The organism is Rhodoferax sp. EU05-FHT12H12, from assembly GCF_058791215.1.
This window is the reverse complement of the sequence record NZ_JBYTDI010000001.1, coordinates 834,005-888,318: the sequence shown is the minus strand read 5'-3', so window position 1 is coordinate 888,318 and position 54,314 is coordinate 834,005. Positions and strand designations below refer to the sequence as shown.

56 protein-coding genes (2 of these 56 running past the window's edge) are annotated in these 54,314 nt (G+C 63.1%); 23 read left to right on the top strand and 33 right to left on the bottom strand.

What is annotated here, in order from left to right:
• The 4 genes from AC3WS7_RS04150 to AC3WS7_RS04135 form a co-directional block, all read right to left on the bottom strand.
• A protein-coding gene (locus tag AC3WS7_RS04150) for a branched-chain amino acid ABC transporter permease (protein ID WP_492655463.1) crosses the window boundary here: on the bottom strand, positions 1-910 show its 5' portion. 74 nt of this gene lie to the left of the window's left edge; 910 of the gene's 984 nt are visible here — the first part of the coding sequence; its start codon is at positions 908-910; its stop codon lies off the left edge, out of view.
• 1 nt (position 911) lies between these two features.
• Complete coding sequence (locus AC3WS7_RS04145) at positions 912-1,787, bottom strand: branched-chain amino acid ABC transporter permease (RefSeq protein WP_296469943.1); 876 nt, start codon at positions 1,785-1,787, stop codon at positions 912-914.
• Between the two features lie 70 nt (positions 1,788-1,857).
• On the bottom strand, positions 1,858-3,063 hold the full coding sequence (locus tag AC3WS7_RS04140) for an ABC transporter substrate-binding protein (RefSeq protein ID WP_296469941.1): 1,206 nt from the start codon (positions 3,061-3,063) through the stop codon (positions 1,858-1,860).
• 59 nt (positions 3,064-3,122) lie between these two features.
• Positions 3,123-4,058, bottom strand: a complete 936-nt coding sequence (locus tag AC3WS7_RS04135) for a shikimate dehydrogenase family protein (RefSeq protein WP_492655462.1) — start codon at positions 4,056-4,058, stop codon at positions 3,123-3,125.
• Between the two features lie 178 nt (positions 4,059-4,236).
• On the opposite strand from AC3WS7_RS04135, the gene AC3WS7_RS04130 reads away from it, so the two are divergent.
• Together AC3WS7_RS04130 and AC3WS7_RS04125 are read left to right on the top strand one after the other, a co-directional pair.
• Positions 4,237-5,043 carry an IclR family transcriptional regulator domain-containing protein gene (locus tag AC3WS7_RS04130; protein WP_492655461.1) on the top strand — a complete coding sequence of 269 codons (807 nt, stop codon included), beginning with the start codon at positions 4,237-4,239 and terminating at the stop codon, positions 5,041-5,043.
• 17 nt (positions 5,044-5,060) lie between these two features.
• Entirely contained in the window at positions 5,061-5,366 is a 306-nt protein-coding gene (locus AC3WS7_RS04125) for a DUF1330 domain-containing protein (protein WP_492655460.1), read from the top strand.
• A gap of 71 nt (positions 5,367-5,437) precedes the next feature.
• On the opposite strand, the gene AC3WS7_RS04120 is transcribed toward AC3WS7_RS04125, so the two are convergent.
• Positions 5,438-6,337 carry a LysR family transcriptional regulator ArgP gene (locus AC3WS7_RS04120; protein WP_492655459.1) on the bottom strand — a complete coding sequence of 300 codons (900 nt, stop codon included), beginning with the start codon at positions 6,335-6,337 and terminating at the stop codon, positions 5,438-5,440.
• Positions 6,338-6,417: 80 nt separating this feature from the next.
• Between AC3WS7_RS04120 and AC3WS7_RS04115 the strand changes: the two genes are divergently transcribed.
• Entirely contained in the window at positions 6,418-7,050 is a 633-nt protein-coding gene (locus tag AC3WS7_RS04115; protein ID WP_296469927.1) for a LysE/ArgO family amino acid transporter, read from the top strand.
• 4 nt (positions 7,051-7,054) lie between these two features.
• Here the strand turns inward: AC3WS7_RS04115 and AC3WS7_RS04110 are convergent, their stop codons facing one another.
• A complete protein-coding gene (locus AC3WS7_RS04110) occupies positions 7,055-7,612 on the bottom strand; it encodes a LuxR C-terminal-related transcriptional regulator (protein WP_492655458.1) in 558 nt (185 codons plus the stop codon).
• Positions 7,613-7,692: 80 nt separating this feature from the next.
• Between AC3WS7_RS04110 and AC3WS7_RS04105 the strand changes: the two genes are divergently transcribed.
• The 3 genes from AC3WS7_RS04105 to AC3WS7_RS04095 are packed head-to-tail and all read left to right on the top strand — an operon-like array spanning position 7,693 to position 9,586.
• A complete protein-coding gene (locus AC3WS7_RS04105; protein ID WP_492655457.1) occupies positions 7,693-8,400 on the top strand; it encodes a CoA transferase subunit A in 708 nt (235 codons plus the stop codon).
• Between the two features lie 2 nt (positions 8,401-8,402).
• Entirely contained in the window at positions 8,403-9,041 is a 639-nt protein-coding gene (locus AC3WS7_RS04100) for a CoA transferase subunit B (protein ID WP_296469919.1), read from the top strand.
• 53 nt (positions 9,042-9,094) lie between these two features.
• A complete protein-coding gene (locus AC3WS7_RS04095) occupies positions 9,095-9,586 on the top strand; it encodes a hypothetical protein (RefSeq protein WP_492655456.1) in 492 nt (163 codons plus the stop codon).
• Positions 9,587-9,657: 71 nt separating this feature from the next.
• Here the strand turns inward: AC3WS7_RS04095 and AC3WS7_RS04090 are convergent, their stop codons facing one another.
• The 11 genes from AC3WS7_RS04090 to gabT form a co-directional block, all read right to left on the bottom strand.
• Positions 9,658-11,229, bottom strand: coding sequence for a DHA2 family efflux MFS transporter permease subunit (locus AC3WS7_RS04090; RefSeq protein WP_492655455.1), 1,572 nt, complete (start codon positions 11,227-11,229; stop codon positions 9,658-9,660).
• A gap of 5 nt (positions 11,230-11,234) precedes the next feature.
• The gene (locus AC3WS7_RS04085; protein WP_492655454.1) at positions 11,235-12,488 is read right to left on the bottom strand and encodes an HlyD family secretion protein; all 1,254 of its coding nucleotides are present in this window, start codon (positions 12,486-12,488) and stop codon (positions 11,235-11,237) included.
• A gap of 41 nt (positions 12,489-12,529) precedes the next feature.
• Positions 12,530-14,023 (bottom strand): efflux transporter outer membrane subunit, encoded by a 1,494-nt coding sequence (locus tag AC3WS7_RS04080; RefSeq protein ID WP_492655453.1) that lies wholly within the window; start codon positions 14,021-14,023, stop codon positions 12,530-12,532.
• Complete coding sequence (locus AC3WS7_RS04075) at positions 14,016-14,540, bottom strand: MarR family winged helix-turn-helix transcriptional regulator (RefSeq protein WP_492655452.1); 525 nt, start codon at positions 14,538-14,540, stop codon at positions 14,016-14,018. Before AC3WS7_RS04075 ends, AC3WS7_RS04080 begins: the two co-directional genes overlap by 8 nt.
• 127 nt (positions 14,541-14,667) lie before the next feature.
• Complete coding sequence (locus AC3WS7_RS04070) at positions 14,668-16,140, bottom strand: NAD-dependent succinate-semialdehyde dehydrogenase (protein ID WP_492655451.1); 1,473 nt, start codon at positions 16,138-16,140, stop codon at positions 14,668-14,670.
• 100 nt (positions 16,141-16,240) lie between these two features.
• A complete protein-coding gene (gene speB / locus AC3WS7_RS04065) occupies positions 16,241-17,185 on the bottom strand; it encodes an agmatinase (RefSeq protein WP_492655450.1) in 945 nt (314 codons plus the stop codon).
• 17 nt (positions 17,186-17,202) lie between these two features.
• Positions 17,203-18,021, bottom strand: a complete 819-nt coding sequence (locus tag AC3WS7_RS04060) for an ABC transporter permease (RefSeq protein ID WP_087494335.1) — start codon at positions 18,019-18,021, stop codon at positions 17,203-17,205.
• A gap of 11 nt (positions 18,022-18,032) precedes the next feature.
• Positions 18,033-19,274 (bottom strand): ABC transporter permease, encoded by a 1,242-nt coding sequence (locus AC3WS7_RS04055; protein WP_492655449.1) that lies wholly within the window; start codon positions 19,272-19,274, stop codon positions 18,033-18,035.
• Positions 19,275-19,301: 27 nt separating this feature from the next.
• A complete protein-coding gene (locus AC3WS7_RS04050; protein WP_296469896.1) occupies positions 19,302-20,333 on the bottom strand; it encodes an ABC transporter substrate-binding protein in 1,032 nt (343 codons plus the stop codon).
• Between the two features lie 46 nt (positions 20,334-20,379).
• Positions 20,380-21,474, bottom strand: a complete 1,095-nt coding sequence (locus AC3WS7_RS04045) for an ABC transporter ATP-binding protein (protein ID WP_296469894.1) — start codon at positions 21,472-21,474, stop codon at positions 20,380-20,382.
• Positions 21,475-21,507: 33 nt separating this feature from the next.
• A complete protein-coding gene (gabT, locus tag AC3WS7_RS04040; RefSeq protein WP_492655448.1) occupies positions 21,508-22,800 on the bottom strand; it encodes a 4-aminobutyrate--2-oxoglutarate transaminase in 1,293 nt (430 codons plus the stop codon).
• A 171-nt stretch (positions 22,801-22,971) separates the two neighbouring features.
• Here gabT and AC3WS7_RS04035 point away from each other — a divergent pair, with 171 nt between their 5' ends.
• Positions 22,972-24,396 carry an aminotransferase-like domain-containing protein gene (locus tag AC3WS7_RS04035; RefSeq protein WP_492655447.1) on the top strand — a complete coding sequence of 475 codons (1,425 nt, stop codon included), beginning with the start codon at positions 22,972-22,974 and terminating at the stop codon, positions 24,394-24,396.
• Positions 24,397-24,400: 4 nt separating this feature from the next.
• Here AC3WS7_RS04035 and AC3WS7_RS04030 read toward each other — a convergent pair whose 3' ends face one another.
• The 6 genes from AC3WS7_RS04030 to AC3WS7_RS04005 are packed head-to-tail and all read right to left on the bottom strand — an operon-like array spanning position 24,401 to position 30,051.
• Positions 24,401-25,570, bottom strand: a complete 1,170-nt coding sequence (locus AC3WS7_RS04030) for a fumarylacetoacetate hydrolase family protein (RefSeq protein ID WP_492655446.1) — start codon at positions 25,568-25,570, stop codon at positions 24,401-24,403.
• 7 nt (positions 25,571-25,577) lie between these two features.
• Positions 25,578-26,876, bottom strand: a complete 1,299-nt coding sequence (locus tag AC3WS7_RS04025; protein ID WP_296469882.1) for a TRAP transporter large permease — start codon at positions 26,874-26,876, stop codon at positions 25,578-25,580.
• A complete protein-coding gene (locus tag AC3WS7_RS04020) occupies positions 26,873-27,352 on the bottom strand; it encodes a TRAP transporter small permease (protein ID WP_492655445.1) in 480 nt (159 codons plus the stop codon). Before AC3WS7_RS04020 ends, AC3WS7_RS04025 begins: the two co-directional genes overlap by 4 nt.
• Before the next feature lie 12 nt (positions 27,353-27,364).
• Positions 27,365-28,366 (bottom strand): sialic acid TRAP transporter substrate-binding protein SiaP, encoded by a 1,002-nt coding sequence (locus AC3WS7_RS04015; protein WP_492655444.1) that lies wholly within the window; start codon positions 28,364-28,366, stop codon positions 27,365-27,367.
• Between the two features lie 33 nt (positions 28,367-28,399).
• Positions 28,400-29,314: a dihydrodipicolinate synthase family protein gene (locus AC3WS7_RS04010; RefSeq protein ID WP_492655443.1), complete on the bottom strand. Its 915-nt coding sequence runs from the start codon at positions 29,312-29,314 to the stop codon at positions 28,400-28,402.
• Positions 29,311-30,051: a GntR family transcriptional regulator gene (locus AC3WS7_RS04005; protein WP_296469871.1), complete on the bottom strand. Its 741-nt coding sequence runs from the start codon at positions 30,049-30,051 to the stop codon at positions 29,311-29,313. Before AC3WS7_RS04005 ends, AC3WS7_RS04010 begins: the two co-directional genes overlap by 4 nt.
• 141 nt (positions 30,052-30,192) lie before the next feature.
• Between AC3WS7_RS04005 and alaS the strand changes: the two genes are divergently transcribed.
• Together alaS and AC3WS7_RS03995 are read left to right on the top strand one after the other, a co-directional pair.
• A complete protein-coding gene (gene alaS, locus AC3WS7_RS04000; protein WP_492655442.1) occupies positions 30,193-32,844 on the top strand; it encodes an alanine--tRNA ligase in 2,652 nt (883 codons plus the stop codon).
• Between the two features lie 76 nt (positions 32,845-32,920).
• Positions 32,921-33,466: a TlpA family protein disulfide reductase gene (locus tag AC3WS7_RS03995; RefSeq protein WP_492655441.1), complete on the top strand. Its 546-nt coding sequence runs from the start codon at positions 32,921-32,923 to the stop codon at positions 33,464-33,466.
• Here the strand turns inward: AC3WS7_RS03995 and AC3WS7_RS03990 are convergent.
• A complete protein-coding gene (locus AC3WS7_RS03990; RefSeq protein WP_492655440.1) occupies positions 33,445-33,810 on the bottom strand; it encodes a thioredoxin family protein in 366 nt (121 codons plus the stop codon). The genes AC3WS7_RS03995 and AC3WS7_RS03990 overlap by 22 nt on opposite strands.
• Before the next feature lie 136 nt (positions 33,811-33,946).
• Between AC3WS7_RS03990 and AC3WS7_RS03985 the strand changes: the two genes are divergently transcribed.
• Together AC3WS7_RS03985 and AC3WS7_RS03980 are read left to right on the top strand one after the other, a co-directional pair.
• A complete protein-coding gene (locus AC3WS7_RS03985) occupies positions 33,947-34,723 on the top strand; it encodes a ferredoxin--NADP reductase (RefSeq protein WP_296469860.1) in 777 nt (258 codons plus the stop codon).
• Positions 34,723-35,073 carry a single-stranded DNA-binding protein gene (locus tag AC3WS7_RS03980; protein WP_296469857.1) on the top strand — a complete coding sequence of 117 codons (351 nt, stop codon included), beginning with the start codon at positions 34,723-34,725 and terminating at the stop codon, positions 35,071-35,073. The genes AC3WS7_RS03985 and AC3WS7_RS03980 overlap by 1 nt, the downstream gene beginning before the upstream one ends.
• Here the strand turns inward: AC3WS7_RS03980 and AC3WS7_RS03975 are convergent.
• From AC3WS7_RS03975 to dinG, 3 genes are all read right to left on the bottom strand, one after another.
• Complete coding sequence (locus AC3WS7_RS03975) at positions 35,063-35,272, bottom strand: hypothetical protein (RefSeq protein ID WP_492655439.1); 210 nt, start codon at positions 35,270-35,272, stop codon at positions 35,063-35,065. The genes AC3WS7_RS03980 and AC3WS7_RS03975 overlap by 11 nt on opposite strands.
• Positions 35,273-35,418: 146 nt before the next feature.
• A complete protein-coding gene (locus AC3WS7_RS03970; RefSeq protein ID WP_492655438.1) occupies positions 35,419-35,766 on the bottom strand; it encodes a hypothetical protein in 348 nt (115 codons plus the stop codon).
• A gap of 568 nt (positions 35,767-36,334) precedes the next feature.
• On the bottom strand, positions 36,335-38,494 hold the full coding sequence (dinG, locus tag AC3WS7_RS03965) for an ATP-dependent DNA helicase DinG (protein WP_492655437.1): 2,160 nt from the start codon (positions 38,492-38,494) through the stop codon (positions 36,335-36,337).
• Between the two features lie 127 nt (positions 38,495-38,621).
• Between dinG and AC3WS7_RS03960 the strand changes: the two genes are divergently transcribed.
• Genes AC3WS7_RS03960 through AC3WS7_RS03945 form a run of 4 tightly spaced genes read left to right on the top strand, consistent with a single transcriptional unit; the run spans position 38,622 to position 43,685 of the window.
• The gene (locus tag AC3WS7_RS03960) at positions 38,622-39,773 is read left to right on the top strand and encodes a transglutaminase-like domain-containing protein (protein WP_492655436.1); all 1,152 of its coding nucleotides are present in this window, start codon (positions 38,622-38,624) and stop codon (positions 39,771-39,773) included.
• 14 nt (positions 39,774-39,787) lie between these two features.
• A complete protein-coding gene (gene pabB / locus AC3WS7_RS03955; protein WP_492655435.1) occupies positions 39,788-41,524 on the top strand; it encodes an aminodeoxychorismate synthase component I in 1,737 nt (578 codons plus the stop codon).
• On the top strand, positions 41,508-42,581 hold the full coding sequence (locus AC3WS7_RS03950) for a TIGR03790 family protein (protein ID WP_492655434.1): 1,074 nt from the start codon (positions 41,508-41,510) through the stop codon (positions 42,579-42,581). The genes pabB and AC3WS7_RS03950 overlap by 17 nt, the downstream gene beginning before the upstream one ends.
• A gap of 15 nt (positions 42,582-42,596) precedes the next feature.
• Complete coding sequence (locus AC3WS7_RS03945) at positions 42,597-43,685, top strand: rhomboid family intramembrane serine protease (RefSeq protein ID WP_492655433.1); 1,089 nt, start codon at positions 42,597-42,599, stop codon at positions 43,683-43,685.
• A 76-nt stretch (positions 43,686-43,761) separates the two neighbouring features.
• Here AC3WS7_RS03945 and AC3WS7_RS03940 read toward each other — a convergent pair whose 3' ends face one another.
• Both AC3WS7_RS03940 and trmB read right to left on the bottom strand, forming a co-directional pair.
• Positions 43,762-44,676 (bottom strand): pseudouridine synthase, encoded by a 915-nt coding sequence (locus AC3WS7_RS03940; protein WP_492655432.1) that lies wholly within the window; start codon positions 44,674-44,676, stop codon positions 43,762-43,764.
• 10 nt (positions 44,677-44,686) lie between these two features.
• Complete coding sequence (gene trmB / locus AC3WS7_RS03935) at positions 44,687-45,478, bottom strand: tRNA (guanosine(46)-N7)-methyltransferase TrmB (RefSeq protein ID WP_492655431.1); 792 nt, start codon at positions 45,476-45,478, stop codon at positions 44,687-44,689.
• A 273-nt stretch (positions 45,479-45,751) separates the two neighbouring features.
• Between trmB and AC3WS7_RS03930 the strand changes: the two genes are divergently transcribed.
• The 3 genes from AC3WS7_RS03930 to AC3WS7_RS03920 all read left to right on the top strand — a co-directional run bounded on the left by AC3WS7_RS03930 (position 45,752) and on the right by AC3WS7_RS03920 (position 47,928).
• A complete protein-coding gene (locus AC3WS7_RS03930; RefSeq protein ID WP_492655430.1) occupies positions 45,752-46,720 on the top strand; it encodes a bifunctional helix-turn-helix transcriptional regulator/GNAT family N-acetyltransferase in 969 nt (322 codons plus the stop codon).
• 123 nt (positions 46,721-46,843) lie between these two features.
• Positions 46,844-47,275: a GNAT family N-acetyltransferase gene (locus AC3WS7_RS03925; RefSeq protein ID WP_492655429.1), complete on the top strand. Its 432-nt coding sequence runs from the start codon at positions 46,844-46,846 to the stop codon at positions 47,273-47,275.
• Between the two features lie 11 nt (positions 47,276-47,286).
• Positions 47,287-47,928, top strand: coding sequence for a glutathione S-transferase family protein (locus tag AC3WS7_RS03920; protein WP_492655428.1), 642 nt, complete (start codon positions 47,287-47,289; stop codon positions 47,926-47,928).
• Here the strand turns inward: AC3WS7_RS03920 and gluQRS are convergent.
• The 3 genes from gluQRS to AC3WS7_RS03905 form a co-directional block, all read right to left on the bottom strand.
• Positions 47,912-48,874, bottom strand: a complete 963-nt coding sequence (gene gluQRS, locus AC3WS7_RS03915; RefSeq protein WP_492655427.1) for a tRNA glutamyl-Q(34) synthetase GluQRS — start codon at positions 48,872-48,874, stop codon at positions 47,912-47,914. The genes AC3WS7_RS03920 and gluQRS overlap by 17 nt on opposite strands.
• Before the next feature lie 93 nt (positions 48,875-48,967).
• Entirely contained in the window at positions 48,968-50,008 is a 1,041-nt protein-coding gene (locus tag AC3WS7_RS03910) for an NAD(P)/FAD-dependent oxidoreductase (RefSeq protein WP_296469816.1), read from the bottom strand.
• Positions 50,009-50,068: 60 nt separating this feature from the next.
• Entirely contained in the window at positions 50,069-51,010 is a 942-nt protein-coding gene (locus AC3WS7_RS03905; protein ID WP_296469812.1) for a LysR substrate-binding domain-containing protein, read from the bottom strand.
• Positions 51,011-51,130: 120 nt separating this feature from the next.
• Between AC3WS7_RS03905 and AC3WS7_RS03900 the strand changes: the two genes are divergently transcribed.
• The 5 genes from AC3WS7_RS03900 to AC3WS7_RS03880 all read left to right on the top strand — a co-directional run bounded on the left by AC3WS7_RS03900 (position 51,131) and on the right by AC3WS7_RS03880 (position 54,286).
• Positions 51,131-51,832 (top strand): pirin family protein, encoded by a 702-nt coding sequence (locus AC3WS7_RS03900; RefSeq protein ID WP_296469811.1) that lies wholly within the window; start codon positions 51,131-51,133, stop codon positions 51,830-51,832.
• Between the two features lie 33 nt (positions 51,833-51,865).
• Positions 51,866-52,276: a DoxX family protein gene (locus AC3WS7_RS03895; protein WP_296469808.1), complete on the top strand. Its 411-nt coding sequence runs from the start codon at positions 51,866-51,868 to the stop codon at positions 52,274-52,276.
• A gap of 71 nt (positions 52,277-52,347) precedes the next feature.
• Positions 52,348-52,899 (top strand): flavodoxin family protein, encoded by a 552-nt coding sequence (locus tag AC3WS7_RS03890; protein ID WP_492655426.1) that lies wholly within the window; start codon positions 52,348-52,350, stop codon positions 52,897-52,899.
• A gap of 170 nt (positions 52,900-53,069) precedes the next feature.
• The gene (locus tag AC3WS7_RS03885; protein WP_492655425.1) at positions 53,070-53,471 is read left to right on the top strand and encodes a hypothetical protein; all 402 of its coding nucleotides are present in this window, start codon (positions 53,070-53,072) and stop codon (positions 53,469-53,471) included.
• Positions 53,468-54,286, top strand: a complete 819-nt coding sequence (locus AC3WS7_RS03880; protein WP_492655424.1) for a DUF2145 domain-containing protein — start codon at positions 53,468-53,470, stop codon at positions 54,284-54,286. The genes AC3WS7_RS03885 and AC3WS7_RS03880 overlap by 4 nt, the downstream gene beginning before the upstream one ends.
• Positions 54,287-54,291: 5 nt before the next feature.
• On the opposite strand, the gene AC3WS7_RS03875 is transcribed toward AC3WS7_RS03880, so the two are convergent.
• Positions 54,292-54,314, bottom strand: partial view of a sulfurtransferase gene (locus AC3WS7_RS03875; protein WP_296469799.1) — the end only. Its footprint extends 736 nt past the window's final position; only the last 23 of its 759 coding nucleotides appear in the window; its start codon lies off the right edge, out of view — the gene reads right to left on this strand; it ends in the stop codon at positions 54,292-54,294.

Genomic DNA, 54,314 nt, shown 5'->3' with positions numbered 1-54,314 from the left:
TGCGGTCGGGAATGCTCAGCAGTCCATCGGGCAGCCAGATCATCAACAGCACCACGGCAGCGCCAAAGACAAACAGGTACCAGGCCTGCGCAAAGCGCAACCACTCCGGCAGGATCACGCCCACCGCGGAGCCCAGCAGCGGACCCAAAAAGTAACCCGGGCCACCGACGACGACCATCAGGTACATCATGATGGACGCACCCACGGTGAAGGGTGCGGGCTCGATGAACTGCACCAGCGAGGCAAACAGCGCACCGGCAATGCCCGCATACACCGCACCAATCGCAAAGCTCAGCAAGGTGTAGCTGCGGGTGTTGATGCCCAGGCTCTCGGCCCGGATCGGGTTGTCGCGCAGCGCGGTAAACGCCTTGCCCCAGGGGCTGCGCAGCAGGCCCCACTGCAGCGCGCCCAGCAGCAGCGCCGTGGCCAGCACAAAGTAGTAGTAGGCGAGGTTGCCTTCGAGCGAGAAGCCCAACAGGCTAGGGCGGGCAATGTTGTTGATGCCGAAGGTGCCCCCGGTCAGCCACTCTTCATTGCGCATCACCAGCCACACCGCGGTGTTGAAGCCCAGGGTGGCAAAGGCCAGGTAAATGGTCTGCACCCGCAGCGCCGGAAAGCCCAGCGCAATGCCGACAAAAAAGCAGATGAACGCGGCGGCTGGCAGGCCCAGCCAGAAGCTGATGCCGGCTTTCATCAGGATGGCCACGGTGTAGGCCCCGATACCGAAGAAGGCCGCATGGCCCAGGGACTTTTGCCCGGCGTAACCCACGGTGAGGTTCAGGCCCATGGTGGCGATGACAAACACCAGCCAGTAGGACAGCAGGTAGATGCCGTAATTCTTGAGAAAAGGCGGTGCAGCCAGCAGCAGTACTGCGCAAGCAGCTATCAAAATGAGAGTAATTTTTTTCATGTCAGACCTTGCGCTCCACCTTCTTGCCCAGCAGCCCTTGCGGCTTGAACAAGATCACGACCATGAAAATCACCAGCGCCACCGCGTCCTTGTAGGCTGGGGAGATGTAGGCCGCGGCCAAGTTTTCACACACGCCCACAATCAGCCCGCCCAGCAGCGCACCACGTGAGTTGTTGAAGCCGCCGATGATGGCCGCGAAGAAGGCCTTGTTGCCCAGCGACTCGCCCATGTCGAACTTGGCCAGATACGTGGGCGTGACCAGGAGGGCTGCTGCCACCGCCAGCACGGCGTTGATGGCAAAGGCGTAGAAGATCATGCGTGGCACGTTGATGCCCAGCACCGAGGCGCTCTCGGTGTTTTGCGCCACGGCCTGCATGGCGCGGCCGGTCACGGTTTTGGTCATGAAGGCCTGGGTGGCAAACACCAGCACCAGCGCAATGCTGAAGGTGCCCACATCGGCCAGGGTGATGGTCACGCCGGCGATGTTGAACAGCTTGTCGGCAAACAGGCTGGGGAAGGGGTGGGCCTCGGCGCTGTAACCGGCGCGCAGGCCGTTGCGCATGGCAATCGACAGGCCGATGGTGGCCACGACGATGGGCATCATGCCGTACTTGAAGAGGGGGTCGACCAGGCCGCGCTTGAACACCCAACCCAGCAGAAACACCGCCAGCACCACGGACATGGAAAAGCTCACTGCCATGGGTGCGCCCAGGCTCAAAAAGCCCAGCATCATGAAAGCCGGCAGCATCACAAACTCGCCCTGGGCGAAGTTGATGGTGCCGCTGGCTTGCCAAAGCAAGGTAAAGCCCAGCGCAGCCAAGCCGTAGATGGCCCCGGTGGCCATGCCACTGAAGAGCAGTTGGAGGAAGTCGGTCATGGGAGGTCCCGCGGTGTGACGTGGATAACGCAGGCCCGGCAGCGGTGCATGGCGGCCGGGCCGGGCAGGCTTACTTCTTGGCAGGCGCCGCTGGCTTGGCAGCAGGGGCTGCAGCGGGCTTGTTCACCGCAATCGGGTTGAGCGGGGGCAGGGTGGCCACCACCACTTGCTGGCCGTTCTTCACCTCCACCAGAAAGCTCTCGCGGTCCAGGTCACCGTTTTGGTCAAAGGCCACGTTCATCAGGATGCCGGGCTCCTTGTCGGTGGTCACCACCAGGCTGTGCAGCGCGTTGGCCACGGCCTTGCGGTCCAGCTTGCCCACCTTTTCGATGGCGGCCTTGAGCACGTAGACGCCGGAGTAACCCTTCATGCCGTTGTGGTCGGACACATATTTGTAGTCACGCTCGAACTTGGCGCGGAAGGCGCGGATCGCGGGTAGGGGGGCGTCTACCGTCAGGCCCACGTGGGCCACGGCGCCGTTGGCGGCTTCGCCGGCCAGCTCAATCACCTTTTGGCCGGTGAGGGTCGTTTCTCCAATGACGGGTTTGTTCCAGCCCTGCTTGCGCAGCTCGCGCAGCATGCGGGCAGACTCTTCTTCGTTGGAGTAGACGAACACGCCGTCGGCGCCGCTTTGCTTGGCCTTGAGCACGGCGGCAGAAAAGTCCACCTGGCCCGAGTCGGTGGAGATCTCGGCCACCACCTTGGTGGACGACTTGTCTAGCGCCTTCTTGATCATGTCCAGGCCGCCCTTGCCGAAGTCGTTGTTCACGTAGACCACGGCCAGAGTCTTGAGCTTGGCGGTGTCGCTGATGTAGCGGCCCACCTTGGGCATGGCAGTGGCCTGGGTGAAGCTGGTGCGGAAGATGTAGGGGTTGCCCTGCAGGGTGATGCTGGCCGCCTCACCGCCCGTGAAGTTGGGGATTTCGGCTTTGCGGCTTTCCGCCATGGACACCATGATGGAGCCCGAGAACACGGGGCCGAAGATGGCAAACACCTCGTCGTCCACGGCCTTCTGGGTCAGGCCCTTGGCCACGCCAGGGTTGGACTGGGTGTCGGAGGTGATGGTCTGGATCTTCTTGCCCAAGATGCCGCCTGCGGCGTTGATTTCCTTCACGGCCAGTTCCACGCCGTTCTTGAAGTTGGTGCCGGCGGTGGCGCCGCCACCGGAGAGCTCCACAATGTTGGCGATCTTGATGGTTTCTTGGGCAAAAGTGGCTGTAGAGCACACCAATGCTGCGCAAGCAGCTATCAATTTGAGAGTGTTTCGTTTTTGCATGTCGTTGTCTCCTCGTTTGAATCAATAAAAGGCCAGGGTGAAAGGGCGGGGTGAACAGGTCAGAGCAGCGCGGGGATCAGCCGGTGTGGCTCGCGCCCGCGGATCTCGCTGTGCAGCGTGTGGGGGTAGATCTGCTCGCGCAGAAAGGTGGCATCGTCGCGCACCAGCTGGGCAGCCTGGTGCAGGCCAAAAAACTCCAGATACGGCACGGTTTGCTGGATCAGCATCTCAAACCCGGGTTGTGCCTGCAGGCCACGGGCCCGCGCTGCGCGCACCCAGCGGCTGGGTTGGTGCTTCATCACAATGTCCATCACAGCCGCATGGGGCTCCATGCGCTGCACATCGCAGGGCAGGGCATCGTCGGGGTGCAAGCCCAGCGGGCTGGCATTGATCACCAGGTCAAACCCGGCAGGGTCGTTGGTGGTTACGGCCGCAACCGGCGCAGGGGTAGCGGCGGCAATGCGCCTGGCCAACGCCAGGGCTTTGCCGGGTGCAGGGTCATAGAGGCAGACCTGGGCGGCTGCATGAGGCGCAGCGCTGGCCAGTTCCGTGGCGATGGCGGCGGCGGCCCCTCCGGCGCCCAGCACCAGCACGCGCCGACCGCTGTAGGCCATGCCAAAGTAATCCAGCGCGGCGCGCAGGCCCTGGCCGTCAAACAGCTCACCTTCCAAATGTCCGTCCGCATGGCGGCGCACAGCATTCACTGCGCCGGCCATGTGGGCGCTGGGGCTGCTGCGGTGCATCGCGTCGGCCAGCGCACTCTTGTGGGGAATGGTGGCACACAGGCCCCGCACGTTGGGAGCCAGGAACGCAGACTTCACAAACGCCAGCAGGTGCAGGGGGGCAATTTCCACGGGCACCATCACGGCGTTCAGCCCTGCGCGGGCAAACACGGCATTGAACAGGGCTGGCGCCTGCACCTGGGCCACCGGGTAGCCGACGATCAGGTAAACGTCGGTGGTGCCCGAAAGCGTGGGGAAGGCGGCGGAGTGCATGGTTTGTTCGTTTGTCGATCAATATCGCGATTTCGCAGCGAACTTTAGCCAAGCATCTCGCGTATCAAAAGGATAATCTCGTAAATATGTTCGATCATCGAACGTATTTGTACGATGATCGATCGTAGTGCGGGTTATTACTAGGCCTTTCACCATTCCTTGCCGACAGAATTTGCCCATGCCACGCACTGCCACCCCACCTGCCGCCCAGACCGAAACTGAAACACCGGGACTGGACAAAAAAGACTGGATCGCGGGTCTGGAAAAAGGGCTGTCCATCATTGAGACCTTTGACGATGCCCACCCCCGCATGACCGCCAGCCAGGCCGGTGAGCGCTGCGGTATGACACGCACCGCTGCGCGGCGTTACCTGCTGACCCTGCAATACCTCGGTTATGTGGCCACCGACGGCAAGTTGTTCTGGCTGACGCCCCGCGTGCTGCGGCTGGGCCAGTCCTACCTGGAGTCGGCACGGCTGCCGCGCATCGTGCAGCCGTTTTTGCAACGCGTGACGGCGGGCACGCAGGAGATTGCCTACGTGTGTGTGATGGACGGCGATGACATTGTGTATATCGCCCGCAACGGCACCAACCGCAGCATGAATACGGGCTACGTGCTGGGTGCACGGGTGCCCGCGCAGGTGACGGCGGCGGGCATGCTGCTGCTGTCCATGCGCGAGCCGGAGTGGCTGGAGCGTTGGCTCACCACCCGGGACCTGCGCGCCTATACCTCGCACACCATTGCCAGCAAAGACCGCTTGCGCGTAGAGTTGGCGCGCATCCGCCAGCAGGGCTGGGCCATCTCGGAGCAACAGTTGGAGCTGAACCACCGCGGTGTGGCGGTGCCGCTGATGGACCGGCACAGTGTGCTGGTGGGGGCGCTGAATGTGACTATGCCCATGGGCAATGAGTCCACCGACGACGCCGTGGCCCGCGTACTGCCTGTGTTGCAGGAAACCGCGCGCGCCATGCGCAATCTGATTTGAAGCAAGGAGACCAACGAATGAGCAAAGGCTATTGGGTGGCACGTGTGGACGTGACCGACACGGAGCAGTACAAAACCTATATCACCGCCAATGCGGTGGCATTTGCCAAATACGGGGCGCGTTTTCTGGTGCGCTCGGGGGCGTTTGAGGCCGTGGAGGGCACGGCACGCAGCCGCAATGTGGTGATTGAGTTTCCCAGTTACCAGGCGGCGCTGGATTGCTGGAATTCGGCCGAGTACCAGGCGGCGCGTGATTGCCGGGTGGGGGCGGCGACGGCGGATGTGATTGTGATTGAGGGGTATGACGGACCTCAGTCGGGCTGATTCTTTTTTGGGCCTGGACCACTTTTTTTGACACCCACTCCCCCAGCCAAAGAGCAAGGGGCAGCCCAGCCTCACCCCACCAACACCTTCCCCGCAGTCCCTTGCACACATTGGCTCAGCCGCGCCAGTTCCGGCAGGGGCAGCTTGGCTACTTGCCAGTACAGCGGGATGTCCAGGGGGCGGTCTGGCAGCAGCTCCACCAGGCGGCCCGTGGCCAGGTGTTCCTGCACCAGCGCCAACGGATTCATGCCCCAACCAATGCCTGCCAGTGCCCCGTCGATAAACGCCTGCGACGAAGGCAGGCGGTGGGCGGGCAGCACCATGTCCTTGCGGGTCAGGCGGCGCACCCATTGCTCCTGCAGGCGGTCGTTGCGGTCAAACACCAGGCTGGGTGCGTGGGCCAGGGTGTCGGCACTCACGCCTGTGGGAAACCAGCGCTGCATAAAGGCGGGGGACGCGGTGGCGCAATAACGCAGGGTGCCTAGTTTGCGGCTGCGGCAGCCCTGCACTGCCTTGGCCAGCGAGGTGACGGCGGCCAGCACCTGGCCGCGGCGCAGCCACTCGCTGGTCTTGTCCTGGTCGTCCAGCGTCACGTCCAACAGGGTGGCACTGTCGGAGCAAAACGCCTGCATGGCGTGCACAAACCAGGTGGCCATGCTGTCGGCATTGATGGCGATGCGGATGGTGGCTACGGGTGTGGTCACCGTGTCATGGCGCAGGGCTGGCATGGTGCGGTGCAGCTCGCTCTCCAGCAGTGCCACCGTGTCGGCATGGCGGCACAGGTGCACACCGGCTTCGGTGGGGGTGCAGGGCTGGCCGCGCACCACCAGTACCGTGCCCACCCGCTCTTCGGCCAGGCGGATACGCTGGGACACGGCAGAAGGGGTGAGGTGCAGCGCACGTGCCGCGCGCTCGAAGCTGCCTTCGCGTACAACGGCAGCCACGGTGGCCAGCAAAGCAGTATCAAGCATGGGTCTTTGGGTAAGCGTTACTGTTTCTACATTAGCAGATTTCAGTAGCTAAAGCACTGTTTGGTGCGGATACTCTGGGCATGTTTTCTTCATTCAGTCCTCCTGTTTTTCTGACCGGCTTCACGCTCAGCCTGTCCCTCATCATGGCCATTGGGGCGCAAAACATGCATGTGTTGCGCCAGGGGCTGCGGCGTGAGCATGTGGCTGCCGTGGTGGCCGTGTGTGCGCTGTTGGACATTGCCTTGATGGCCGTGGGCGTCAGTGGGCTGGCAGCCTCCCTGGGGCAGTACCCGCGGGTGTTGGACGCCCTGGGGCTCGTGGGGGCGCTGGTGTTGGCCGTGTATGGCGCGCAGGCCCTGCGCCGGGCGGTGCGGCCCGGTACCCTGCAAGCCACAGCCAGCGGCGTTGCGGTGCCAGTGGGTCGCATGGTGGCGCAGACCTTGTCCCTGAGCTTGCTCAACCCCCATGTGTACCTGGATACGGTGGTACTGGTGGGGGCCGTGGGGGCGCAGCAGCCTGTGGGGACGCACGGTGCCTTCTTGCTGGGGGCGGGGGGCGGGAGCGTGCTGTGGTTTGTGGCGCTGGGCTTTGGTGCCCGCATGCTCACCCCCTTGTTTGCCAAGCCCCTGGCTTGGCGCCTGCTGGACCTGCTGGTGGCGGGCATGATGTGGAGCATTGCCGCCGGGCTGCTGGTGCGCAGCCTGCATCTGTGATGTCTCAGCCGCCGGCCATGAGCTTGTGTACGAGGTCGGCGGTGGTGGAGGCCTTGTACTTGCGCATGAGCCGGGCACGGTAGATCTCCACCGTGCGGTGGCTGATCTCCAGCGTTTTGCCAATGTGTTTGGAGGTCAGGCCCTGCATCAGGTGGGCCGCCACCTCGCGCTCGCGTGGCGTGAGTTCTGCTTTCACCGGGCGGCGTGCGCTCAGGTCCTCAAAACTCCAGATGCCGGCTTCGTGCGGCGCATCGCGGTTCAACGCACGTCCGGTGACGTGGCACCAAAAAGTCTCGCCCTTGAAGCGGCCGTCCAGCCGTTTCATGATGCGGTCGTCGGCATAGGTGCCACTGCGGTTGAGGATGGGGCTGATGCGGGCGCCGGTGCGTTCGTATTCGTCGGCGCTGGGATAGAGCACCTGGAAGGACTGGCCAATGAGCTGTGCGCGCCCGGCCCCAAACATGTCACACAGGCGCTGGTTGCAGTCCACCATGGTGCGGTTGCGCGATAGCGCCAGGCCCACCGGGGCCATGTCAAACGCGAGTCGGTAGTCAATGTCCATAGGGTTGGGCTTTACGGGGAACTACGTAGGGTCGTACGTAGTATCGTACGGTCGTTGCTTCTTTTTATGGAGACTCTGCTGTGAACAAGATTTATCCCAGCGCCGCCAAGGCACTTGAAGGCATCGTCCAGGACGGCCAGTTGCTGGCCGTGGGCGGCTTCGGACTGTGCGGCATTCCCGAGGCGCTGATTGATGCGCTGAAAGACAGTGGTGCCAAGCATCTGACCGCCATTTCCAACAACGCGGGGGTGGACGGCTTTGGCCTGGGCAAGTTGCTGGAAACGCGCCAGATCAAGAAAATGATTTCCAGCTATGTGGGCGAGAACAAGGAGTTCGAGCGCCAGTACCTGGCGGGCGAGCTGGAGCTGGAGTTCACCCCCCAAGGCACGCTGGCCGAGAAGCTGCGGGCCGGCGGTGCCGGCATCCCGGCCTTCTTTACCAAGACTGGTGTGGGCACCATCGTGGCCGAGGGCAAAGAGTTGCGCGAATTTGACGGGGAGACCTATGTGATGGAGCGTGCCCTGGTGCCCGACGTGGCACTGGTGAAGGCGCACCGGGCCGACAAGTCCGGCAACCTGCAGTTCCGCTTTACCGCGCGTAACTTCAACCCTGCAGTGGCCATGGCCGGCAAGATCACCGTGGTGGAGGTGGAAGAGATTGTGGAGACCGGCGAGATTGCACCCGACCAGGTGCACCTGCCCGGCATTTATGTGCACCGCATCGTGCTGAACGCCACACCGGAAAAACGCATCGAAAAACGAACCATCACTGAAAAGGGAGGGGTGTAACCATGGCCTGGAACCAAGACCAAATGGCGGCCCGCGCGGCCCACGAGCTGGAAGACGGCTTTTATGTGAACCTGGGCATTGGCATCCCCACGCTGGTGGCCAACCACGTGCCCGCGGACAAGGAAGTGTGGCTGCAGAGCGAGAACGGCATGCTGGGCATTGGCCCGTTCCCTACCGAAGACGAGGTAGACGCCGACCTGATCAACGCGGGCAAGCAGACGGTGACCACCATCAAGGGCAGCAGCATTTTTGGCAGCCACGAGAGTTTTGCCATGATCCGCGGCGGCAAGATCAACCTGTCCATCCTGGGGGCCATGCAGGTCAGCGCCAAGGGCGACCTGGCCAACTGGATGATTCCCGGCAAGATGGTCAAAGGCATGGGCGGCGCCATGGACCTGGTGGCGGGCGTGAAGCGCGTGATAGTGCTTATGGAGCATGTGGCCAAGAAGAAGGACGGCTCCACCGACCTGAAGATCTTGCCCCAGTGCACCTTGCCGCTGACCGGCGTGGGCGTGGTGGACCGCATCATCACCGATCTGGCCGTGATGGACGTGACGCCCGAAGGCCTCAAGGTGGTGGAGCTGGCGCCCGGTGTGACACGTGAGGAGCTGCAGGAGAAAACAGGGGTTCCCCTGCTCTGAGTAGCGCCTGACAGCGGGTAAGATACTTTCGCCATTTCAAACCCGGGGAAAACATGTCCAGAGCTCTCAAATTCCTGATGTTCATTTACTTCGTGGTGTTCTTCACCACGGGGGCCTTTATGGTGCTGATCGTCAACGCAGATGAGAGCTCGCAGCCCTGGATCACCTTGCTGGTGCGCAACCACAGCATCGTGTATGCATGGCATCTGGTGTGCTGGATGATTCTGGGCATGTTCACCAACTACTACTGGGACCTGTTCAACATGGGCAAGGGCATCGAGTCCATGCAACCGCTGCGCATTGTGCTGCCATTGCTGGTATCGCCTTTTGTGTTCATGCCCACCTACAACCTGTGGCTGGCCTCCAGCTCGCAAAGCTATATGCTGTTTGCGGTGATTGCCATCCAGAGTGGGTTCTTCTGGCAGGCCTTGTTGGCCAAAGTGGCTCCTCTGGACAAGCCGGCCAGCATTCCCTGGTCGGTGAACAACGGTGCCAACCGCACCAACCGTATGGCGGCAACGTCCAATGGTCCGGAACTGGGCTGATTGGAGTTTGAGCAAATAAAAAAATCGGGGCCCAGGCCCCGATTTTTTATGGCTGCTTGCCAGCCCCGGTCTCAATGCGCAGCCGCTGCCGCGTCGGCCGCTGCGCCACCTCCGGCGCCGGCACGTTGGGGGCGTGACAGCCACACTAGCGGAATTAGCGCCACAAAAATCAGAGCCGAGGCGTAAAACACATCGTTGGCGGCCAGCGTGGCGGCTTGCTGGTCGATCATCCGGTTGATCTGGCTGAGGGCTTGTTCCGTGCTCAGCCCTGATGCGTTCAGGCCGGCCAGTGCGCTGTTGGAGGCAGTGCTGCCGCGGTTGATCATCTCTGTCAACTGGGCATGGTGCAGGGTGGTACGGTCCTGCCACAGGGTGACGGAGATTGAGGTTCCGAAAGAACCAAATAGCACCCGGCAGAAACTGCTCAGGCCCGAGGCCGAGGCAATCTTCTCGCCCGGCAGTCCACCCAGAATGATGCTGGTCAGCGGGATGAAGAACAGCGCCAGCGCAATGCCCTGGATCAGCGTGGGGATCATCATGGTGTTGAAATCCGACAGCGTGCTGAAATGCGAGCGCATCCAAAGTACCAGGGCAAACACCAAAAAGGCAATGGCCGCAAGTCGGCGGGTGTCGAACTTGGTGATGTTCTTGCCAATCACCGGGGACAGGATGATGGCAAAGATCCCCACGGGGGCCATCAGCATGCCCGCCTGCGTGGCGGTGTAACCCATGAAGCTCTGGAGCCATAGCGGCAGCAGCACGATGTTGCCCATGAACAGGCCGTAGGCGATCGACATGGCCACGGTTCCGGTCAGGAAGTTGCGCACCTTGAACAGCTTGAGGTCCACCACCGGATGCTTGTCCGTCAGCTCCCACGCGATCAGAAAGGCAAAGGCCACCACGGACAGTACCGTCAGGGCAATGATTTCGTTGGAGTGAAACCAGTCCAGCTCTTTGCCTCGGTCCAGCATCATCTGGATGGCAGTCACTGCAATCACCAGCAGGGCCAGGCCTACGGTGTCAATGGGCAGTTTGCGGGTGGGCGTTTCGCGTTTGTGGAAGATGCTCCAGGTGATGAAACCAGCGACCAGGCCGATAGGCACGTTGATGAAGAAGATCCATCCCCAGTGGGCGTTGTCAGTGATCCAGCCGCCCAGCAATGGGCCCATCACCGGTGCGACCAGCGTGGTCATGGCCCAGAGCGCCATGGCCAATCCGGCCAGGGCCGGCGGGTAGCTGGAGAGCAGCAGCGTCTGGGCCAGCGGCATCATGGGGCCGGCCACAAAGCCTTGCAGCGCGCGCGCGCCGATCAGAAAGGGCATGTTGGGGGCAATGCCACACAGCCAGCTGGACAGCACAAACAGCAGCACGCTGGTGATGAACAGACGCACCTGGCCGAAGCGTTGCGACAGCCAGCCGGTCAGGGGAAGGGCAATGGCGTTGGCCACACCGAAGCTGGTGATGACCCAGGTGCCCTGGTTGGAGCTGACACCGAGATCGCCGGCAATGGCGGGCAGGGACACGTTGGCAATCGACGAATCCAGCACGTTCATGAAGGTGGCGGCGGACAGGGCAATCGTGCCCCACAGGCGCGCCGAACCCTGCAAGGGCGCGGGCGCAACGTAGGCGGCAGGGGCGCTCATGGGGCTTACACGCCGGTACCGGGTTTGGCCGCCGCATGGACATTGGCTTTGACGCCCCGGCCCAGGTTGGAGGCAATGACCTTGCGCACCTCCGTGTTGGCCTGTTGGTCCAGCACGGTGTACACATCGGTCTGTGTGACAGAGGCGGTGCGCGGGGCATCGGCCAGCGACTTGCCGCTCTGGTCGGTCACGTCCACCGTGGCTTCCATGGACAGTCCCACGCGCAGCGGGTTCTGGGCCAATTGCTCGGCGTCCAGCGTCACACGCACCGGCACACGTTGCACCACCTTGATCCAGTTGCCCGTGGCGTTTTGTGCGGGCAGCAGCGAGAACGCTGCGCCGGTACCGACGCCCAGGCCGGCCACCGTGCCTTTGTATTCCATCTTCTTGCCATAAAGGTCGGCGGTGAGTGTGACGGGCTGGCCGATGCGGATGTTGCGCAGTTGCACTTCCTTGAAGTTGGCATCCACCCACACCTGGTTCAGCGGGATGATGGACATCAGCGGAGCACCCGCTGCCACGCGCTGGCCGAGTTGCACTGTGCGTTTGGCCACATAGCCATCGACGGGGGCCGGCAGTTCGGCGCGGTGCAGGGCCAAAAAGGCTTCACGCACCTTGGCCGATGCGGCCACCACGCTGGGGTGGCCTTCCACACTGGTGCCGTCGGTTAGCGTCTGGTTGCTGGAGAGCTGCTCGCGCGCGGCCGCCACGCCAGCCTGGGCCGCGGACAGGGCGTTCTGGGCGGTGCTGAGCTGCGACTTGGCGTGGTTGAGTTCCTCTTTGGACACCGCACCGTTGCCGGCCAGAGCCTGGCGACGGTTCAGGTCGTCGGTGGCACGGGCAATCTCGGTCTGGGCCTTGGCAATGTCGGATTCGCGCAGGGTTACCTGGGCCGAGAGGCTGCCATTGTTGGCGTACAGCGTGCGCACCTGGCGCACGGCTTGGGCCAGGTTGGCTTCGGCCTGGTCGAGGGCGACCCTGGCGTCGGCCGGGTCCAGCTTCACCAGCGCCTGACCGGCTTTCACGAAGTCGGTGTCGTCGGCCATGATGGCGGTGACGGTGCCGCCGACCTGGGGGGTGATCTGGATGACGTTGCCCTGCACATAAGCGTTGTCGGTTTCTTCGGAGTGGCGCGCGCCGTAGTACTCAAAGCCCCCGTAGACCAGGCCCAGCAGGACGACGATGGAGAGGGCGGTCAGGGCTTTTTTGCGTGCGGGGTTGCCGGCAGGGGTAGCGACGGAGGTGGAAGGTGTGCTCATGGTGCTGTCTTTCAATCAGGTTCGGTCGGTGTCTGAGGGGCTTAGTGGGCGGCGGTGTTGCCGGCCTGCGCGGTGCTGATGTCTGTCTCGTTGAAGCCACCACCCAGCGCGCGGATGAGTTGGATTTGCGTGTCCACACTGCGGGCCGCCAGGTCCACGCCCAATTTGCGCTGGGTCAGGACGGCGGTTTCTGCGGTGAGCACGTTGAGGTAGTTGCCCAAGCCGGCTTCAAAGCGTTGCACGGCAATGGCGTAGGCCGATTCGGCAGACTGTTGCGCCGCTTTCTGCTCCCGCTGCTGGCGGGAGATGGCTTGGGTGGAGGCGAGCTGGTCGGCCACGTCCCGCACCGCGTCGACGACGGCGGCGTTGTAGGTCTCGATGGCGGCGTCCAGGTCGGCGGTCTTGCCCTTGAGGTTGGCGCGCAAGCGACCACCTTCAAACAGGGGCAGGCGAATGGCCGGGCCCACGCCCCATTGCGCGCTGCTGCTTTGCACCAGCTTGTCAAAACCGATGCTCGAAAACCCGGCGAATGCGGTCAGGTTGATGTTGGGGTAGAACAGGGTCTTGGCGTTGTCCACGTCGCGGGTGGCCGCTTCCACACGCCAACGGGCAGCCACCACATCGGCGCGGCGGCCCAGCAGGTCCAGCGGCACGGTTTGCACTTTGGTCTGCGCATTTGCTATGGAATTGATAGCTGCTTGCGCAGGTTTTAAAAGCGCTAGCGGGCTGTTTTGTTGTGAAGTCAAGGCGCTGAGCGTGTTGAGCAACAAGGCTTCCTGTTCTCTGAGGACCTCGATCTGGAAGCGGGCATCCGGCAAACCACTCTCGCTTTGCTGGAGTTCAAGCTGGGTATCAAGGCCGGCTTGCAGGCGGTCCTGTACCAACTGCTTGGTCTGTTCGCGTTGGGTCAGGGTGCGCTGTGCGACTTCAAGTTGGGCCTGTACCCGCATCCATTGAAAGTAGCTGCGCGCCACATTGCTGGCCAGCAGCATGCGGGCAGCCTGGGCATCGGCCTGGGCGGCACGGCTTTGGCCGATGGCCGCATCGAGCGCTGCACGGTTCTTGCCGAACAGGTCCAGTTCCCAATTGCCGGAGGCTTGCAGGGTGGCAATGTCGCGCTCGCTGCCTGCAATCGGGGCGGGCACCAGGCCGTTGCGGGTGTAGAGCTGGCGAGTGGCATCCAGGCTGGCATTCAGTTGGGGGGCGCCCGCAGCGTCCGCGTTGTCGATGGACGCCATCACGCGCTGCACGCGGGCCTGGGCCACGCGCAGGCTGGGGTTGTTGGCCAGGGCCTTGTCCACCAGTTGGTTCAGTTGTTCATCGCCGTAGGCTTTCCACCATTGGCTGTTCAGGGCGACGCTGTCGGCCGGAATGGCTTGGGTGGACAGGCCGGCTTGCTGGGCTGCAACGGGCTTGGCCTGGGAAAAGATGCCGGAAAAATTGGCGCAGGCGCTCAGTGAGGCGAGTGCAGCCGCACTCAGGGCAAAGCGGCTCCAGCGCAGTGCCCGGGATGAGGCGGTGGTGGAATTAAACATGGGGCGTTTCGGTTTCTGTGTCGGGGATCGCGGGGGCGGCCTGGCTGGCAGCCTTGATGCGTTGGGCGTTGTCAAGAATGCGGCTCAGAAAGCCTTGGAGCGCTTCAAACTCTGCGCGACTAAAGCCCTCAAGATGGGCGTTTTGTACGTCGCTCAAGATGCGCGGGATATCGCCTGCAGCGGTCTTGCCAGCCGCGGTGAGTTCGAGGTTGACGACGCGGCGGTCTTGTTCGGAGCGCACCCGTTGGCACAGGCCTTTGGCCTCCATGCGGTCGAGCAGGCGGGTGGTCGCGCCGTTGTCGATCTCGCAGGCGCGGGCGAGTTCGGCCACTGTAGAGGCCTTCTTGGTGTAGAGCTTGAAGAGCGGAATCCACTGTGCATTGGTGAGCTCGGTGTGTGCGAGTTCCCGGTCAACGGCCTGGGCCACGTGATTGAGGATGCTGCGCATCAAGTACCCCATGCTGGCCTCCGGCTGGTAGTTGTCGGGGCTGTAAAACGGAGTCGTTGGTTTGGACATGGCGCGAATATTAATTGCCTAAGCAAATATTGTCAAGGCTGATATTGCATAGGCTGTTATTGTTTCGGCAAAGGCTTGGACGCAAAAAAGCCCGCCGAAGCGGGCTGATGTGGGGTGCCGAGTGGTTTTACTTCAGGATGTCGCCCAGGCAGAGGTACTTCACCTCGATGTAGTCGTCCATGCCGAAGTGCGAGCCTTCGCGGCCCAAGCCGGATTGCTTGACCCCGCCGAAGGGCACGTGTTCGGTGGCCAGAATGCCCACGTTCACGCCCACCATGCCGTACTCCAGCGCTTCGCCCACGCGGTAGATGCGGCCGATGTCGCGGCTGTAGAAGTAGCTGGCCAGGCCGAACTCGGTGGCGTTGGCCGCGTCAATGGCTTCCTGCTCGGTGGTGAACTTGAACACTGGCGCGAAGGGGCCAAAGGTCTCTTCACGGGCGCACAGCATGTCGGCGGTGGCGCCGGACACCACGGTGGGCTCGAAGAACTGGCCTTGCAGGGCGTTGCCGCCGGTTTCCACCTTGCCGCCCTTGGCCACGGCGTCCGCCACATGGCGCTTCACCTTGGCCACAGCGGCATCCTCGATCAGCGGGCCCTGCAGCACGCCGTCTTCAAAGCCGTTGCCCACCTTCATGGCTTTCACCCGGGCAGCGAACTTGGCGACGAACTGGTCGTACACACCGGCCTGCACGTAGAAGCGGTTGGCGCACACACAGGTCTGGCCGGCGTTGCGGTATTTGCTGGCCAAGGCGCCTTCCACGGCGGAGTCCACATCGGCGTCGTCGAACACGATGAAGGGCGCATTGCCGCCCAACTCCAGTGACAGTTTTTTGACCGTAGGCGCGCTTTGCGCCATCAGGATGCGGCCGACTTCGGTGGAACCGGTGAAGCTCAGGTGGCGCACCACATCGCTGGCGCAGATGACCTTGCCCACGGCAATCGACTGCTCGCTGTCGGCGGTGATCATGTTGAGCACACCGGCCGGGATGCCGGCGCGGATGGCCAGTTCGGCGGCTGCCAAAGCCGTCAGGGGTGTGAGTTCCGCGGGCTTGATGATGACCGGGCAACCGGCTGCCAAGGCAGGCGCCACCTTGCGGGTGATCATGGCCAGCGGAAAGTTCCAAGGCGTGATGGCCGCGCACACGCCGATGGGCTGCTTGATGACCATCAGGCGGCGGTTGTTGTCGAACTGGGGCAGGGTCTCGCCGTTGACGCGCTTGGCTTCTTCGGCAAACCACTCCACAAAGCTGGCGCCATAGGCAATCTCGCCCTTGGCTTCTGCAAAGGGTTTGCCTTGCTCGGCGGTCATGATGCGGGCCAAGTCTTCCTGGTTGGCCATGAGCAAGTCAAACCACTTGCGCAGGATGATGCTGCGCTCCTTGGCGGTTTTGCCTTTCCAGGCAGGCCAGGCGGAGTTGGCGGCGGCAATGGCGGCTTCAGCGTCTGTGGCACCGAGGTTGGCGACATCGGCCAGGTGCTGGCCGTTGGACGGATCGGTCACCGCAAAGCGGCTGGCGCCTTTGACCCATTGCCCGTTGATCAGGGCATCGGTCTTGAGCAGGCTGGGGTCTTTGAGCAGGGAAAGCGGCGATGTGGACATGGTGTCTCCTCGATATTTAAACAAAACTGGCTGCTGGCGCCCATGGAATATGCGCAAGCAGCTATGAAAAACGTAGCAATTACGGCTGCGGCATCTGCACTCAGCGCACCGGCACTCCGGGCAGCACACACAGCATCTCGTACAACAGGTTGGCCCCCAGCAGGGCGGTGTTGCCCGTGGTGTCGTAGGGCGGTGATACCTCCACCAAGTCTGCCCCAACGATATTAAGCCCACGGCAACCCCGGATGATTTCAAGCGCCTGTGGCACGGTCAGCCCGCCGATCTCCGGCGTTCCGGTGCCGCCGGCGTAGGCCGGGTCGATACCGTCAATGTCAAAGCTCAGGTAGCACGGAGTGTTGCCCACGCGCTGGCGCACTTGCTCCATCACCGGTGCCAACGACTGGTGCCACACCTCGTGGGCAGGCACCAGCGTAAAGCCCTGGCGGCGCGGCCAGTCGAAGTCGTCGGCCGCATAACCGGTGCCGCGCAATCCGATTTGGGTGACCTTGTTGCAGTCCAGTAGGCCTTCTTCCACCGCGCGGCGGAACGGTGTGCCATGCGCGATACGCTCGCCGAACATGTCTTCATTCACGTCCGCATGCGCATCCACATGCACCATCGCCACCGGGCCGTGCTTGGCGGCCATGGCCCGCAAAATAGGCAATGCAATGGTGTGGTCACCGCCCAGGGTGAGCGGTATGCAGCCATGGCCCAGCACTTCGGTGTAGCAGGCGGTGATGATGTCTACCGACTTGAGCAAAGAGTAAGTGTTGATGGGCACATCGCCCAGATCCGCCACCTGCAGGACATCAAATGGAGCGGCGCCGGTGGCCATGTTGTAGGGGCGCAGCAGACAGGACTCGGCACGGATCTGGCGCGGGCCGAAGCGCGCACCCGGGCGGTGGCTGGTGCCTATGTCCAGTGGTACACCGATGAAGGCGGCATCCAGCCCGTGGGCAGACGTGGCGACCGGCAGGCGCATCATGCTGGCGATGCCGCCGAAGCGCGGCATGGCATTGCCGGAGAGCGGTTGGTTCAAATCCATAGGGACAGGGTTCAGGATCAGGCTTTGCGGCCGCGCAGCCACTCCAGCACCAGCAACATGGTGGTGGTGAACAGGATCAGCAAGGTGGCCACGGCCGCAATCGTGGGCGAGATGTTTTCGCGGATACCGGTAAACATCTGGCGCGGCAGGGTAGTTTGCTCCGCACCCGCGAGGAACAGGGTGACCACCACTTCGTCAAACGAGGTGGCAAAGGCGAACAGTGCGCCGGAAATCACGCCCGGTGCAATCACCGGCAGGGTAACGCGCATGAAGGTGTTGAACGGTGTTTCGCCCAGGCTCAGCGAGGCACGCACCAGGTTGTGGTTGAAGTTGGCCAGTGTGGCCAGCACGGTGGTCAGCACAAAGGGCGCACCCATGGCCGCGTGCACTGCAATCAGGCCCACATAGCTGTCGCTCAGGCCCAAGGGGGCGAAGTACAGGTAGGTCGCCACGCCGATCACGATCACCGGGACGACCATGGGGGCGATCAGGAAGGCCATCAACAAACCCTTGAAACGGAACTCGGTGCGGGTCAGACCCACAGCGGCCAAGGTACCCAGTACGGTGGCAATCACAGTGGCGGCAGGCGCCACGATGAAGCTGTTGCGCATGGCGTTGGACCACTCGGGCGCGGTGAACAGGTGGCTGTACCACTTGGTAGACCAGCCTGGGATGGGGTAGGTCAAGAATGAGCTGCTGGAAAACGACAGCGGAATGATGGCCAGGATGGGCGCCAGCAAGTAGCCCAGCACCAGCACACACACAATGCGTAGCAGCCACCAACCGGCCTTGTCGGCCAGCGTGAAATAGAGGGGGAATTCAGGCAGTTTGAACATGGGTGTCTTTCTTATGCCAAGGCCAAGTCGGATTTGCCGATGCGGCGGTACACGGCATACAACACCAGGGTGGTGGCGAGCAGCAAGGCACCCAAGGCGCAGGCCATGCCCCAGTTGACTTCGACGTTGGTATAGCGGGCGATGTAGTAGCTCAGCATCTGGTCATCCGCGCCACCCAGCAGGGCCGGCGTGATGTAGTAACCAATGGCCAGAATGAACACCAGCAGCGCACCGGCACCCACACCAGGGAAGGTTTGCGGCACGTAGACCCGCACGAAGGCGGCCAGCGGAGCACTGCCCAGCGATACGGCAGCGCGCACATAGGTGGGCGGCACGCTCTTCATCACGCTGTACAGCGGCAGGATCATGAACGGCAGCAGGATGTGCACCATGGAAATGATCACGCCGGTGCGGTTGAACAGCAGCGCCAGTGGCTCGCTGATCACACCGATGCCCAGCAGCGCACCGTTGACCAGACCTTCTGATTGCAGCAACACGATCCACGCCGCCACCCGCACCAGGATGGAGGTCCAGAAAGGTACCAGCACCAGAATCATCAGCACGTTGGCTTTGCGCTCCGGCAAGGTGGAGAGCCAGTAGGCCAGTGGATAAGCCAGCACCAGGCACAGCAGGGTGACGATAAAGCTGATCTGGAAGGTGCGCACCAGAATGCCACCGTAGGCGCGCTGGTCTTCGGGCATGCGTTCGATATGGCCGTTGGCGTCGCGTTTCAGGTCCACCGAGGCCAGCAGGTAGTCGGGTGTCCAGCGGGCGCCGTTTTTGGCAATGGCCTGCCAGAACTCAGGCTCGGCCCAGCGGGCGTCTTTGTCCAGCAACTGCTGGCGCACAGTGTCTGCATCCCCTTCGATGGGCAAGGCCTTGTAGGCACCCATGATCAGCGAGCGGGCGCCGGGGGCTTCGGTATTCAGGCGGCGCGCCAAGGCGCCTGCATCTGCCGTGTCCGGCAGGTGCGATAAATCTTGAACCAAGGCGGCATAGGCGGCGGCTTGGGGTTGGGACGTGCGGTCCCAGCCGGCCAAGGCTTCTACCGTAGTGGGTAGGGCCTTGGCGACTTCGGGGTTTTCCACCGCGCGCATCAACAGAGCGGCAATGGGAACCAGCAGGGTCAGGAGCAAAAACACCAGCAAGGGCAGTGTCAGGCTGAAAGCCCGCCATTTGCGGCGGGACTCCGCACGGGAGAGTGCCGCACGGAGATCGCCCGGGGGCTGGATGGCACTGGCTTGCATGGACATGGGTTCAGGCTCCTGACGGTCTACGGATTACTGGGTGGCCCAGGCAGCAAAACGCTTTTCCAGAGCTTCGCCCTGGTCAGCCCAGAAGGTGGTGTTGAACTGCAAGGCTTCCTTGGCGTTCTTCTCGGAAGTCGGCAGGTCACCCAACACCTTGGCGCTGAGCTTGGACAAAGCCTTCTTGTTGGTCGGGCCGTAAGCGATGTTTTGGGCGTAGACGGCTTGGTTCTCAGGCTTCATGGCGAAGTTCAGGAACTTGTAGGCAGCGTCTTTCTTGGCAGTGCCTTTGGGGATGACCCAATAGTCCAGGTCATAAATGCCACCGGGCCAGTAAATCTGCAGGTTGCGGCCTTCGCGGTTGGCAGCATCAATGCGGCCGTTGTACACGGTGGACAAGACCACATCGCCAGCCACCAGGAACTGGGGCGCTTGGGCGCCGGCTTCCCACCATTGGATGTTGGGCTTGAGGGCGGTCAGTTTTTTGAAGGCGCGCTCTGCGCCGTCTTTGGTGGCCAGCACCTTGTAGACGTCAGCAGGCTTCACACCATCGGCCAGCAAGGCGAATTCGAGGTTGTAGCGGGCGCCTTTGCGCATGCCGCGCTTGCCGGGGATCTTGGTGGTGTCGAAGAAGTCAGCCCAGCTGGTAGGGGCTTTCTTGAGCTTGTCGCCGTTATAGGCCATCACGGTGGACCAGACAAAAATGCCCACGCCACATTCGGTCACAGCAGAGGGCAGCAGGTCGGCCTTGGGGGCGATTTTGCTGTAGTCGAGTTTTTCGAACAGGCCTTCGTCGCAGCCGCGGGCCACGTCGGGGGATTCCACTTCCACCAAGTCCCAAGTCACGTTCTTGGTTTCCACCATGGCCTTGATTTTGGCTTGTTCACCGTTGTATTCCACTGCAGTGACCTTGATGCCATCTTTGGCAACTGGCTCGTAGTACGCGGCCTTTTGGGCGTTGGCGTTAGCACCACCGAAGTTCACCACGGTAATGGCGTCTTGGGCATGGACATTCATCGCGAAGCAGGCAGCAACAGATGCCAATGCGATCAGGCTTTTTTTCATGGAGCAATTTCCTTTGGAGGTTGAGGAAGGGACAGGGAGAAAAACTTCAGAGCGCGTAGAGGCGCGTAAACGGAGTCGGGAACTCGAGGTGCACCGTGCTGCCCATGGCGGGCGGTGTAAGGGCGCATGCGTGGGTGAGCGGCAGCTTCACGGTGGCTTGTGCTTGACCGGTGCCCAGTTCGCATTGCAAGCGCACGTGGTCGCCGTAGTACACGATGCCGGCCACCTGTGCTGCCACCGTATTGAGAGCGGCCGGAGCTTGCACGTGCAGTGCAATCCGCTCGGGCCGCACACAGGCTTCCACTGCTGCGCCTGTAGCTGCATTGTTGACATTGATGCCCGGCAGCGTCTGGCCTTGGCCGAGAACGATGCAAGGAGCGTCTGCAGTACCACCCAAGGTGCCGCGCAGCACCGTGCTGTCGCCTACAAAGCCGGCCACAAAGCGGTTGCTGGGAGTTTCGTACAGGCTCTGGGCATCGGCCAGCTGCTGGATCACGCCTTCGTTGAACACCGCCACCCGGTCGCTCATGGTCAGGGCTTCACCCTGGTCATGAGTCACATACACAAAGGTCACACCCAGCTGGCGGTGCAGCTCTTTGAGTTCCAGCTGCATGTGTTCGCGCAACTGCTTGTCCAGCGCGCCCAAGGGCTCGTCCATCAGCACCAGTTGGGGCTCGAACACCAGCGCCCGTGCCAAAGCCACGCGCTGCTGTTGACCGCCCGAGAGGCGGGCGGGCAGGCGCTCGCCCATGCCGGTCAGGCGCACCATGTCCAGTGCCTTTTGCACCCGCTTGGTTTGCTCGTCTTTGGGTACTTTGCGCACGGTGAGCGGATAAGCCACGTTCTGTGCCACGGTCATGTGGGGGAACAGCGCGTAGTTTTGGAACACCATGCCGAAGTTGCGCTTGTGCGGCGGGGTGCGGGTGATCTGCTTGCCGTCGAGCAGGATGTCGCCTGCTGTGGGGGACTCGAACCCGGCCAGCATCATCAGGGTGGTGGTCTTGCCGGAGCCCGAGGGTCCGAGCAGGCTGAGGAATTCACCGCGCTGGATATCGAGGTTCAGCTCCCGCACCACCAGCTGCTCGCCGTCGTACGTTTTTTGTACGCCGCTAAAGCGCACCAAGGGTTCAGTAGAGGACATGTGTTTTTTGAGGAGCAGATTCAAAAGAGGCGATCAGGCCACGGCAGCAAAGCTGTCGGCCAGAATGGCCAGACCTTCTTCGAGCAGGGCGTCCGGCGCGGTCAGGGGCACCAGGATGCGGATGACGTTGCCGTAGGTACCGCAGGACAGCAGGATCAGCCCGCGGCGTGCAGCCTCTGTGACCACCTTCTTGGTCAATACGGCGTCAGGGCGGTGTACATCGCCACCTTCAAACAACTCGATGGCGACCATGGCGCCCAAGCCGCGGACGTCGCCGATAGCGGGCACCTTGGTGGCAATCGCCTTGAGCTTGTCCACCAGGAAGGTGCCCATGTCTTTGCTGCGCTGCAGGAGTTTTTCTTCTTCAAAGGCCTTGATCACCGCCAGTGCAGCGGCGCAAGCCACGGGGCTGCCGGCATAGGTGCCGCCCAAACCACCTGCGGCTGGCGCGTCAATCACGTCAGCACGGCCGACCACACCGGAGAGTGGGAAGCCACCGGCCAGGGACTTGGCGGTGGTAATCAAATCAGGAGCCACAGGCCATTGCTCGCAGGCAAACCAGGTACCGGTGCGGCCCGCGCCGGTTTGCACTTCGTCGGCAATCAACAAAATGCCGTACTTGTCGGCCATTGCCTTGAGGCCGGAGATGAACTCGGGAGGGGCCACGTAGAAACCGCCTTCGCCCTGCACCGGTTCCACAATGAAGGCAGCGACCCGTTCCGGTTCCACATCGTTCTTGAAAATCAGTTCCACCGAGTGCAGGGCATCTGCCACGCTTACACCATGCAGTTCATTGGGGAACAGGGCGTGGAACACTTCGCCGGGGAAGGGGCCGAAGCCCAGCTTGTAGGGCGCCACTTTGCCGGTGAGGCCCAGTGTGAAATTGGTACGGCCGTGGTAGCCACCGGTGAAGGCGATCACGCCGGGGCGCTTGGTGTAAGCGCGGGCGATCTTGATGGCGTTTTCCACGGCTTCGGCGCCGGTGGTCAGCAGCAGGCTCTTTTTGGCAAAGTTGCCGGGCGCCATTTCGTTCAAGCGCTCGCACACTTCCACATAAGGCTCATACGCCACTACCTGGAAACAGGTATGGGTATAGAGGTCGAGCTGGGCTTTGACCGCTTCGATCACCTGGGGGTGCAGGTGGCCGGTGTTGAGCACGGCAATGCCGCCAGCAAAGTCGATGAAGCGGCGGCCTTCGACATCCCAAAACTCGGAGTTCTTCGCGTTTTTGATGAAAATTTCATGGGCCTGACCGACTCCGCGAGCGACGGCTGATTGGCGGCGGGCATACAGGGCTGCGTTGTGAAGTTTGCGATCGGCTTGCATAAAGAGGTCCGGTGTTGTTGAACAGGTGGCGGAACTATAGAAACGGTTTGCACAATCCACCATGTACAGTGATATGAAAGTTTCGAGACACTGTGCAGGTCTAGAATCCTGTACAGGGTTTCCCTAGTTTGGTGCGCAAGCCGCATGGTCAGTTCGTCGTTTTGTCCCCCGATGCTCACACTCAGTACGGAAATTTCAACACCTTTGGTCAGCCAGATCGTGGACGGGTTGCGCGGCCTGATTGCAGGGCAAGTGCTCAAGCCCGGTAGCAAACTGCCATCTATCCGAGCATTTGCTGCGTCCCACAATGTGAGTGTGTTTACAGTGGTGGAGGCCTACGATCGCTTGGTCGCGCAAGGCTGGCTGGTGTCCCGCGCGCATGCTGGTTTTTTTGTCAAACGCCGTGACGATTTTTCCGGCATGGCTGGTGGAGCTATCCTGTTGCCACCAGAGACGCCCCGTTTTGATGCGCGTTGGTATCTCAAGCAGATATTCGAGAACCGAAATTTGCCACTCAAGCCAGGGTGTGGGTGGTTGCCGCATGATTGGTTGTTTGGTGACGCGGTGCGCCGCAGCATGCGCCAGCTCTCCACGGATGGGCCTGAACTTGACGGCTATGGTCTTCCGTATGGACATATGGCCCTGCGCATGATCATTGCAGAGTCGTTGGGAGAGCAGCACATTTCTGTTGAGGCCAGCCAGGTGCTGATGACCCATGGCTCCAGCCAGGCGTTGGATCTGGTCGCCCGTTGTCTGCTCAAGCCTGGCGACACGGTGCTGGTGGACGACCCCGGCTACCCCAACTTGATGTACATGCTGCGCTTTTTGGGTGTGCAGCTGTTAGGGGTGCCACGCACGCCCACGGGCTACGACTTGCCTGCGCTGGAGGCCCTGCTGCAGACCCACCAGCCCAAAGCATTCTTTACGCAACCCCGCTTGCAGAGTCCTTCCTGCTCCGTCGCTTCCACCGCACAGCTCCATCGTCTGCTGCAGTTGGCAGATCAGCATGACTTTGTGCTGGTGGAAAACGATATTTATGCGGACATGGATGTCTCCGTACGTGCCACGCTGGCAAGTCTGGATCAGTTGCGGCGCGTGATCTATGTGGGTAGTTATTCCAAAACCATTTCTCCAAATTTGCGTGTAGGCTACCTTTTGGCCCGCGCGGATCTGTTGGCAAATTTCGTGCAACTGAAGATGATTGCCGGTCTCACCTCGTCTGAGATCGCTGAGCGCGTGACCTTTGGTGTCATCACAGACGGGCGCTGGCGCAAGCACTTGAAGTCCTTGCGAGACCGGTTGGGCGATGCCCAACGCAAGGTCGGAAGGCGGCTCGACAGTCTGGGCTTTGAGCTCTTTCATGAGCCTGAAGCTGGCATGTACCTGTGGGCCCGCCACCCTGATTTACCCGACAGCGCGGAGCTCTCCCATGCGGGAACCGGGGAGGGCATCATGTTGGGGCCCGGGCAGTTGTTCTTGGTAGACCCTCGCACGACGGGCTGGTTGCGTTTCAACGTGGCCTTTTGCGAGGACGAGCGTTTGTGGCGCTTTCTGGAACAGCGTATCGAGATGGCCCAGCGCGTCGCGCAGGACTGAGCGCTCAGAGCAACCCGCGCTTAGCCAAGTTGCGCATCAGGTGCGAAGCGCCGAAAGTCCAGGGTGGGCAGTGGTCGGTGTGCTGCATGCGGTTGCGTAGCGTGCCGAGCTTGGCGCTGGTGATGGTCACCACATCGCCCAGCTTGTGGGTGAAGCCGCTGCCAGGGGCGTCGCGGTCTTGCACGGGGGCGAACAGCGTGCCCAAAAACAGCATGGCACCATCGGGGTACTGGTGGTGGGGCCCCATGAGCTGGCCGGCCAGTGCCAGCGGGTCGCGGCTGATGCGGGCCATGGAGGAGTAGCCGTCCATCACAAACCCGTCTTCACCTTCCACCCGCAAGCTCAGCTCCGCTTGGCGCACGTCGTCGATGCTGAAGCTGGCATCAAACAGGCGAATGAAGGGGCCAATGGCGGCCGAGGCATTGTTGTCCTTGGCCTTGCCCAGCAAGAGTGCAGAGCGGCCTTCCACATCGCGCAGGTTCACGTCATTGCCCAGGGTGGCGCCAACCACCTGGCCGCGGGAATTGATGGCCAGTACCACTTCGGGCTCGGGGTTGTTCCAGTGCGACGCCGGGTGCAGACCGGCGTCGGCGCCACTGCCCACTGCCGCAAGCACCGGGGCCTTGGTAAAGATTTCTGCGTCCGGCCCGATGCCCACCTCCAGGTACTGGCTCCACACACCTTGCGCAATCAGCACCTGTTTCAGTGCCATGGCCTGTTCGGAACCAGGCGTCAGCTTGGAGAGGTCGTCGCCAATCAGTGCCTGAATTTCGGTGCGGATGGCGGCCGCTGCAGCCGGGTTGCCGCGCGCCTTTTCCTCAATGACCCGTTCCAGCATGGAGGTGGCGAAAGTCACACCGGCTGCCTTGATGGCCTGCAGGTCACACGGCGCCAGCAACCAGGGGCGGTCTTGTTTGCCTGGGTAGGCGCTGCTGTTGGCCAGCAACTCTTCAAGGGTACAAAGCACGTCGCCCTTGGCGGCACGCAGGGCCGCGGCGGGGTCGGGGGCTTCGCAGACATCGCGCACGGTGGGGTAGCTGGCGCTGATATCTACCACCATGCCGTCGCGCAGTGCCACCACACTGGGGCCTTGCGCATCAGGTCGCCAGATGCGACCCACCAGCGCACCGTGGGTGCCATCGTGGGGGAGGGTGTTGTCAGGGGTGAGTTGCATGGTGGGGTTATCCGGTTACATAGCCCATGGTCTGGGGCAGCCAAAGCACGATTTGGGGGAAGCAGGTGATCGCCAGCAGCAGGCACAGCAGCATCACTAAAAAGGGCCAGCCTTCTTTCATCATCTCGCCAATCGGGATGCCGGTGAGCGCCTTGGTGACGAAGAGCAGCATGCCAAAGGGCGGGTGGATCAGGCCAATCATCATGTTGAGCACCACCAGCACACCAAAGTGCACCAGGTCCACGCCCAGCAACTTGGCCGCAGGCAAGAGCATGGGCACAAACACCAGCAGCAGCACCGACACATCCAGAAAGCATCCCAGCACCAGGAACATGACGTTCACCAGCAGCAGGAACTGGATTTTGGTGAGGTGCATGCTGTCCACCCACATCGCCATGCTTTGCGGCACACCTTCGGCGGTGAAGGCGTAGTTCAGCATGAAGGAGCCGGCCAGAATGATGGTGATGACCGCACTGCCACGGGTGGATTCCAGCACCACGCCCCAGAAGCTGCGCCAAGTGAGTGCCCGGAAGAAGACGGTCGACAAAATCAGCGCGTGCAAGGCTGCAACCGCCGCTGCCTCGGTGGGGGTGAAGGCGCCCGAGTAAATGCCACCGAGCAAGACGATGGGCATGGACAGGGGCAGCGCGCCGCGGAAGATCAGGCCGGCCCATTCCGAGCGTGGTACAGGCTCGTCGCGTGGCATATTGCGTTTGACCGCAATGATGTGCACCACGCCCATCATGAGCCCCGCCATCAGGAGGCCGGGAACTACGCCGCCCAGGAACAGTGCGCCCACCGATGCGCCTGACACCAGCGCGTAAATCACCATGGGAATGCTGGGCGGAATGATGGGGCCCAGCGTGGCGCTGGCCACCACCACGGCGCCGGCAAAGCCACGGGTATATTCGGGCTTTTTGAGCATCTGGCGGATGGTGACCAGACCGGGGCCTGCCGCATCGGCAATCGCGCTGCCGCTCATGCCCGAAAAGATCACACTCACCAGGATGTCCACCTGCGCCAGGCCGCCACGCATGCGGCCCACCAGAATGCGGCAGAAGTCAAAAATGCGCTCACTCACAGTGCCGGCATTCATGATGTTGGCGGCAAAGACGAACAGCGGTACGGCCAGCAGCACATAGCTGTTGTACAGGCCATTGCCCACTTGCTCGGCCACCAGGCCAATGTCTTGGCCTTTGACCAGCAGGTAGGCCACACCGGACACCAGCATGGAAAAACCGATCGGCATACGCAGCAGCAGGCCTGCCACCATCACGGCAACAAGAATCCAGATTCCAGAGGTCATAGTCGTAGTTCCGCTTCCAGGCCAATGCCACGCACGGCGTTCCAGATGGCCCAGGCGCTGCGGATGACCAAGGCGATCAGCAGCAGCACAAACGGCAAGAAAATCCACATAAATGGCAGACCCAACACGGGCGAGCCTTCGCGGGCCATGAAGCGCACGTAGTCCAAACTGGCGGGTATGGCGACCAGGGCCAGGCCACCGATCATCAGGTTGCCGACGATGCGCATGGCTTGGCGGGTGCGGGTGTTGACGCTGTTCCACACCAGATCAAACACCACATGTTCGCGCTCGGGCACCACGGCGGCGGCGGCCCACAGGATCACCCACACATACAAAATCACGGCCGCCTCATCGGTCCATGGCAGCGGCTTGTTGAAGCCAAACCGTGCCACGATCTGGATGATGAAGACGACAAACAGGGTCAGAAAAAAACCGCCGCCCAAAAGGTTGGCGGCCTGTTGCAATCGACGCAGCATGTTGTGTGCGTCTTACTTGGTCGCGTTGATGCGGTCCAGCATTCCCTTGGGCCAGACCTTGGCGTAGTCGGATGCCTGGTAGGTGGTCTGTACCGATTTGCGGAATGCGTCTACATCGGGGGTGATGACCTGCAGGCCTTCTTTCTTGAAGAACTCGACCAGCTGGCCTTCTTCCTTGATGCGGTTTTCGTTGTTGTAGGCCGCAGCCGCCTGCGCGGCGGCTGTCACCTTCTGCTTTTGTGCGGCAGTGAGTGCGTTGAAGCTCTTGTTGGAGATGGCAATGAAGATGCCATCCACCAGGTGGCTGGTCAACACGATTTGCTTGGTCACCTCGTAGAACTTGGCGGCGCGCACGGAGGGCAGGGGGTTGTCCTGGCCGTCGATGGTGCCGGTCTTCAGGCCCATATAGACCTCGCCAAAGGCCAGTGGGGTTGCGGTCGCGCCCAGGGCTTCACCCAGGAACAGCCACTCCTTGGAGCCGGGCATGCGCAGCTTCACGCCTTTCAGGTCGGCCGGGATCTTGACCGGTTTGGCCTCACGCATGTTGACCTGGCGGGTGCCCAGGTACACGGTGGCCAGGGGTGTGACTTCCATCTTTTCGGACACCAGCTTGAACAGCTCGGCGCCGATGGGGCCATTGAATATCTTTTGCTGCTGATCGGGGTCACGCACCACGTAGCCTGCCGTGAAGATGGAGAACTCTGGCACCAGCTTGGCAATGTCAAATGCCGAGATGCTGGACAGCTCCAGGTTGCCACGTGCCATGGCGGCGGGCTCCGTCCCTTGTTTGAACAGCGTGGCGTTCAGGTTGATCTGCACATCAAATTCGCCGGGCGCCGTTTTTTCCAGCTGCTCCTTGAACACAGTCCACATCTTGGCGTGCCAGTCGTCCGGCACCGCTGGGGTGGAAATGCGCAACACCGTTTTGGATTGCGCCATGGCGGGCAGGGCGCTGGCGCCCAGGGCGGCAGCGGCACCCAGCAGGGTGCGGCGGTTCAGGTGGGAAGTGGTCATGGTTGTGTCTCCTTTAGTTATTGCAATATCAACTCACAGGTGGCTCAAAGCGCTACCGATGGCACGATAACCGCTGCGCACGGTTTCCAGCTCGGTGTTATCCAAGGGGCTCAGTGGCGCGCGCATGGTGAGCCACGCATCATCGCCGGTTTGTTCTGCCAGCATGGCCTTGTACACCCCCACAAAGGGTATGCCAGGCTTGATGGAGAGCAGCTTGAGCAGGTCCAGAATCAGCTGGGCATCCGCGGGCGCCACTTTATCCGGTGCGCTCATCACACGCTTCATCAGGCGCGGTGCAATATTGGCCAGCCCGTTGATGGAGCCGGAGCCGCCTTCACACATCACGGGGGCCACATCGGGCTCGGCACCCACCAGGATGGCCAGTTGCGGGAAAGCACGCGCCAGCGCCAGCGAGTGTGCGCGGTCGCCGCTGCTGTCCTTCACGCCCACCACCTGGCCGGGGTGTCGGCGCACCAGTTCGGCGATGGTGGCGTGGGAGAAACCAAAGGTGCTCATGGCAGGGAAGTGGTAGAGCAGCAGCTTCAAGCCATCGTCACCAATGCCGCGCACCACTTGCGACACGGCCTCGATGATGCCCGCGTCGCGCGGCTGGTTGAAGAAGAAGGGGGGCATCAGCATCTGCCGGTGCACACCCAGGCGGCTGGCGTGCTGGCCCAGTTCAATCGCTTCGCCCAAGGCCAGCGCCGTGGTGGTGACGATGATCTGGTCGGCGCGAATGCCTGCGCCCAACAGGGATTCGAGCAAGCCCTTGCGCTCCGCCATGGTGAAGGCCGGGCCCTCGCCGGTGGTGCCAAACAGGGTCACGCCGTCGCAGCCTGCGGCCAGCATGCGCTGGGCATGGGCCAGGGCGCGCGGGGTATCGAGTGCGCCGGTGGCGGTAACGGGTAGCAAGAGGGCAGGCCAGAGGCCGTGGATATCGGGGTTCAAACGTTTCTCCTTGGGGGGTGGGGGGTGTTCCATTCGCTGCGCACTTGATCCAACGGTGCATTCATCACGCGGCTGCGTGCACTGCTGATGTGGTCTTCGAGCAGCTCCACGGCCAGTGCGGCGTTGCGCTGGCGCAGGGCTTCAATAAATCGCAGGTGCTCCTGCATCGCCGGTATCAGGCGGCTGGGTGTGATCACGCTGTGCTCCAGCTTGATCAGGCGCACACGCAGGCTGTTCACGCGGTACTGCTCGGAAATGATGTCGTTGCCCAGCGCATCGACCATGCGGTCGTGCAGGCCCCAGTCCACGGCCTGGGCATCGTCCAGCAGGGCCACGTCATTCAGAGCATCGGGAGCTTCGGCGCGCTGCAGGATGTCGCGGTGGCTGGCCTCGATGGCGGCCAGCTCGGTCTCGCTGGCGCTGCGCACAAAGTTCAGCACGGCCTCACGCTCAATCATGGAGCGCACCTGGAAGGCATTGCGGATCAGTTTCAGGTCCACATGCGCCACCTGCAGGCCGCGCTGGGGCACGGTTTTCACCAGCCCGGCGGCCTCCAGGCGCGGAATCATCTCGCGCACCGCGCCCAAGGGCATGTCCAGCAGTGCCATCAGCTCGCGTTGCGAGATGAATTGCCCGGCGCGGATGCCGCCCGTAAAAATTTGTTGCGTGAACCCTTGGTAGGCCCGCGCACGCTGGCTGGTGGTGTCGTCGGGGGCGGTGGCTGCAGCCTGTGTCATAACTAACATGTTAGTTAAATTTCAACACGTGCATCATGGTGTTTACCCTTGCTTGGGGCCTTGCGGGGCGCGGGCGGGCGATCGGCGCGGGGCGGCGATAATATAAGGCTCTATTGACCCCACGCGCGAAGAAAACCTGACATGACCCAGCCCGTAATGAGTGTTGCCGACATTCGCAAAACCTTCCTCGACTTCTTTGCCTCCAAGGGCCACACCGTGGTGGCGTCCAGCCCGCTGGTGCCGGGCAACGACCCCACGCTGATGTTCACCAACTCCGGCATGGTGCAGTTCAAGGACGTGTTTCTGGGTACCGACAAGCGCTCGTATGTGCGCGCTGCGTCCGTACAGGCCTGCCTGCGTGCCGGCGGCAAACACAACGATCTGGAAAACGTGGGCTACACCGCCCGCCACCACACCTTCTTCGAGATGCTGGGCAACTGGAGCTTTGGCGACTACTTCAAGAAGGAGAGCCTGAACTGGGCTTGGGAGTTGTTGACCACGGTTTACAAGTTGCCCGCAGAAAAGCTGTATGCCACGGTGTACCTTGAAGACGACGAGGCCTATGCCATCTGGGAAGATATCTTTGTCAAGTCCGGCTGGACGCCTGAGCGCGTGAAGCAAGAGGGGCGCATCATCCGCATTGGCGACAACAAGGGTGGCCGCTACAAGAGCGACAACTTCTGGATGATGGCCGACACCGGCCCCTGCGGCCCCTGCAGCGAGATCTTCTACGACCATGGCGCCCACATCCCCGGCGGCCCTCCCGGCAGCCCGGACGAAGATGGCGACCGCTTCATCGAGATCTGGAACAACGTGTTCATGCAGTTCAACATGGACGAAACCGGTGCCGTCACTCCCTTGCCCGCACCCTGCGTGGACACCGGCATGGGCCTGGAGCGCCTGGCGGCCATCCTGCAGCACGTGCACAGCAACTACGAGATCGACCTGTTCGATGCGCTCATCAAGGCGGCGTCGCGCGAGACGGGTTGTACCGACCTGGGCAACAAGAGCTTGCGCGTGATTGCCGACCACATCCGCGCCACCGCTTTCCTGGTGAGCGACGGTGTCATCCCCAGCAACGAAGGCCGTGGCTACGTGCAGCGCCGCATCGTGCGCCGCGCCATCCGTCACGGCTACAAGCTGGGCCAGAAGACCCCGTTCTTCCACAAGCTGGTCAAGGACCTGGTGCAGGTCATGGGCGCGGCCTACCCCAACATGGCGTCGCAAGAAGCCCGCATCACCGAGGTGCTGCGTGTGGAAGAAGAGCGTTTCTTTGAAACGCTGGCCACTGGCATGCAGATTTTGGACGAGGCCCTGGCTGGCGGCGTGAAAGTGTTGCCTGGTGATGTGGCCTTCAAGCTGCACGACACCTACGGGTTCCCGCTCGACCTGTCGGCCGACGTATGCCGCGAAAACGGGGTCGAAGTGGACAGCGCTGGCTTCTCCGCCGCCATGGAAGCGCAAAAGGCTAAGGGCCGCGCCGCCGGCAAATTCAAGATGGACAAGGCGCTGGAGTACACCGGTGCAGGCAACACCTTCGTGGGCTACGAGCACCTGACCCAAGCTGCAAAAATCGTAGCGCTCTACGCAGACGGTACGCCGGTTAGCGAGCTAAAAGCCGGTCAAGACGGCGTGCTGGTGCTGGATACCACGCCGTTCTACTCCGAAAGCGGCGGCCAGGTTGGTGACGAAGGCGCGGTGTTCTCGGACGCCGGCCTGTTTGAGGTGGGCGACACCCAAAAAATCAAGGCCGACGTGTTCGGCCACCACGGCACGCTGAAGACTGGCAGCCTCAAGGTAGGCGATAGCGTCACCGCGCATGTGGACGCCGCCAAGCGCGCCGCCACCGTGCGCAACCACAGCGCCACCCACCTGATGCACAAAGCCCTGCGCGAAGTGCTGGGTGAGCATGTGCAGCAAAAGGGCAGCCTGGTGAATGCCGAGCGCACCCGTTTTGACTTTGCGCACAACGCCCCCGTGACCGATGCGCAGATTCGCCAGATCGAAACCATCGTTAACGCCGAGGTGCTGGCCAACGCCGCTGCCCAAGCGCGTGTCATGGACATCGAGTCGGCCCAGAAGACTGGCGCCATGATGTTGTTCGGCGAGAAATATGGCGAGACCGTGCGCGTGCTCGACATCGGCTCCAGCCGCGAACTCTGCGGCGGCACCCACGTGCAGCGCACCGGTGACATTGGCCTGTTCAAGGTGGTGGGCGAGAGCGGTGTGGCCGCAGGCGTGCGCCGTGTGGAGGCCGTGACCGGCGCCAACGCACTGGCCTACCTGCAAGACCTGGAAGACACCGTGGGCGCAGCCGCCGCCACGCTCAAGGCGCCCGTGGCGGAGCTGGGTGGTCGCCTGGGCCAGGTGCTGGACCAGATGAAGGCGCTGGAAAAAGAAGTGGCCGCCTTGAAGGGCAAGCTGGCGTCTGCCCAGGGCGACGAACTGGTTGGCAGCGCGGTGGACGTGAATGGCGTGAAGGTGCTGGCCGCCAAGCTGGACGGTGCCGATGCCAAGACCCTGCGCGACACCATGGACAAGCTCAAGGACAAGCTCAAGACCGCCGTCATCGTGCTGGGCGCGGTGGATGGCGACAAGGTGCAAATCGCCGCGGGTGTGACCAACGACACCACGGGCAAGGTCAAGGCCGGTGAGCTGGCCAACTTTGTAGCCGCGCAAGTGGGTGGCAAGGGCGGCGGCAAGGCCGACATGGCCATGGCCGGTGGTACCGAGCCCGCCAAGCTGGCAGGCGCGCTGGCCAGTGTGCAGGCCTGGGTGACTGCCAAGCTGTGACCGGGTGCCTTTTGCTATCAAAAGGGGAGCTGCTCGCGCATATTCTATGCGGGCTAGGGCCATATTTGATGCATAAATGCCAATGAGGCGCCGACAGGTGCTGGGCCTGCTGGGCGCAGCCAGTCTCGTGTCGGCGGCAGTGCCCGCTACGGCCAATTCCGGCTACGACGTGCAGCCCTGGGGGCCCAAACAGGCGGTGCCCGTGGGTGACCTGGTGGATCTGGAAGGGCAACACTGGAGTTTGCCTGCCCTGCGGGGCCGTGTGGTGCTGCTCAATTTCTGGGCCGGCTGGTGTGAGCCGTGCCGCGCCGAGATGCCCGCGCTGCAAACCCTGGCCGCCCGGGAGTCCGAGCGCATGGTGGTGCTGGCCATCAACCTGAAGGAGTCGTTCGACGCGATTGCCCGCTTTGTCCAAAGCACAGGCCTGGTGTTGCCCGTGGTGCGCGATGTGCAGGGCGATATCGCCAAAGCCTGGGGCATCCGCATTTACCCCTCCACGGTGCTGATCGACACCGAAGGCCAGGTGCGCGGGGTGGTGCGCGGTGCGCTGGACTGGGCCGGACCCGAGGGTGACCGCCTCTGGCAGCCCCTGCTGCCGCCTCAGCGCGCGCGCAAGCGCTGAGCCAAGGCCACTACGTCTGGCGCCTGCACAGGGCGGGCGTCTGCGGCACTGCTGGACTGGATGAGCCGGCGCAGCGTCTCCAGGTGGGGCATCACGGTGCCAAAAAACCGGGGCTGCTCGCCCTGGGCAATCAGGATGGTGGGAAAGTTCTCCACCTCGATCGGGTCCACCAGGTCGGCCTCATCCTCAATGTCCACCCACACAAAACGCGCGCCCGGAAACTCGGCCTGTAGCTGGGCAAACAGTGGCTGGTACTCGGTGCAGGTGCCGCACCATTGGGCGCACAGGCAGGCCACCAGCAGGCTGGGGAGGGCAGTTTCGGGCAGTACGGAGGCGTGGGGCATATCGGTCGCGCTAATGACTCAAATCAATATCGATATAACAAGTCGCGGGGGTATGGAGTTTTACAATATAGGGTTTCGCCCTAGCCGAAAGTGGCCGCGGGCATTTCCCACTGACTGAACCTCACCCAAGGCCCCCATGAGTGCATTTCTGGAAGAAACAGTTTTAAGCGTACACCACTGGACAGACCGTTTGTTCAGCTTCACCACCACTCGGGACCCGGCCCTGCGTTTTTCCAACGGTCACTTCACCATGATTGGCCTGCGCCAGGAGAATGGCAAGCCGCTGCTGCGCGCCTATTCCATCGTCAGTGCCAACTACGAAGAGCACCTGGAGTTCCTGAGCATCAAGGTGCAAGACGGCCCGCTGACCTCCAAGCTGCAGCACATCCAGGTAGGCGACAAGATTGTGGTGGGCCGCAAGCCCACCGGCACCCTGCTGATCGACTACCTCTTGCCCGGCAAGAACCTGTATTTGCTGGGCAGTGGCACCGGCCTGGCACCGTTCTTGAGCGTGGCGCGCGACCCCGAGACCTACGAGAAGTTTGAAAAAGTCATCGTGGTGCACGGCGTGCGTGAGGTCAAAGAACTGGCGTACTACGACTACTTCAAGAACGAGTTGCCCAAGCACGAGTTCCTGGGCGAAATGGTCACGAACCAGATGCTGTACTACCCCACGGTGACCCGCGAGGCCTTCGAGCACCAAGGCCGTATCACCACGCTGATCGAGTCCAACAAGCTGCCCGCCGACCTGGGCCTGCCCCCGCTGGACCCGGCGACGGACCGCATCATGATCTGCGGCAGCCCCGGCCTGAACAAAGACATGCGCGAAATCCTGGACGCCAAAGGCTTCAAGGAAGGCAACACCACCACCCCAGGCGACTACGTGGTGGAACGCGCCTTCGTGGAGCAGTAATGCTGGAAGGCCTGGTCGCCGGAACATTGGTGGGCTTGGCCGAGACCCGGCAGGGCAAAAACGGCAGCACGTTCGCACTGGCCAAAGTCAAAGCCACTGCGGGCGATGGCGAGAGCCTGATCGTGAACGTGATTGCCTTTGCAGCAGAGGCCAGCGCCGCACTGATGGCGCTGGATGATGGCGATGCGGTGGCACTGGCCGGCGCCTTGACGCCCAAGGTGTGGACCGACAAACAAGGTAACACCCGCCCCGCGCTGGACATGGTGGCCACCCAGGTGCTAACGGCCTACCACGCAGCGCGCAAGCAGCAGGTGCTGGGTGGCGCTGGTGATACGCCCCTCAGTCCTTGAGTTCCACCCCTAGCGCCAGCAGTTTTTTGGCATACGAATCCCGGCGCTTGGCCGCCTTGGCCGCCGTCTCCACCGCCGCCTGAATCGCCTTGGGCCCCTTGCTGGCCACCACTTTGATCAAGCCGAACTTGTGCGCAGCCTCCGCTTCTGCCCTGCGGTAAGTGGCGATGAGATCGGCGTGGGCGGGGGATGGGTTCACAAGTACCTTTTGAACGAAAACGGTATTTTCTCCGGTCGGCAGCAGTTTGAAACTGATTTCTGCAAAGGGCCAGGTGCGGGCTTTTGCAGATGACTGCTTTCATCACTGCGCAGAGGTGTCTACAGACTGAAAGCGGGCATCTGAGTTTAGTTTGCGCGCGAACCAGGATCGAGTAACAAGCGCGCATTTTCTACATAGCGATCGAAAAACTCTTCCAAGGAGGTTGCTACGAGCGTTGGCTCGGTTCCGTCAAAATAATCAACATAGACGGCACTTTCTTCCTCGGATATTGGCCGCAATCTGTACTCCCAGCACGAAAGCATGTAGTCGGCAAATAAGACCCCTTTGTTCGTTGGCTGCTGGGCAGCAACTTCAGAGAGCGGCCATAAACGCCAGATTTGGTTATCTCCAACATCCATCCCACCGATTTCGCCATACAAATGAACAATATCTGATGTGGCTGTATAGCCTGCCGCAGAGAATGCCGTCAGCACGGCTTCCTTAGATTCGTGTGGTCTAGGCCCTACATCTTCCAATTGCCATCGCAACAATAGTGTTCTAAGTGATTGCATTACCGAGTAGTTCCAAGCCCGACTGGACTGTTGTATCTGGGGATACTGCGAACGACCGCGTCCGCCACCTATGCGTCTTCTACTTCAACTGGACCAAACTGCCCAGTAAGTGCTTCAATAAACACGCCAAGGAAATTGAAATAGCTCCCGTCTCTTTCCGACAAGAGCCCGCTGGGAAAAATCTCACAATCGAATGTGAAGGACTCTCCGCCGCGTGGTGTGAAGACAAAGAATTCTCCTCTGTCTTCTACGTTCACCTCTTCGCAAAGGCTGCGTAAAAACGTCTGGACTTCTAATGCAGTCGAGTACTTAAACCTAAAGTGCTGACGTATTCCCATGCTGCCTTTCAATGTCTGCTTCCGCCGCATTTCGGCTGTCCATCGTACCTGCCTAGCACACCAGTTCTGAATGCCCGCAATCGAACGATGCGTTGGGGACCGTCAAAGACCGCGCGGGGGTGTTTCCTGTCTGGTGAACCCACCGCGCCCGGTTAGTGGCCCACCACCCGCGTCCCCAACTTATAAGCCGGCAACCCCGCCAGCATGCGTTTGCCATAACTCGTCTGCGTCAGCCGCTTGTCGTAACAAATGACCTGGGCACGGTCTTCTTCGGTGCGGATGGCGCGGCCGGTCCATTGCAGCAGCTTTACCCCTGTGGCGGGGATTACCAGTTCGTTGAACGGGTCGCGGCCCACGCTGCGCAGCCATTCGGCGCGGGCCTCGTCCACGGGGTCGCTGGGCGGGGCGAAGGGCAGCTTGGCGATGAACACGGTCTCACACAGGGCACCGGGCAGGTCCAGCCCTTCGCCAAAGCTTTGCAGGCCAAACAGCACGGACGGCAAACCACTCTCCACGCGATCGGCGTGGGCGGCCAGCAGGCGGGTGCGGGACTGCGTGCCTTGCACCAGTACCATGTCCATCAAATGGCCGGGCAGGGCCTCGGTGGCGGCGCGCATCTGCGCGCGGCTGGTGAACAGCACCAGCGCGCCGCGTTTCACTTGTTCAATGTCGTCCATCAGCGCACGCACCATCTCGGCGGTGTAGGCGTCGGCGTGTTTGGGGTCGGCCTGGGTGTGCACCACGGTCAGGCTGCCCTGGGCGCTGTAGTTGAAGGGGCTGGCCACTTCCAGTGCGGTCACGTAGGGCTTGTTGGACAGGCCCGCTTCTTTGAGGAAGTAGTCAAAACTGCCGCAGCTGGTGAGCGAGGCGCTGGTGACGATGGCGCCGCGCACTTGGCTCCACAAAAACTGGCGCAGCAGGTCGCCCGGCACGATGGGGCAAGCGTGCGCGGTCATGGTGAGATAACCGTTTTCGCTTTCGGCCTGCAGCCACTTGGCCAACGGCTGCTCGCCATGCTCCAGCAGCAGCTGTGCGGTACTCACCAGGCTACCCAGGCGCGGTGCCAGGCCGCCCAGCTGCGCATAGAGCTGGGCGCACAACACGGCCTGGCTGGGGTCATCTTTGGCGATGGCTTTCACGTCCACGCCCAAGGCTTCCAGCGCCTTGGACAGGCCATTGGCCTGCGCGTGGATTTGCGTGACCGGGTCGTGCAGCGCATCGGGCAGTACGCCATTGGCAAAGCGCAGCGTGCCGTCATTGCCTTCGCCACGTGCGTTCTGGCCGGTGTGGGCCCACACCAGGTCCATGGCCATGCGCGCCAGCGTGGTGAGCGCACCCTTGAGTTGGCTGGTTACGGTTTGCACGTCTTCGCCCACATGCAGGGCCAGCTTGCCGGCCACCTCGTTCATGGCCTTGGGTAGCTTGTCTAGCCAGCGCAGGTTGCTCAGGTCCATGGCGTTGGAGAACTGGTCCAAGGCCACCGCGGGCAGGTGGTGGCCTTCGTCAAACACCACCAGGCAGTTGTCCAGGTCGGGCAGGGTTTTCATGCCCAGGCTGGCCAGCACCAGGTCGTGGTTGGCCACGATGACATTGGCCTCGGCCAGCTTGGTGCGGGCGTTGTAGTAGCTGCATTCCTTGTAGCGCGGGCAGTGGCGCGCGGTACAGGTGTGGCGCTCGGCGGCCACCGCCGACCAGTCGCGTGGGTCCGGCGTGTCGGGCAGGGTGTCGCGGTCGCCATCCCAGCTCACCACGGCCAGCTTGTGCGCCATGCTCTCGTAGAGCGACTGGCGGCGTTCTTCGATGGCCTCCTGCGACAACGCGCTCACTTTGGGCTGCGGCAGGTCGTCGTCAAACATGTCGTCCTCAGCCGCACCGCTGCCCACCAGGCGCTCCAGCTTGACCTTGCAGACGTAGCGCCCGCGGCCCTTGGCCAGGGCGTAGGCAAAGGGCTGGTCCATGCTGCGCGCCAGGGCGGGCAGGTCCTTGGTCATCAGCTGCTCTTGCAGGGCCACGGTGGCGGTGCTGATGATGACGCGGGTCTTGCGCTCCAGTGCCATGGCGATGGCGGTGCTGGCATAGGCCGCGCTCTTGCCCACGCCGGTGCCGGCCTGGATGACCGCAATGGCCTTGGTGGGGGCAGGGTGCTCGCCGATGTCGGCCTGCGCCAGCGTGGCGGCCACGGTCTCGGCCATCTGGTGCTGGCCGGGGCGGCGGCGAAAGCCGGACGTGCTGCCCACCACTTGCTCAAAGGCGTTCAGGGCGTGCTGGGCCAGGGCGGCGCTGGCGGGCGGCAGGGAGGAAAAGTCAGACAACGGGGAGGACCTTCAGCGCGGGGGAGGGCTGAATATACAGGCAGCAGGGATAATCGGGTCTGCGCCACCCGGGGTACTTTCTGTTACGCCGTACGCGCCGCCTTTTCATCCACCCGGAGATCTCTGTATGACCCCCGTTACTTCTTCTGCCCCCGTGGCCTCCGCTGCGGCTTCGCGCCGCAAATTTATGGCCAATTCGGCTGTAGCCCTTGTAGGTACTGCGCTACCTGCTATCAATTTTGCACAATCTGCCAGCACGGCCGAGCGCCAGTTCAGCCCCAAGCCCGGCGTGTGGCGCACCTTTGAAGTGACCACCCGCGTGGACATTGCCAAGCCCCAGGGCGCCACGCGCCTGTGGTTGCCGATTCCTTCCGTCAACAGCGACTGGCAGAAATCGCTGGAAAGCAGCTACCAAACCAATGGCACGGCGCGTCTGGAAGACGACAACACCTATGGCGCACGCATGGTGTTTGTGGAGTTTGCCGCCGACCAGGCCAAGCCTTTTGTGGAGCTGACCAGCCGCATCCAGACGCAAAACCGCGCCCAGGACTGGACGCAAAAGTCTGTCCCGGTCGAAGACGCCGCCAGCCTCAAGTACTGGACCCAACCGACCAGCCTGCTGCCCACCGACGGCATCGTGCGCACCACGGCGTTGGAAGCCACCCGCGGCGCCAAGACCGATGTGGAGAAGGCCCAAAAGCTGTTCGACTGGATCGTGACCAACACCTACCGCGAGCCCACCGTGCGCGGCTGTGGTGAAGGCGACATCAAGACCATGCTGGAAACCAACAACCTGGGCGGCAAGTGCGCCGACCTGAACGCGCTGTTTGTGGGCCTGTGCCGCGCTGTTGGCATTCCGGCGCGCGACGTGTACGGCCTGCGTGTGGCGCCCAGCGCCTTTGGCTACCGCGAGCTGGGTGGCAACTCCGCCAGCCTCAAGGGCGCGCAGCACTGCCGCGCCGAGGTCTACCTCAAAGGCCATGGGTGGGTGGGCATGGACCCGGCCGACGTGGCCAAGGTTATGCGCCAGGAAACCCCCGCGTGGATCAAGTCCGCCAGCAATCCGCTGGTGGCCCCGGTGAACAAGGGCCTGTTTGGCGGCTGGGAGGGTAACTGGATGGCCTACAACGTGGCGCACGATGTGACCCTGCCGCAATCCACCGGCCCCAAGCTGGGCTTCTTCATGTACCCCGCGGCCGAGACGGCAGCGGGTCGCCTGGACTCGTACGCGCCGGACGACTTCAAGTACCAGATCAGCGCACGCGAAATCACCGCGTAACATCCGCACTGCCTATGCCCCATCCCCATGCCCTGATTGATTTTGCAGACCCCCAGCAGCCCGGCGCAACAGCTTTGCCACTGGCCTTTGGGGAGCCCGATCAGGTGCTGGTGGCGCATGCCGTGGATGAGGTGGCTGCTGTGCTGGCGCAGGTGGATGCGCTGAGCCGCCAGGGGCACTGGTGTGTGGGGTATGTGCGCTACGAGGCGGCACCAGCGTTTGACGCCGCGCTGCAGGTGCACGCAGCCGATGGGCCCTTGGTCTGGTTTGGGGTGCATGCGCAGCCCTTGCCAGAGGTTGCCAGCGAAACCCTGCCCGAGCCCACTGTCGCCTGGAAGGCCGCCGTGGCGCGCCCGGTGTTTGACCTGAACATGGCCGACATCCACCGCGCGATTGCGGCTGGCGAGCTGTACCAGGTCAACTACACCGCGCCACTGCAGGCGCAGTTTGCGGGCAGCGCGCTGGCTTACTTTCAGGCGCTTCGCCGTGCCCAGCCGCGTGCCTACAGCGCGTTCATTGATGCGGGGGGGGCGCAGGTGCTGTCGGTTTCGCCCGAACTGTTTTTTGACTGGAACGGCGAGCGTATCCTCAGCCGCCCCATGAAGGGCACGGCCGCCCGCGGCGTCACCCCGGCAGACGACGCTGCCAACGCCACGCAGCTGCGCAACACCCCCAAAGAGCGAGCCGAGAACGTGATGATCGTGGACCTGATCCGCAACGACCTGTCACGCATTGCGCAGCCGCACAGCGTCAAAGTGCCGCGCCTGTTCCACCTGGAGGCACTGCCCACGGTGTGGCAAATGACCTCGGATGTGGAAGCGACCACGCGCCCCGGCACCACGCTGCTGGACGTGTTCACCGCGCTGTTCCCGTGCGGCTCCATCACCGGCGCGCCCAAGGTGCAGGCCATGCGCATGATCAAAACCCTGGAGCCCGAAGCGCGTGGTGTGTACTGCGGTGCGGTGGGGGTGGTGCGGCCCGGCGGCCACGCCACCTTCAATGTGGCGATCCGCACCGTCACCGTGCAGGGCGACAAGGCGCGCTGCGGCATTGGCAGCGGCATTACCTTTGACGCGCAGGCCGACGGCGAGTGGGCCGAGTGGCGCAGCAAGCGCATGTTTCTGGAGCGCGCCAGCCAGCCCTTTGAACTGCTGGAAACGCTGGCGCTGCACGATGGCGTGCTGCCCCATGTGGACATGCACCTGGACCGCATGGCCATGGCGGCCCAGCACTTCGGCACGCCGTGGGACCGGGCGCGTGCGCTGCAGGCACTGCACGCGCTGGCGGCTACGCACCCGCAGGGCCGCTACCGCGTGCGCCTGCTGCTACCGGCGAGCGGACATTTCCAGGCCCAGGCCTTTGCCTTGGCCGCCACGCCGCAGCCCGTGTGCTTGCAGCTGGCGCATGCGCCCTTGGCCGATGCACATGGCGAGTTTGTGCGGTTCAAGACCACACGCCGCGCACACTACGATGCTTTCACGCCCACCGATCCCGGCGTGCTTGACACCGTGCTGTTCAATGCCGAGGGTGAAGTGACCGAGTGCACCCGCGGCAACCTTGCCGTGCTGCTGGACGGCTGCTGGGTCACGCCGCCGCTGTCTTGTGGCCTATTGCCCGGCATTGGCCGCGCGGTGCACCTGCAAAGCGGCCGCCTGACGGAGGCGGTTGTGCGGGTGCAAGACCTGCCGCGTGCGCAGGGCCTGGCGTTTATCAACAGTTTGCGAGGGTGGCTGGATGCGCGCTTGGTCTGACTGCTGGAAGGTGATGGCGCTGGTGCTGCTGTTCGCCCCATGCGCCTGGGCGCAGAAAACACCCGAAGCGCCCGCTCTCTCGGTGCCCCGTATTGCGGGGCGGCTCACCGCAGCCGAGGTGGGGCTGGTCATCAACACCGCCGACCCCTATTCGGTGGAGGTGGGCGAGTACTACGCAGCCCGGCGCGGCATAGCGCCCGAGCACATCGTGCGGGTGGCGCTGCCCGTGCGCAACAGCCTCAATGTGCTGGAATTTGGCGCGCTCTACAGCCAGGTGCGTGACCAGATGCCGCCCCAGGTGCAGGCCTTGGCGCTGGCCTGGACGCAGCCGTTTGCGGTGGAGTGCAACTCCATCACCTCGGCCCTGAGCCTGGGGTTTGAGCCCGAGGCCTGCCGCAAAACCTGCGCGCCCAGCCGGGCCTCGCCGTACTTCAATACACGCACGCACAAGCCCTTCACCGAGCTGGGTATCCGCCCGTCCATGCTGCTGGCCTCGCGCTCGGTGGCCAGCGCCAAGGCGCTGATTGACCGGGGTGTGGCGGCCGATGACAAATTGGGCAAGCTGGGGGCACCCTCGGCCATTGCGGTGTTTGTGAACACCCAGGACCGGGCGCGCAATGTGCGGGCCGCCCTGTTTCCGCCCGCGGGGCGCATGGGGCAAAGCGGTGTGGCCGTGGTGCGGCGCGAGCAGGCCGACCCTGAGCCCTTGCGCCGCGTGGTGCTCTACCAGACTGGCCTGACCCGGCAACACCCGATTGATACGCGGCAGTGGTTGCCCGGTGCGCTGGCCGACCACCTCACCTCCACCGGCGGGCAGCTGATGGATGGCAACGGCCAGATGAGCGTGCTGGAGTGGCTGGAGGCGGGCGCCACCGCCAGCTACGGCACGGTGAGCGAGCCCTGCAACCACCTGCAAAAGTTTCCGCATCCCCAGGTGCTCCTGCTGCACTACCTGCAGGGAGCCACCGCGCTGGAGGCTTACTGGAAAAGTGTGGCCTGGCCGGGGCAGGGTGTGTTTGTGGGCGAGCCGCTGGCCGCTCCGTTTGTGCTGCGCTAGGCGCGCACCTTTGCCATGCTGTCCAGCCCCTCCCGCTCGCTCACCGATTTGATGCGCGCTCCGGCGTCTGCTGCACCCGTGGTTTGCGCCGTGTTGGTGCTGAACGTGATGGTGTTTGTGGCCATGTTGCTGGCCGGTGCCGGCTGGTGGCATGCGGCGCAAGGTGTGCCGCTGGCGTGGGGGGCCAACTTTGGCCCGGCCACGCAAGACGGCCAGTGGTGGCGCCTGGGCACGGCCATGTTTGTGCACTTTGGGGTGATGCACCTGGCGCTGAACATGTGGGCGCTGTGGGACGTGGGCCGCCTCATGGAGGGCCTGCTGGGCCGCTGGCGTTTTGCCGCGCTGTACCTGGGCAGCGGGGTGCTGGGCAATGCCGTGTCGCTGGTGGTGCAGGGCAACCAGGCGGTGTCGGGCGGGGCCTCGGGGGCGGTGTTCAGCCTGTATGGCGCCTTGCTGGTGTTTTTGTGGCGTGAGCGGCGGCAGGTCGACCGGTCGGAGTTTCGCTGGCTGTTTGGTGGCGCGCTCTTTTTTACCGCGCTGATGCTGGGCTTGGGGCTGGTACTGCCCGGCATTGACAACGCCGCACATGCCGGCGGCCTGCTGGCGGGGGGCTTGTTGGGCAGCTTGTTGGCGCGCCCGTGGACACCGCAGAGCCCGCCGGTGCGCGGCTGGCGGCGTGCCTGTGCTGCGGGTCTGGCACTGCTGGTGGTGGTGCTGTGGCGCACTTTGCCGGCACCGCCCTACCTGATGGGCGAAGAACTCAAGGCGCGGGCTGGCATTGCCCGGTTTCTGCAAGACGACCAGCGCATCAGCCAGCGCTGGGGCAGCCTGGTGCAGGGCGGCCCAGACACCGGGCTGAGTTTTGAGCAACTGGCTGGCCGTGTGGACGAAGTGGCCGATGGGTACGAGCGCAGTTTTGACCACCTGGTGGCCGCCACCCCGGCGGGCCAGGCCCCCTCGGCGGCAACCCTGGAGGCCTTGCAAGCCTATGCGGTGCAGCGCGCCGAGGCGGCGCGCACCTTGTCCGAGGGCCTGCGCCGTGGTGATCCCCAGGCCCTGGCGCAGGCGCTGCGGCCCGCCTCGGCGCCAGCTGCAGCGCCATAGGCTGCCCGGGGCCGCATTTCTACTACTGAATTAGGAGCTGCTTGCGCAGTATCCACGGCCTCTACAGGCACTTTTCTTATAAATCTTGGAGCGTCAGCAGCTGGCGCTGGCTGGCAAAGCTGCGGCCCTTGCCCGTGACCGGGTCGGTGAACGCAATGTGCTGCGCCAGCAGTTGCAGGGGGCGGCTGTAGTCGGTGGCGTCTTCGGGCGTGAGGGTGGGGTAGATGCCGTCAAACAACAGCGGCAGGCCCAGCGCGGCCATGTGCACACGCAGTTGGTGGCGCTGGCCGGTGAGTGGGCGCAGCTGGTAGCGCGCCCAGGCGCCGTGGGTCTCCAGCACGTCGATGTCGGTGATGGCATTGACCGGCCCGGGCACCTCGGCCTGTTGCATGAAGTGTGCGCCTTCGCCAATACGGCTTTCGCGGTGCACAGGCCAGGGCAGGGCGGAGTTGCTGGGGGCAATGCATTGGTAGGTTTTGTCCACCACGCGGTCGCGAAACAGCGCCTGGTAGGCATTGCGTGTGGCCGGGTTCACCGAAAACAGCACCAGGCCCGCCGTGTCGCGGTCGATGCGGTGGATGGGGGAGAGGGCCTCGAGCCCCAGCTGCGCCTTGAGCCGCACCAGCACAGTCTCTTGCACGTATTTGCCCGAGGGAATCACGGGCAGAAAGTGTGGCTTGTCCGCCACCAGCAGGTGCTCGTCCTGCCACAGCACCGTGGCCTCGAAGGGAATGCGTGGCTCGGTGGGCACGCTGCGGTAGTAGTACAGGCGCCGGCCCGGCCTCGGCACATCGTGGGCGCGGGCAGTGTGGCCCTCGGCATCCACCACCTCGCCAGCGTCCAGCCGGGTGTGCCAGTCTGCAGCGGTGACGGAGGGGAAGCGCTGCTGCAAAAAATCAACCAGCGTAGGCCAGGGCCCGGCGGGCAGCACCACGCAGCTGGGGCTTACGCCGTTGCGCGCGGGTGGGGCGTTGGGCCGGTGGCGGGCCATGCCAGCGGGCCTAGATGCGTTCGAACACCACGTCCCACACGCCATGGCCCAGCTTGATGCCGCGGTTCTCAAACTTGGTGAGCGGGCGGTAGTGGGGCTTGGGTGCGTAGCCAGCCAGTTCGGGGTGGTCGGGCAGGGCGCGGTTCTTGAGCTTGGGCTCGGCGCTCAGCACTTCCAGAATTTGCTCGGCATAGGGCTGCCAGTCCGTGGCGGCGTGCAGGTAGCCGCCCACCTTCAGGCGCGCGGCCAGCTTGGCCACCAGCGGGCTTTGGATCAGGCGGCGCTTGTTGTGTTTGGTTTTGTGCCAGGGGTCGGGGAAGAAGATGTGCACGCCATCCAGGCTGCCCGGTGGCAGCATGTGGTCAATCACCTCCACCGCATCGTGGTTGCAGATGCGGATGTTGGGGATGTTGTGTTCGCCAATGCGCTTGAGCAGCGCGCCCACACCGGCCTCATGCACCTCGCAGCACAAAAAATTGGTGCCCGGCAGCGTCAGCGCAATTTGCGCCGTGGCCTCGCCCATGCCAAAACCAATTTCCAGCACCACCGGGCGCTGCACGTTGGTTGGGGCATCGTTTTGGTCGCCAGCCCCCGCTGCACCTGCGAAAGCAGCTTCGAAATTGATAGCGCCTGGCTGGTAGGGCAGCAGGAATTTGGGCCCCAACTCCTCCCGCGCCTTGATCTGCCCGCTGCCCATGCGGCCCGCGCGCTTCACAAAACTCTTGACGGTGCGCATGAAGGGCTTGGCGCCTTCATCGGCAGGGTTCTCGGGCGGGGTGGTGTCGGGTGTGGAGGTGGTCATGGTCAGCAGTCGCGGCAAAAAGGCCGGGCCTGCATTGTATGCAGGGGCGATGGGCGGGCGGTTTTGTGGGGCGGGAAGGGCGGGGTTTGGGCCAACTGCAGTCACTTGCGAATGGCAGCTATCTGGAACCCAGAATTTCAAGGAAGGCGTATCCCAACTGGCATTTGACCACCCAAAACGGATGTTCAGCACACGCAGAGACTGTCCGGTGCGTCCCCGCGTCGTCTGTCTTTCTCGGCATTGTGTTGCGTGGTGCAACTATGTGGTTGTATCATGCAACTTTTAGAGAATGCGTTGACTGTGAATACTGATCTGTCCGTGGTTGAAGAAATACGTGCCGTGTCCCGCGCGATGGTTCGTGAACTGGGATTCATGGGTGAAGATTTCGCCGGAACCAATCTTTCGCCATCCGCCGTACATGCGTTGATCGAGATTGAGAAAGGTGGTGTCACAGCGCGGGACCTCGGCGCGCTCCTTCGCCTGGAAAAATCAAGCGTCAGTCGAATGTTGCGCAAGTTGGTGGAATCCGGCGACGTGCAAGAGGCGGCTGGAGAAAGCGACACTCGCGTCAAGGTGCTATCCCTGACCGCAGTCGGTGAAAAGCGGGTTGCGGCTATCCACGCCTTTGCCCACGCGAAGGTCGTCGATGCGCTTGGTCGCCTGAAACCCGGCCAAGAGCGGACTGTGCTGGAAGGTATGCGCCTGTACACCCAAGCCCTCGCCCCTACGGCTGACAGCGCCTATCCCGCTCCGGGTGTGGAACTTGTGCGCGGCTACACACCGGGCCTGATCGCACGCATCACGGAAATGCACGCGCTTTACTATGCGCGTGAGTGGGGCCTTGGCCAGAGTTTCGAGTCGGTGGTAGCAAAGGGCCTGGCGGATTTTTGTTATCGACTGGAGAACCCACAGAACGCCCTCTGGACGGCAAGGCAAGACGGCGTAATCCTCGGATCGGTCGCCATTGACGGCGAGGACATTGGCGCGAATACCGCGCACCTGCGCTGGTTCATTCTGGACGATGTGGGGCGTGGCAGCGGGGCAGGGAAAAAGCTGCTGGACGCTGCGATGGCGTTCGTGGATGAGAGAGGTTTTGCCGAAACCCATCTATGGACGTTCTCGGGATTGGACGCGGCGCGTCATCTTTATGAATCGCGGGGTTTTGTGCTGGCAGAGGAATGGCTCGGTTCGCAATGGGGCAAGGAAGTCTTGGAGCAGCGCTTTGTACGACGCCGTCCATGACCAAGGCTCCTTTGCACATCGACCTTCGATGGCTTGTGAATCCCTGTGCGCAGCCGCGGCCTGAATCCCAATGTCTTTGAATGACCGCTCAGTGACAACGCCAACTCCGGAGATAGCCCCCACATGACATACCGCTGGTCTGAATCCACCGACGCCCTGGACTGGGACGAACTTGCTGCGCTCTACCGTGCTGCGCCCTTGGGCAACAAGACGCCACAGGGGCTCAAGGTGGCGTTTGGCAACAGCATGTTTTGCTGTTTTGTGTATGACGGCGGTGCGCTCGTCGGCGCCGGGCGTGTGCTGGCAGATGGTGTGGACTGCGCCTACCTGTGTGATGTGGCTTTGCTGCCCAGCCACCAGGGCACGGGGCTGGGGCAGCAGCTCGTGGCGCGGCTGGTGGAGTTGTCGCGTGGGCACGGCAAAATCATTTTGTATGCCGTGCCGGGCAAGGAGCCGTTCTACCGCAAGTTCGGCTTTCGCCGCATGCGCACGGCCATGGCGATTTTTCAGGACCCCGAGGTCGCGGCCGCACGGGGTTATACCGACGAAACCTAGAGGACTTCCAAATGTACAAACTGCATTGCTTCGCCCAGTCGGGCAATAGTTTCAAGGTGGCTTTTTTGCTGCGCGCCCTGAACCAGCCCTATGAACCGGTGTTTCTGGATTTCATGAACGGCGCTTCGCGCGACCCAGCCTGGCGCGAGTCCACCAACCCCATGGGAGAGGCCCCGATCCTGGAGGACGGTGCACGCCGCATCACGCAGTCTGGTGCCATCCTGACCTACCTGGCCGAGAAGCACGGGGCCTTTGGCGGCAATACACCCGAGGAGAAACTGGAAGTGCTGCGCTGGCTGCTGTTTGACAACCACAAGTTCACCAGTTATTTCGCAAGTTATCGCTTCAGCAAATCGTTCGGCCCGGTGGCCCCCGAGCCGGCCGTGATGGCGTGGCTCAAGGGGCGGCTGGAAGCGGCCTTCGACATCGCCAACAAGCATCTGGCCCACACGCTTTTTATGGTGGGCAGCGCGCCCACCATTGCCGATTTCTCGATGTGCGGCTATGCGTTTTACCCCGAGGAAGAAAACGGCCTGGACCTGCACACCCGCTACCCCCATGTGGGTGCGTGGGCGCAGCGCATGAAGGCGCTGCCCGGTTGGGCGGCCCCTTACGACCTGATGCCTGGTGAGCGCATTACGCCCAAGTGGTGAGGCGGCTGTGCAACCAGTGCGCAGTCCAGCGCGCCAGCGCGTCGGCAACAGCGCCTGTCTGCGGTGGCAGGCCCAGGGTGTGCGCGGCGCGGTTCAGCGTGTCCAGCGGGTGTGAGGTGTCCAGCGCCTGTGCGCCGTTTTGCTTGCTGAGCTTTTCGCCGTTGGGGCCCAGCACCAGCGGGGTGTGCAGGTAGTGGGGGGTGGGCAGGCCCAGGGCGCGCTGCAGGCCGATTTGCCGCGCGGTGTTGTCGGCCAGGTCTTCGCCGCGCACCACATGGCTAATGCCTTGCGCCGCGTCGTCCACCACCACGGCCAGCTGGTAGGCCCACAGCCCATCGGCCCGCTTGAGCACAAAGTCGCCCACCGCCTGCGCCACGTCCTGACTTTGCGGGCCCAGGCGGCGATCCGTCCAGTGCAGTGTTGTGCTTTCTGGCGCTATGGTTTCAGGAGCTGTTGGCGCAGCATTTATGCGGGCTATAGGCCAATTTGACTTAAAAATGGCAGTGTCGGTGCGCAGGCGCCAGGCGCGGCCGGGCTTGCCGTGCAGGCCGCCGCGCTCGGGCCTGCAGGTGCCGGGGTAGACCAGTTCGCCATGGCGTGGCTTGCCGTCGCCCCGTGCGGCCAGTGCCTGTTCAATGTCTTTGCGCGAGCAGGCGCAGGGGTACGCCAGTTCAGCGTTCACCAGCTGGTCCAGCGCCTGCTGGTAGCGCGCGCCGCGCTGGCTTTGCCACTCGGCCGGCGCATCGGGGTGCAGGCCGCAGGCGGCCAGCTGTTGCAGGATGGTGTGGTCGGCACCAGGCACACAGCGGGGCGTGTCCACATCTTCGATGCGCACCAGCCACTGCCCGCCGTGGGCGCGTGCGTCCAGCCAACTGGCCAGCGCAGCCACCAGCGAGCCCGCATGCAGCGGGCCCGTGGGGGAGGGGGCAAAGCGACCTCGGTACATGGGGATAAAAAATGGCGTGAGCGCCGCCGGGCCGCCCCAAGGCGCGAAGGCCCCCTTGGGGGCAGCGACCCGCGCAGCGGCGGAGCGTGGGGGCTAGATTGCCAGTGCCAGCTCCAAACCGGACACAAACGCATCTTCCACGCGGTGGCCCAGGCACCAGTCGCCACACACCCCCAAGCCGGCCTTGGCGTCCAGCAGGTGGCTGTGGCCCAGGGGCTGTTCGGTCTTGGCGTACATCCAGCGGTGCACATCGGCGTGGGCCGGTTCGGCGCGGATGCCGGTGATCTCGGCGAAGGCCTTGATCAGCTTGGCCTGCACGCGGGCCGGGTTGTCGTTCAGGTGCTCTTGCGACCACGCCGCGCTGGCCTGCACGGTCCAGCGCTCCACGCGGCCGCGGCCGGGTTTGCTGGATTCACGCGTGAGCCAGGCAATGCGGTGGTGGGTGCTGCGTGCAGCGTTCCACTGGGGCCCCAGCGTGGTGAGGCCGGGCTGCACGGCTTGGGGGAAAGCCAGCATCAGCGTCCAGCACGGGGCCACCGACACCTTGGCCGTCTTTTTGGCCAGCGCGTCGCCCTTGGGGGTGGTGGCCAGCAGGGCCTGGGCTTGCGGGTGCGGGATGGCCAGCACCACGGTATCAAAGCCGCTGTAGACGTGGCTGCTGTCGTCGGCACCGGTGGTGTGCAATTCCCATTGTTGTTTGTTCAGGGCATCGGGGGCGATGCGCATGACCCGGGTGTTGAGCTCCACACGACCAGCGTCTGCCAGCGGTTGGGCCCAGGCGCGCACCAGGGCGTTCATGCCGGGCGACGGCACCCAGTGCGGCTCGCGTGCGGGCAGGCCGGCAGCGGCCACGCGGCCATGCGAATCGAGCACGCGCACGGTGTTGGCGCTCCAGGGGCGGCACAGGCCGGCGGTGGTTTGCAGGGCCAGCGCAAAACGTTCGTCACGCACCGTGAAGTACTGCGCGCCGTGGTCAAAGGTGCCAAAGTCGCTGTCGCGTGTGGACATGCGACCGCCCAGCCCTCGGCTTTTTTCAAACACCGTCACCCGGTGGCCTGCCTGCACCAGCGTGCGTGCGCAGGTGATGGCGGCCATGCCGGCGCCCACGATGGCGATGTTTTTGGGTTGGGTCATGGGCGCAATCTCCAATAGTTGTAGTGGTCTCTTTATACACGCTGGCCGGGCCCTGCGGGCTTACGCGCTGCGGTGTTCTTCGAGCAGCGCGTTGCGCGTGGCCGGGCTTTCCAGCTGGCTCAGCCACCATTGCAGGGCGCGGCCTTGCTGGGTGGTTTTGCTCAGGCGCCAGGCGTAGTGCAGGGGCACCTGGCGCTGGGCGCGTTCGGTGCGCTTGACGACCAGGCGGCCGGTGTCGATGTAGCTGTCGGCCATGCAGCGTGGCAGGTTGCCGCCGCCCAGGCCACGCAGTTGCGCGTCCAGCTTGGCCTGCATGGTGGGCACGGTGAACACGTCTTGCCCGCTCAGCAGGCCAAAGGTTTGGCCCGCACCGCGGCTGATGGAGTCGGCCACGGCCACGGCACGGTGTTTCTGGATCACCTCGTCGCTGAGCGGTTCCGGTGCGTTGGCCAGCGGGTGGTGCGGCGCCACGGCATAGACAAAGGTGATGTGGCCCAGTGGCTTGCTGTGCACGCCGGCCGTGCGCGCCGAGTCCGGGCCCACACCAATGGCCAGGTCGGCCTGGCCGCGGGTCAGGGCTTCGAGCGTGCCCGAGAGGGTTTCTTCGCGCAGGCGGATGCGCGTGGGGGGCGACTGGCTGAAAAAACTCTCACACAGCTCCATCATGGTGGGCTTGGAAATGACGGTGTCGATGGCGATGGTGAGCTGCGGCTCCCAGCCCGTGGCCACACGTTTGACGCGATTCGCCACCGCGTCAATTTCTTCCAGCAGGCGCGCGCCTTCGCGCAGCAGCTCGGCCCCGGCCTCGGTGAGTTTGGCCTGGCGGGAGCTGCGGTCGTACAGCAGCACGTCCAGCGCGTCTTCGATTTGCCGCACGCGGTAGGTCAGCGCGCTGGGCACCATGCCCATTTCACGCGCCGCGGCGGCAAAACTGCCCGCAACCGCAATGGTCTGCAGCATGGAGAGGGCGTCGGGCGTCAAAAAGTCGCGGGCGTTTTGCATGAAGCGGGCATTTAAGTTGAATTGGTTTGAATGATGCCATCAAACAGCATGGATGGAAAAGGCCTTGTCGGAGCCTAAAGTTCAACCCATCAACAAGACACATCCAGAAAGGACATCGCTATGTTGACCTTACGCAAATCCCAGGACCGCGGCCATGCCGACCATGGCTGGCTCAAGTCGTTCCACAGCTTTTCGTTCGCCGGTTATTACGACCCTGCCCACATGGGCTGGGGCAATCTGCGCGTCATCAACGAAGACCGCATTGCCCCCGGCACCGGCTTTGGCACCCACGGCCACCGCGACATGGAAATCATCAGCTACGTGATGTCGGGCAACCTGGCGCACAAGGACAGCATGGGCAACATCAAGGGCATTCCGCCCGGTGATGTGCAGCGCATGAGCGCGGGCAGCGGCGTGCAGCACAGTGAGTTCAACCACGCCCAGGGCGAGACCACACACTTCTTCCAGATCTGGATTGAACCCAATGTGCGCGGCATTCCGCCCAGCTATGAGCAGAAGAGTTTTGATTCTGCCGGGAAGCAAGGACGGCTGCAGCTGGTAGCCTCCCCCGACGGCGCTGAGGACAGTGTGTTGATCCACGCCGATGCCAAACTCTACAGCGGCCTGTTTGACGGCGAACAAGCCGCCGAACTGACCCTGGACCCCACCCGCAAGGCCTATGTGCAGGTGCTGCGCGGCGGGGTGGATGTGAATGGCACCGCACTCAGCACCGGCGATGCCGCGCTGCTGGAGGGCGAAAGCCGCCTCACCCTGGCCCAGGGCAGCGGTGCCGAGGTGCTGGTGTTTGACCTGCAAGCCTGATTTTTAGTTTTTTAACCAACGAAGGAGATCCCCATGTTTGACAAATTCCAAAACCCCCTGGCCCTGGTGGCCCGCGTTCTGCTGGCAGCCCTGTTTGTGCCCGCCGGCATCAGCAAGATTGCCGGTTTTGCCGGTACCGTGGGCTACATCGGCTCGGTCGGCCTGCCGCTGCCTATCGTCGGCGCGGTGCTGGCGATCGTGGCCGAGGCGGGCGGCGGCATCGCGCTGTTGCTGGGCTTCCAGACCCGCATTGCAGCGCTGGTGCTGGCGGCGTTCACGGTGGTTGCCGGGGTGTTCTTCCACGCTTTCTGGGCCGCCGCCCCAGAGGCCGCACAAATGCAGCAAATCATGTTCATGAAGAACATCGCCATCGCCGGTGGTTTGCTCATGCTGACCGCTTTTGGCCCCGGTGCCCTGAGCCTGGACGCCAAACGCGCTAACTGATCTCCCTTGGACCCGCTGGTGGCGGGTCTTTTTGTTCGCCTTAACCTTCACCTTTTTCAAGGAGCTTTGACATGGCAAAAGTAGCAGTGGTATTCCATTCCGGTTACGGTCACACCCAGCGCATGGCGCAGTCGGTGGCGCAGGGCGCGGGTGCGGACCTGATCACCATCGACGCCGAAGGCAATGTGCCCGAAGCGGCCTGGGACATTTTGGCCGCGGCTGACGCGATCATCTTCGGCTCGCCCACCTACATGGGCAGCGTGAGCTGGCAGTTCAAGAAGTTTGCCGACGCTTCCAGCAAGCCCTGGTATGTGCAGGCCTGGAAAGACAAGGTGTTTGGTGGCTTCACCAACAGCGCCAACGTGGACGGCGACAAGCACTCCACCTTGCATTACTTCATGACCCTGGCCATGCAGCACGGCGGCTTGTGGGCCGGCACGGGCATGGCCTACAACAACCACAAGGGTTCGCAACGCGCCGATGTGAATTACATGGCGTCCAACGCCGGCCCCATTGCCCAGACCCCGGGCGACGCCAGCGCCGACGAGATGAATGCCGGTGACCTGGAAACCGCACGCAAGTACGGCGAGCGTATTGCCGCACTGGCAGGCAAGCGCGCCTGAGCGGGCGACGGCTCCCAGTAAAACCCAGGCAGTGTGCTGCGGCACCTGCCTGGGTTTTTTTTGCATCCGGCTTGCTAAGATGGCGCCGGCACTTTTGCCGACAACCCGAGGTCTATGCTTTTATGCAACACCGTCGTGCTATCTCTTTGCTAGCTGCTTGCGCAATATCCATGGGCGCTGCAGCCCCTTTTTATGCCCAAGCGCAGACCGACGTATCGGCCTTTAGCGCCTTGTCCACCATGCCTGTGGCCTCGGTGGTGGGGGCCAGTGCAGGGGCGGTGGTGGCGGTGCCGGTGGCCTTGTCCACGGCCGGTGCGGTGTTGGTGGTTAAGGGGGTGGAAGCCTCGGCCAAGGGCACGGTGTATTTGCTGGAGCGGGTGTCTGACGGCGCACGTGTCAGCGTGGAGGCGTCAGGCAAGGCGGCCAGCGGTGTGTCCACCGCCGTCGGTACCGTGGTGACCGTGAGTGTGATTGGTGCCGGTGTGGTGCTGTCGGTGGCAGGCACCGTCATTGCGTTTATTCCCAATGAAATTGGCAAGGCGCTGCTGCACAACGAGCGCGTGAGCCAATGAATCGCCAGGGTTTTGGCGCGGCTGCTGCAGCCCTGCTGTGCTTGGCGCTGCTGGCCCCGGCGCATGCCGGACGCCCTTGCAACGAGCCCCAGGCCCTGAAGGCCGAAACGCTGGAGCGCGCAATGGGCTTGGCCCTCAGCACGCTGAACACGCTGGATGCCAGTGGCGCCAAGGTGGTGGTGATGGCCCGCGCCGGTCAAGACCTGAGCAAGTACGGCATCCGTTACTCGCATCTGGGCTTTGTCTACCAGCAGCCCGACGGGCAGGGCGGCCAGGTGTGGCGCGTGTTGCACAAGCTCAACCAGTGCGGCACGGCCGAATCCGCCATCTACCGCCAGGGTCTGGGCGACTTTTTCATGGATGACCTGTGGCGCTACGAGGCGGCCTGGCTGGTGCCTACCGAGGCGGTGCAAAAGCGCCTGCTGGCCTTGTTGTTGGACGAAAAACAGGTTCTGCAGTTGCACCACAAGCCCTACAACATGGTGAGCTACCCGTGGGCGCAGAAATACCAGCAATCCAACCAGTGGGCGATTGAAACATTGGCTCTGGCGGTGACCGCGGGCAGCAAGGCCCCGGTGCTGGACCGGCCCCAGGCCCAGGCCTGGCTCAAGCAGCAGGACTACCAGCCCAGCACGCTGACCATCACGGCGCTGACGCGCCTGGGCGCGCGCATGACCAAGGCCAATGTGGCGTTTGACGACCACCCCGATGTGAAGCGGTATGCGGACAAGATCGAGACCGTGACGGTGGATTCGGTGTTTGACTGGATGCCCCGGGCCGGGCTGGTGGACAAGCCGCTGGTGACCCAGCGCTAGCGGCTTCAGGAGGCCGAAGGTTCGGCCT

Excerpts from the sequence above, each read along its gene's own strand:
- AC3WS7_RS03920 (WP_492655428.1), top strand. The coding sequence starts at position 47,287 with ATGTACAAACTGCATTGCTTCGCCCAGTCGGGCAATAGTTTCAAGGTG.
- AC3WS7_RS03905 (WP_296469812.1), bottom strand. The coding sequence starts at position 51,010 with ATGCAAAACGCCCGCGACTTTTTGACGCCCGACGCCCTCTCCATGCTG.
- AC3WS7_RS04145 (WP_296469943.1), bottom strand. The coding sequence starts at position 1,787 with ATGACCGACTTCCTCCAACTGCTCTTCAGTGGCATGGCCACCGGGGCC.
- AC3WS7_RS04115 (WP_296469927.1), top strand. The coding sequence starts at position 6,418 with ATGTTTTCTTCATTCAGTCCTCCTGTTTTTCTGACCGGCTTCACGCTC.
- AC3WS7_RS04075 (WP_492655452.1), bottom strand. The coding sequence starts at position 14,540 with ATGTCCAAACCAACGACTCCGTTTTACAGCCCCGACAACTACCAGCCG.
- AC3WS7_RS04130 (WP_492655461.1), top strand. The coding sequence starts at position 4,237 with ATGCCACGCACTGCCACCCCACCTGCCGCCCAGACCGAAACTGAAACA.
- AC3WS7_RS04080 (WP_492655453.1), bottom strand. The coding sequence starts at position 14,023 with ATGTTTAATTCCACCACCGCCTCATCCCGGGCACTGCGCTGGAGCCGC.
- alaS (WP_492655442.1), top strand. The coding sequence starts at position 30,193 with ATGACCCAGCCCGTAATGAGTGTTGCCGACATTCGCAAAACCTTCCTC.
- AC3WS7_RS03885 (WP_492655425.1), top strand. The coding sequence starts at position 53,070 with ATGGGCGCTGCAGCCCCTTTTTATGCCCAAGCGCAGACCGACGTATCG.
- AC3WS7_RS04135 (WP_492655462.1), bottom strand. The coding sequence starts at position 4,058 with ATGCACTCCGCCGCCTTCCCCACGCTTTCGGGCACCACCGACGTTTAC.
- AC3WS7_RS03960 (WP_492655436.1), top strand. The coding sequence starts at position 38,622 with ATGACCCCCGTTACTTCTTCTGCCCCCGTGGCCTCCGCTGCGGCTTCG.
- AC3WS7_RS03930 (WP_492655430.1), top strand. The coding sequence starts at position 45,752 with ATGCAACTTTTAGAGAATGCGTTGACTGTGAATACTGATCTGTCCGTG.
- AC3WS7_RS04015 (WP_492655444.1), bottom strand. The coding sequence starts at position 28,366 with ATGACCACTTCCCACCTGAACCGCCGCACCCTGCTGGGTGCCGCTGCC.
- AC3WS7_RS04070 (WP_492655451.1), bottom strand. The coding sequence starts at position 16,140 with ATGTCCACATCGCCGCTTTCCCTGCTCAAAGACCCCAGCCTGCTCAAG.
- AC3WS7_RS04085 (WP_492655454.1), bottom strand. The coding sequence starts at position 12,488 with ATGAGCACACCTTCCACCTCCGTCGCTACCCCTGCCGGCAACCCCGCA.
- gabT (WP_492655448.1), bottom strand. The coding sequence starts at position 22,800 with ATGCAAGCCGATCGCAAACTTCACAACGCAGCCCTGTATGCCCGCCGC.
- AC3WS7_RS03995 (WP_492655441.1), top strand. The coding sequence starts at position 32,921 with ATGCCAATGAGGCGCCGACAGGTGCTGGGCCTGCTGGGCGCAGCCAGT.
- AC3WS7_RS04045 (WP_296469894.1), bottom strand. The coding sequence starts at position 21,474 with ATGTCCTCTACTGAACCCTTGGTGCGCTTTAGCGGCGTACAAAAAACG.
- trmB (WP_492655431.1), bottom strand. The coding sequence starts at position 45,478 with ATGACCACCTCCACACCCGACACCACCCCGCCCGAGAACCCTGCCGAT.
- AC3WS7_RS03900 (WP_296469811.1), top strand. The coding sequence starts at position 51,131 with ATGTTGACCTTACGCAAATCCCAGGACCGCGGCCATGCCGACCATGGC.
- AC3WS7_RS03945 (WP_492655433.1), top strand. The coding sequence starts at position 42,597 with ATGCTGTCCAGCCCCTCCCGCTCGCTCACCGATTTGATGCGCGCTCCG.
- AC3WS7_RS04020 (WP_492655445.1), bottom strand. The coding sequence starts at position 27,352 with ATGCTGCGTCGATTGCAACAGGCCGCCAACCTTTTGGGCGGCGGTTTT.
- AC3WS7_RS04050 (WP_296469896.1), bottom strand. The coding sequence starts at position 20,333 with ATGAAAAAAAGCCTGATCGCATTGGCATCTGTTGCTGCCTGCTTCGCG.
- AC3WS7_RS03940 (WP_492655432.1), bottom strand. The coding sequence starts at position 44,676 with ATGGCCCGCCACCGGCCCAACGCCCCACCCGCGCGCAACGGCGTAAGC.
- AC3WS7_RS04100 (WP_296469919.1), top strand. The coding sequence starts at position 8,403 with ATGGCCTGGAACCAAGACCAAATGGCGGCCCGCGCGGCCCACGAGCTG.
- AC3WS7_RS04035 (WP_492655447.1), top strand. The coding sequence starts at position 22,972 with ATGCTCACACTCAGTACGGAAATTTCAACACCTTTGGTCAGCCAGATC.
- AC3WS7_RS04090 (WP_492655455.1), bottom strand. The coding sequence starts at position 11,229 with ATGAGCGCCCCTGCCGCCTACGTTGCGCCCGCGCCCTTGCAGGGTTCG.
- AC3WS7_RS03990 (WP_492655440.1), bottom strand. The coding sequence starts at position 33,810 with ATGCCCCACGCCTCCGTACTGCCCGAAACTGCCCTCCCCAGCCTGCTG.
- AC3WS7_RS04125 (WP_492655460.1), top strand. The coding sequence starts at position 5,061 with ATGAGCAAAGGCTATTGGGTGGCACGTGTGGACGTGACCGACACGGAG.
- AC3WS7_RS03895 (WP_296469808.1), top strand. The coding sequence starts at position 51,866 with ATGTTTGACAAATTCCAAAACCCCCTGGCCCTGGTGGCCCGCGTTCTG.
- AC3WS7_RS04030 (WP_492655446.1), bottom strand. The coding sequence starts at position 25,570 with ATGCAACTCACCCCTGACAACACCCTCCCCCACGATGGCACCCACGGT.
- AC3WS7_RS03880 (WP_492655424.1), top strand. The coding sequence starts at position 53,468 with ATGAATCGCCAGGGTTTTGGCGCGGCTGCTGCAGCCCTGCTGTGCTTG.
- AC3WS7_RS04060 (WP_087494335.1), bottom strand. The coding sequence starts at position 18,021 with ATGTTCAAACTGCCTGAATTCCCCCTCTATTTCACGCTGGCCGACAAG.
- AC3WS7_RS04120 (WP_492655459.1), bottom strand. The coding sequence starts at position 6,337 with ATGCTTGATACTGCTTTGCTGGCCACCGTGGCTGCCGTTGTACGCGAA.
- AC3WS7_RS03925 (WP_492655429.1), top strand. The coding sequence starts at position 46,844 with ATGACATACCGCTGGTCTGAATCCACCGACGCCCTGGACTGGGACGAA.
- AC3WS7_RS04095 (WP_492655456.1), top strand. The coding sequence starts at position 9,095 with ATGTCCAGAGCTCTCAAATTCCTGATGTTCATTTACTTCGTGGTGTTC.
- AC3WS7_RS03910 (WP_296469816.1), bottom strand. The coding sequence starts at position 50,008 with ATGACCCAACCCAAAAACATCGCCATCGTGGGCGCCGGCATGGCCGCC.
- AC3WS7_RS03985 (WP_296469860.1), top strand. The coding sequence starts at position 33,947 with ATGAGTGCATTTCTGGAAGAAACAGTTTTAAGCGTACACCACTGGACA.
- AC3WS7_RS04005 (WP_296469871.1), bottom strand. The coding sequence starts at position 30,051 with ATGACACAGGCTGCAGCCACCGCCCCCGACGACACCACCAGCCAGCGT.
- speB (WP_492655450.1), bottom strand. The coding sequence starts at position 17,185 with ATGGATTTGAACCAACCGCTCTCCGGCAATGCCATGCCGCGCTTCGGC.
- AC3WS7_RS04055 (WP_492655449.1), bottom strand. The coding sequence starts at position 19,274 with ATGTCCATGCAAGCCAGTGCCATCCAGCCCCCGGGCGATCTCCGTGCG.
- AC3WS7_RS03890 (WP_492655426.1), top strand. The coding sequence starts at position 52,348 with ATGGCAAAAGTAGCAGTGGTATTCCATTCCGGTTACGGTCACACCCAG.
- AC3WS7_RS03950 (WP_492655434.1), top strand. The coding sequence starts at position 41,508 with ATGCGCGCTTGGTCTGACTGCTGGAAGGTGATGGCGCTGGTGCTGCTG.
- AC3WS7_RS03980 (WP_296469857.1), top strand. The coding sequence starts at position 34,723 with ATGCTGGAAGGCCTGGTCGCCGGAACATTGGTGGGCTTGGCCGAGACC.
- pabB (WP_492655435.1), top strand. The coding sequence starts at position 39,788 with ATGCCCCATCCCCATGCCCTGATTGATTTTGCAGACCCCCAGCAGCCC.
- AC3WS7_RS04110 (WP_492655458.1), bottom strand. The coding sequence starts at position 7,612 with ATGGACATTGACTACCGACTCGCGTTTGACATGGCCCCGGTGGGCCTG.
- AC3WS7_RS04025 (WP_296469882.1), bottom strand. The coding sequence starts at position 26,876 with ATGACCTCTGGAATCTGGATTCTTGTTGCCGTGATGGTGGCAGGCCTG.
- gluQRS (WP_492655427.1), bottom strand. The coding sequence starts at position 48,874 with ATGTACCGAGGTCGCTTTGCCCCCTCCCCCACGGGCCCGCTGCATGCG.
- AC3WS7_RS04140 (WP_296469941.1), bottom strand. The coding sequence starts at position 3,063 with ATGCAAAAACGAAACACTCTCAAATTGATAGCTGCTTGCGCAGCATTG.